The sequence below is a fragment of the Pseudomonas sp. Leaf48 genome, from assembly GCF_001421885.1.
In the GTDB taxonomy this organism is placed as follows: Bacteria; Pseudomonadota; Gammaproteobacteria; order Pseudomonadales; family Pseudomonadaceae; genus Aquipseudomonas.
The window spans coordinates 56,980-113,403 of sequence record NZ_LMLH01000010.1; the positions used below are offsets into that span (position 1 = coordinate 56,980).

Annotated in this window: 54 protein-coding genes (2 of these 54 cut by a window edge); 21 read left to right on the forward strand and 33 right to left on the reverse strand. The window is 60.1% G+C overall.

Annotated elements, in window-relative coordinates; genetic code table 11:
* Positions 1-66: the end of a ferredoxin-NADP reductase gene (gene fpr, locus ASE98_RS09215; protein WP_008054100.1), read on the forward strand. 714 nt of this gene lie to the left of the window's left edge; the window shows 66 of its 780 coding nt (coding positions 715-780); the start codon falls outside the window, past its left edge; its stop codon occupies positions 64-66.
* Between the two features lie 195 nt (positions 67-261).
* Here the strand turns inward: fpr and tsaA are convergent, their stop codons facing one another.
* From tsaA to rimO, 6 genes are all read right to left on the reverse strand, one after another.
* Positions 262-960: a tRNA (N6-threonylcarbamoyladenosine(37)-N6)-methyltransferase TrmO gene (gene tsaA, locus ASE98_RS09220; protein WP_060541066.1), complete on the reverse strand. Its 699-nt coding sequence runs from the start codon at positions 958-960 to the stop codon at positions 262-264.
* A gap of 182 nt (positions 961-1,142) precedes the next feature.
* Positions 1,143-1,913 (reverse strand): SDR family oxidoreductase, encoded by a 771-nt coding sequence (locus ASE98_RS09225; RefSeq protein WP_060541067.1) that lies wholly within the window; start codon positions 1,911-1,913, stop codon positions 1,143-1,145.
* Between the two features lie 284 nt (positions 1,914-2,197).
* Entirely contained in the window at positions 2,198-2,668 is a 471-nt protein-coding gene (locus tag ASE98_RS09230) for a DUF1456 family protein (protein WP_046816549.1), read from the reverse strand.
* Between the two features lie 75 nt (positions 2,669-2,743).
* Complete coding sequence (locus tag ASE98_RS09235) at positions 2,744-3,454, reverse strand: rRNA pseudouridine synthase (protein WP_060541068.1); 711 nt, start codon at positions 3,452-3,454, stop codon at positions 2,744-2,746.
* Positions 3,455-3,642: 188 nt separating this feature from the next.
* On the reverse strand, positions 3,643-4,116 hold the full coding sequence (locus ASE98_RS09240; protein ID WP_060541069.1) for a GNAT family N-acetyltransferase: 474 nt from the start codon (positions 4,114-4,116) through the stop codon (positions 3,643-3,645).
* A gap of 111 nt (positions 4,117-4,227) precedes the next feature.
* Entirely contained in the window at positions 4,228-5,565 is a 1,338-nt protein-coding gene (rimO, locus tag ASE98_RS09245; RefSeq protein WP_060541070.1) for a 30S ribosomal protein S12 methylthiotransferase RimO, read from the reverse strand.
* 289 nt (positions 5,566-5,854) lie between these two features.
* On the opposite strand from rimO, the gene ASE98_RS09255 reads away from it, so the two are divergent.
* Positions 5,855-7,756 (forward strand): potassium transporter Kup, encoded by a 1,902-nt coding sequence (locus tag ASE98_RS09255; RefSeq protein WP_060541072.1) that lies wholly within the window; start codon positions 5,855-5,857, stop codon positions 7,754-7,756.
* A 259-nt stretch (positions 7,757-8,015) separates the two neighbouring features.
* On the opposite strand, the gene ASE98_RS09260 is transcribed toward ASE98_RS09255, so the two are convergent.
* Positions 8,016-9,311 carry a virulence factor family protein gene (locus ASE98_RS09260; protein WP_060541073.1) on the reverse strand — a complete coding sequence of 432 codons (1,296 nt, stop codon included), beginning with the start codon at positions 9,309-9,311 and terminating at the stop codon, positions 8,016-8,018.
* On the reverse strand, positions 9,311-11,953 hold the full coding sequence (gene mprF / locus ASE98_RS09265; RefSeq protein ID WP_060541074.1) for a bifunctional lysylphosphatidylglycerol flippase/synthetase MprF: 2,643 nt from the start codon (positions 11,951-11,953) through the stop codon (positions 9,311-9,313). Before mprF ends, ASE98_RS09260 begins: the two co-directional genes overlap by 1 nt.
* Positions 11,954-12,819: 866 nt before the next feature.
* Between mprF and dinB the strand changes: the two genes are divergently transcribed.
* The gene (dinB, locus tag ASE98_RS09275) at positions 12,820-13,881 is read left to right on the forward strand and encodes a DNA polymerase IV (RefSeq protein ID WP_060541075.1); all 1,062 of its coding nucleotides are present in this window, start codon (positions 12,820-12,822) and stop codon (positions 13,879-13,881) included.
* A gap of 60 nt (positions 13,882-13,941) precedes the next feature.
* Here the strand turns inward: dinB and ASE98_RS09280 are convergent, their stop codons facing one another.
* The 4 genes from ASE98_RS09280 to ASE98_RS09295 form a co-directional block, all read right to left on the reverse strand.
* Positions 13,942-14,895: a hypothetical protein gene (locus ASE98_RS09280; RefSeq protein WP_060541076.1), complete on the reverse strand. Its 954-nt coding sequence runs from the start codon at positions 14,893-14,895 to the stop codon at positions 13,942-13,944.
* Positions 14,896-14,914: 19 nt separating this feature from the next.
* Entirely contained in the window at positions 14,915-16,630 is a 1,716-nt protein-coding gene (locus ASE98_RS09285) for a proline--tRNA ligase (RefSeq protein ID WP_060541077.1), read from the reverse strand.
* Positions 16,631-16,773: 143 nt separating this feature from the next.
* On the reverse strand, positions 16,774-18,333 hold the full coding sequence (locus ASE98_RS09290) for an AmpG family muropeptide MFS transporter (protein ID WP_060541078.1): 1,560 nt from the start codon (positions 18,331-18,333) through the stop codon (positions 16,774-16,776).
* Positions 18,334-18,377: 44 nt separating this feature from the next.
* Positions 18,378-18,758 (reverse strand): MGMT family protein, encoded by a 381-nt coding sequence (locus ASE98_RS09295; protein ID WP_236707789.1) that lies wholly within the window; start codon positions 18,756-18,758, stop codon positions 18,378-18,380.
* A gap of 135 nt (positions 18,759-18,893) precedes the next feature.
* Here ASE98_RS09295 and ASE98_RS09300 point away from each other — a divergent pair, with 135 nt between their 5' ends.
* Positions 18,894-19,901 (forward strand): DUF481 domain-containing protein, encoded by a 1,008-nt coding sequence (locus tag ASE98_RS09300; RefSeq protein WP_060541080.1) that lies wholly within the window; start codon positions 18,894-18,896, stop codon positions 19,899-19,901.
* Between the two features lie 115 nt (positions 19,902-20,016).
* On the opposite strand, the gene ASE98_RS09305 is transcribed toward ASE98_RS09300, so the two are convergent.
* Positions 20,017-20,226 (reverse strand): cold-shock protein, encoded by a 210-nt coding sequence (locus tag ASE98_RS09305; RefSeq protein ID WP_002554837.1) that lies wholly within the window; start codon positions 20,224-20,226, stop codon positions 20,017-20,019.
* A 354-nt stretch (positions 20,227-20,580) separates the two neighbouring features.
* On the opposite strand from ASE98_RS09305, the gene dcd reads away from it, so the two are divergent.
* Complete coding sequence (gene dcd / locus ASE98_RS09310; protein WP_060541081.1) at positions 20,581-21,147, forward strand: dCTP deaminase; 567 nt, start codon at positions 20,581-20,583, stop codon at positions 21,145-21,147.
* A gap of 107 nt (positions 21,148-21,254) precedes the next feature.
* A complete protein-coding gene (locus ASE98_RS09315) occupies positions 21,255-21,464 on the forward strand; it encodes a hypothetical protein (RefSeq protein ID WP_060541082.1) in 210 nt (69 codons plus the stop codon).
* Positions 21,465-21,598: 134 nt separating this feature from the next.
* Here ASE98_RS09315 and ASE98_RS09320 read toward each other — a convergent pair whose 3' ends face one another.
* The 6 genes from ASE98_RS09320 to ASE98_RS09345 form a co-directional block, all read right to left on the reverse strand.
* The gene (locus ASE98_RS09320) at positions 21,599-22,363 is read right to left on the reverse strand and encodes an ABC transporter ATP-binding protein (RefSeq protein ID WP_060541083.1); all 765 of its coding nucleotides are present in this window, start codon (positions 22,361-22,363) and stop codon (positions 21,599-21,601) included.
* 13 nt (positions 22,364-22,376) lie between these two features.
* On the reverse strand, positions 22,377-23,495 hold the full coding sequence (locus ASE98_RS09325; protein WP_060541084.1) for a succinylglutamate desuccinylase/aspartoacylase family protein: 1,119 nt from the start codon (positions 23,493-23,495) through the stop codon (positions 22,377-22,379).
* A gap of 27 nt (positions 23,496-23,522) precedes the next feature.
* Positions 23,523-24,233: an ABC transporter permease gene (locus tag ASE98_RS09330; protein ID WP_060541085.1), complete on the reverse strand. Its 711-nt coding sequence runs from the start codon at positions 24,231-24,233 to the stop codon at positions 23,523-23,525.
* Positions 24,230-24,958, reverse strand: a complete 729-nt coding sequence (locus ASE98_RS09335) for an ABC transporter permease (protein ID WP_060541086.1) — start codon at positions 24,956-24,958, stop codon at positions 24,230-24,232. Before ASE98_RS09335 ends, ASE98_RS09330 begins: the two co-directional genes overlap by 4 nt.
* A gap of 56 nt (positions 24,959-25,014) precedes the next feature.
* Entirely contained in the window at positions 25,015-25,797 is a 783-nt protein-coding gene (locus tag ASE98_RS09340; RefSeq protein WP_060541087.1) for a transporter substrate-binding domain-containing protein, read from the reverse strand.
* A gap of 360 nt (positions 25,798-26,157) precedes the next feature.
* Positions 26,158-28,608 (reverse strand): penicillin acylase family protein, encoded by a 2,451-nt coding sequence (locus ASE98_RS09345; protein WP_060541088.1) that lies wholly within the window; start codon positions 28,606-28,608, stop codon positions 26,158-26,160.
* Positions 28,609-28,796: 188 nt separating this feature from the next.
* Between ASE98_RS09345 and ASE98_RS09350 the strand changes: the two genes are divergently transcribed.
* Positions 28,797-29,357: a cysteine hydrolase family protein gene (locus ASE98_RS09350; protein WP_060541089.1), complete on the forward strand. Its 561-nt coding sequence runs from the start codon at positions 28,797-28,799 to the stop codon at positions 29,355-29,357.
* A 148-nt stretch (positions 29,358-29,505) separates the two neighbouring features.
* On the opposite strand, the gene ASE98_RS09355 is transcribed toward ASE98_RS09350, so the two are convergent.
* The 4 genes from ASE98_RS09355 to ASE98_RS09370 are packed head-to-tail and all read right to left on the reverse strand — an operon-like array spanning position 29,506 to position 31,231.
* A complete protein-coding gene (locus ASE98_RS09355; RefSeq protein WP_008083915.1) occupies positions 29,506-29,715 on the reverse strand; it encodes an SEC-C metal-binding domain-containing protein in 210 nt (69 codons plus the stop codon).
* A gap of 5 nt (positions 29,716-29,720) precedes the next feature.
* Entirely contained in the window at positions 29,721-30,206 is a 486-nt protein-coding gene (locus ASE98_RS09360) for an LEA type 2 family protein (protein WP_060541090.1), read from the reverse strand.
* A gap of 46 nt (positions 30,207-30,252) precedes the next feature.
* Positions 30,253-30,729 (reverse strand): YchJ family protein, encoded by a 477-nt coding sequence (locus ASE98_RS09365; protein WP_060541091.1) that lies wholly within the window; start codon positions 30,727-30,729, stop codon positions 30,253-30,255.
* Between the two features lie 4 nt (positions 30,730-30,733).
* Positions 30,734-31,231 carry a DUF6231 family protein gene (locus ASE98_RS09370; protein WP_060541092.1) on the reverse strand — a complete coding sequence of 166 codons (498 nt, stop codon included), beginning with the start codon at positions 31,229-31,231 and terminating at the stop codon, positions 30,734-30,736.
* A 189-nt stretch (positions 31,232-31,420) separates the two neighbouring features.
* Here ASE98_RS09370 and ASE98_RS09375 point away from each other — a divergent pair, with 189 nt between their 5' ends.
* From ASE98_RS09375 to ASE98_RS09390, 4 genes are all read left to right on the forward strand, one after another.
* Entirely contained in the window at positions 31,421-32,110 is a 690-nt protein-coding gene (locus tag ASE98_RS09375) for an OmpA family protein (protein ID WP_060541093.1), read from the forward strand.
* An 89-nt stretch (positions 32,111-32,199) separates the two neighbouring features.
* Entirely contained in the window at positions 32,200-32,916 is a 717-nt protein-coding gene (locus tag ASE98_RS09380; RefSeq protein ID WP_060541094.1) for an OmpA family protein, read from the forward strand.
* A 148-nt stretch (positions 32,917-33,064) separates the two neighbouring features.
* A complete protein-coding gene (locus tag ASE98_RS09385; protein ID WP_060541095.1) occupies positions 33,065-33,343 on the forward strand; it encodes a DUF1145 domain-containing protein in 279 nt (92 codons plus the stop codon).
* A complete protein-coding gene (locus tag ASE98_RS09390; RefSeq protein ID WP_060541096.1) occupies positions 33,336-34,094 on the forward strand; it encodes a hypothetical protein in 759 nt (252 codons plus the stop codon). The genes ASE98_RS09385 and ASE98_RS09390 overlap by 8 nt, the downstream gene beginning before the upstream one ends.
* 164 nt (positions 34,095-34,258) lie before the next feature.
* On the opposite strand, the gene ASE98_RS09395 is transcribed toward ASE98_RS09390, so the two are convergent.
* Positions 34,259-34,723 (reverse strand): CopD family protein, encoded by a 465-nt coding sequence (locus ASE98_RS09395; protein WP_060541097.1) that lies wholly within the window; start codon positions 34,721-34,723, stop codon positions 34,259-34,261.
* Positions 34,724-34,822: 99 nt separating this feature from the next.
* Between ASE98_RS09395 and dinG the strand changes: the two genes are divergently transcribed.
* The 5 genes from dinG to pdxH all read left to right on the forward strand — a co-directional run bounded on the left by dinG (position 34,823) and on the right by pdxH (position 42,751).
* Complete coding sequence (gene dinG, locus ASE98_RS09400; protein ID WP_060541098.1) at positions 34,823-36,967, forward strand: ATP-dependent DNA helicase DinG; 2,145 nt, start codon at positions 34,823-34,825, stop codon at positions 36,965-36,967.
* Between the two features lie 96 nt (positions 36,968-37,063).
* Positions 37,064-39,565 (forward strand): beta-galactosidase, encoded by a 2,502-nt coding sequence (locus tag ASE98_RS09405; protein WP_060541099.1) that lies wholly within the window; start codon positions 37,064-37,066, stop codon positions 39,563-39,565.
* 162 nt (positions 39,566-39,727) lie between these two features.
* Positions 39,728-40,873 (forward strand): serine hydrolase domain-containing protein, encoded by a 1,146-nt coding sequence (locus ASE98_RS09410; RefSeq protein WP_060541100.1) that lies wholly within the window; start codon positions 39,728-39,730, stop codon positions 40,871-40,873.
* 114 nt (positions 40,874-40,987) lie between these two features.
* On the forward strand, positions 40,988-42,079 hold the full coding sequence (locus ASE98_RS09415) for an OmpA family protein (protein ID WP_060541101.1): 1,092 nt from the start codon (positions 40,988-40,990) through the stop codon (positions 42,077-42,079).
* A 24-nt stretch (positions 42,080-42,103) separates the two neighbouring features.
* Positions 42,104-42,751 carry a pyridoxamine 5'-phosphate oxidase gene (pdxH, locus tag ASE98_RS09420; protein WP_060541102.1) on the forward strand — a complete coding sequence of 216 codons (648 nt, stop codon included), beginning with the start codon at positions 42,104-42,106 and terminating at the stop codon, positions 42,749-42,751.
* Between the two features lie 5 nt (positions 42,752-42,756).
* Here pdxH and ASE98_RS09425 read toward each other — a convergent pair whose 3' ends face one another.
* Positions 42,757-42,993, reverse strand: a complete 237-nt coding sequence (locus tag ASE98_RS09425) for a hypothetical protein (protein ID WP_060541103.1) — start codon at positions 42,991-42,993, stop codon at positions 42,757-42,759.
* A gap of 166 nt (positions 42,994-43,159) precedes the next feature.
* Between ASE98_RS09425 and ASE98_RS09430 the strand changes: the two genes are divergently transcribed.
* Together ASE98_RS09430 and ASE98_RS25705 are read left to right on the forward strand one after the other, a co-directional pair.
* Positions 43,160-43,624 (forward strand): glycine zipper 2TM domain-containing protein, encoded by a 465-nt coding sequence (locus ASE98_RS09430; protein WP_060541104.1) that lies wholly within the window; start codon positions 43,160-43,162, stop codon positions 43,622-43,624.
* A 163-nt stretch (positions 43,625-43,787) separates the two neighbouring features.
* Positions 43,788-44,789, forward strand: coding sequence for an RHS repeat-associated core domain-containing protein (locus ASE98_RS25705; RefSeq protein WP_082457512.1), 1,002 nt, complete (start codon positions 43,788-43,790; stop codon positions 44,787-44,789).
* A gap of 156 nt (positions 44,790-44,945) precedes the next feature.
* Here the strand turns inward: ASE98_RS25705 and nhaA are convergent, their stop codons facing one another.
* Positions 44,946-46,133, reverse strand: coding sequence for a Na+/H+ antiporter NhaA (nhaA, locus tag ASE98_RS09445; protein WP_060541107.1), 1,188 nt, complete (start codon positions 46,131-46,133; stop codon positions 44,946-44,948).
* A 245-nt stretch (positions 46,134-46,378) separates the two neighbouring features.
* On the opposite strand from nhaA, the gene ASE98_RS09450 reads away from it, so the two are divergent.
* Complete coding sequence (locus ASE98_RS09450) at positions 46,379-47,476, forward strand: PLP-dependent cysteine synthase family protein (RefSeq protein WP_177336962.1); 1,098 nt, start codon at positions 46,379-46,381, stop codon at positions 47,474-47,476.
* 143 nt (positions 47,477-47,619) lie between these two features.
* On the opposite strand, the gene ASE98_RS09455 is transcribed toward ASE98_RS09450, so the two are convergent.
* A complete protein-coding gene (locus ASE98_RS09455) occupies positions 47,620-49,233 on the reverse strand; it encodes an NAD(P)/FAD-dependent oxidoreductase (protein WP_060541109.1) in 1,614 nt (537 codons plus the stop codon).
* Positions 49,234-49,340: 107 nt separating this feature from the next.
* Positions 49,341-49,991, reverse strand: coding sequence for a COG3650 family protein (locus ASE98_RS09460; RefSeq protein ID WP_060541110.1), 651 nt, complete (start codon positions 49,989-49,991; stop codon positions 49,341-49,343).
* Between the two features lie 175 nt (positions 49,992-50,166).
* On the opposite strand from ASE98_RS09460, the gene ASE98_RS09465 reads away from it, so the two are divergent.
* The gene (locus tag ASE98_RS09465) at positions 50,167-50,529 is read left to right on the forward strand and encodes a SecDF P1 head subdomain-containing protein (protein ID WP_060541111.1); all 363 of its coding nucleotides are present in this window, start codon (positions 50,167-50,169) and stop codon (positions 50,527-50,529) included.
* A gap of 35 nt (positions 50,530-50,564) precedes the next feature.
* Here ASE98_RS09465 and ASE98_RS09470 read toward each other — a convergent pair whose 3' ends face one another.
* Positions 50,565-51,164, reverse strand: a complete 600-nt coding sequence (locus ASE98_RS09470; RefSeq protein WP_060541112.1) for a short chain dehydrogenase — start codon at positions 51,162-51,164, stop codon at positions 50,565-50,567.
* A 106-nt stretch (positions 51,165-51,270) separates the two neighbouring features.
* On the opposite strand from ASE98_RS09470, the gene ASE98_RS09475 reads away from it, so the two are divergent.
* Positions 51,271-52,179, forward strand: coding sequence for a LysR family transcriptional regulator (locus ASE98_RS09475; RefSeq protein ID WP_060541113.1), 909 nt, complete (start codon positions 51,271-51,273; stop codon positions 52,177-52,179).
* A gap of 920 nt (positions 52,180-53,099) precedes the next feature.
* Here the strand turns inward: ASE98_RS09475 and ASE98_RS09480 are convergent.
* The 4 genes in view from ASE98_RS09480 to livH are tightly spaced (each overlapping or abutting the next) and all read right to left on the reverse strand, a layout consistent with a single transcriptional unit that may run on beyond the window.
* Entirely contained in the window at positions 53,100-53,801 is a 702-nt protein-coding gene (locus ASE98_RS09480; protein ID WP_060541114.1) for an ABC transporter ATP-binding protein, read from the reverse strand.
* Positions 53,802-54,569: a high-affinity branched-chain amino acid ABC transporter ATP-binding protein LivG gene (gene livG, locus ASE98_RS09485; RefSeq protein ID WP_060541115.1), complete on the reverse strand. Its 768-nt coding sequence runs from the start codon at positions 54,567-54,569 to the stop codon at positions 53,802-53,804. It abuts the gene before it with no gap.
* Positions 54,566-55,822, reverse strand: coding sequence for a high-affinity branched-chain amino acid ABC transporter permease LivM (locus ASE98_RS09490; protein ID WP_060541116.1), 1,257 nt, complete (start codon positions 55,820-55,822; stop codon positions 54,566-54,568). The genes livG and ASE98_RS09490 overlap by 4 nt, the downstream gene beginning before the upstream one ends.
* Positions 55,819-56,424 carry the 3' portion of a high-affinity branched-chain amino acid ABC transporter permease LivH gene (gene livH, locus ASE98_RS09495; protein ID WP_060541117.1) on the reverse strand. It continues 318 nt past the right edge of the window, so 606 of the gene's 924 nt are visible here — the last part of the coding sequence; its start codon lies beyond the right edge, outside the window — the gene reads right to left on this strand; the stop codon is at positions 55,819-55,821. The genes ASE98_RS09490 and livH overlap by 4 nt, the downstream gene beginning before the upstream one ends.

Consider the following 56,424-nt stretch of genomic DNA (forward strand, 5'->3'; position numbering starts at 1 on the left):
AAAGTTTCGCCGCGGATGCGCGAGCCGGGTGACTACCTGATCGAGCGTGCGTTCGTCGAGAAGTGACCTTGGTCTCCTGTAGGTGCGAGCATGCTCGCGATGGAGGTCAACGATAACGCGGGAAGCTTGATACCCCGCGGCGTCCTCAGGTCTTTTCGCGAGCATTCGTACGTCGACCGGCTGCTCCTGCAGTAGATTTGAAGTGCAAAGAAAAGCCCGCATGGCCTGGGAAGGTCATGCGGGCTTTTTCGTTTCAGGTGTTCAGCCCTTTGCGGGAATGACTTCCAGCACCCGGATCAACTCCGGCGTCGGATAGTGCCAGCGCACGTCCAGATCCCAGAACTGCGCGCCATATTCCCGCTCGGGCGCAGGCGTCTGATACGCCGGCCGCGGATCTTGTGCCAGGCATTGCTCGATCAGCTCCACCAATGGCTCTGCAAGGCGCTGGGCATGCCCGTGGGCCTGTTGCAGTGCTGAGTCCGTCCACTGCACGGCAATCAACTGTGGCGCTGCGCTGGCGATGCTGTTGGACGCTGTATCAATGATATCGGCATAGGGAACGTAGGGTTTGATGTCGAGAACCGGCGTGCCGTCCAGCAGGTCGATACCGGAAATCCACAGGCGATTGGCTTCGACCTTGTCGAGTTTGACCACGGACTGGCCGATGCCATTGGGGCGGTGGGTCGCGCGAGTGGCGAACACCCCCATGGATTTGTTGCCGCCGAGGCGAGGCGGGCGGACTTTCAAGCGCGGTTTTTCCTCCAGGGCCTGGTGGAACAGGAACAGCAGCCAGACATGGCTGACCTGCTCCAGCCCTTGCACCGCGTCGCCCTGATCGAACGGCGCAACCAGTTCCAGCACGCCACGCGCGGCAGGTGCCAGTTGCGGTTGGCGCGGGATGGCGAATTTCTCCTTGAAGCAGGAGCGCACGAAGCCGATGGGGGAAACGCTGTAGGTCATGGTTTGGGTCGAGGCGGGATTAGGGGGGGCATGATAACCCGATCAACCCATGCATCGTTGTGCCACTGAGTCCGTCATCGCGGGCAAGCCACGCTCCCACAGATTTTGTGTCTGCCGCAATATCGGACACGACACAAAACCTGTGGGAGCGTGGCTTGCCCGCGATGGCAGCACCGCCGATCTCAGAGGCTGAAACCCCCATCGAGCGCAATGATATTTCCGGTCATGTAAGCCCCTGCCGTACTCGCCAGGCTGATCGCCAGCGCCGCCATCTCTTCCTCTCGCCCCCAGCGCTTCATCGGAATCAACGCCGTATCCTGTGCCAGTGCCTGCTCATCACTGCCGATGTGCTGGGTCATCTTGCTCGGAAAACGTCCGGGGGCGATCACGTTGACGTTGATGTGCTGGCTGACCAGTTCCCGCGCCAGAATCCGCGACAGTTGATGCAGGGCCGCTTTGCTCGGGCCGTAGGCATAAGCCTGTTCACCGAAGGAAGAAATCCCGGCCACCGAGCCGATATTGATGATTCGCGCGGGACTGGCTTCAGAACCAGCCTTGCGCAGTAGTGGCAGGAACTGCTGGATGCAGTTGAACACCGAGGTCACGTTGAGCTGCATGACCTTTTCCCAGCCCTTGACCGGGTAGCTTTCCAGTGGCGCGCCCCAGGTGGTGCCGGCGTTGTTCACCAGAATGTCGAGGTGGCTGATCTGCTTGCCCAGTTGCGTGGCCAGTTGCAGCACGCCTTCTTCGCTGGCGAGGTTGGCCGCAATGCCATGGCAATGACCCAGCGCACCCAACTCATCGGCTGTTTGCTGGCAGGCTTGGGCATCACGGGCGCAGACGTATACGGTGGCGCCTGCCTCGACAAAGGCCTTGGCGATCATTTTGCCGATACCGCGAGTGCCGCCGGTCACCAGGGCAGTGCGGCCTCGTAGGGAAAAGTAGGGGTGCATGGCGAATCCTTCGGAGCTGAGGGTGCCTACACCCTAGCCGTCAGCCGCCGGAGGCGGAGCCACTATTTATGCGCGCAATGGTGGGTCATACGACCTGAGCCACCACCACCCCCCTGTAGGAGCGAGCCTGCTCGCGAAAAAAACCGAGGATACCGCGGGTATTCAGGTTACCCGCGTTATCGTTCACGTCCATCGCGAGCCTGCTCGCTCCTACAAGGAGTTTTGGCGTTTCGGTGATTTTTGTCTGGCAGCCCTTGCAGGACGAGTGCGGGAGCCGTGACGATTTATTGCGGGCGCACGCGCAGGGTCAGGCCCTTGAGGAAATTACGCAGCAACTGGTCGCCACACGGGCGGTAGTTGGTGTGACCGAACTTGCGGAACAGTGCGCTCAGCTCAGGCTTGGACACCGGGAACTCGGCGGCCTTGAGGATCGCGTGCATGTCGTCTTCTTTGAGTTCGAAGGCCACGCGCAGTTTTTTCAGGATGATGTTGTTGGTCACCGGCACTTCGATCGGCTGCGGTGGACGGCTTTCGTCCTTGCCGCGCTTGAAGATCACCAGGCCATCGAGGAAGTGCGCCATGACTTCGTCAGGGCAGCGTACGAAGCCTTCTTCGTCTTCTTCTTTCTTGTCGAGGTAAGTCAGCAGGTCTGGCAGGGTTACGTCCATGCCGCCGAGCTTGATGATCTCGATGACTTTCTTGTCGCTGATGTCGAGCATGTAGCGCACGCTGCGCAGTACGTCGTTGTGAATCATGGTGTGCAGTCCTGATATTCAGCAGTGGGTGCCGCATAAGCTGCGGCACCAAAATGTGTGGCGGCGTGAGAAGGTTTAGAACTTCTCTTTGCCGGACAGGTAGCGCCATTGCCCCACGGGCACCTTGCCGATGGACACGCCGCCGATGCGAATGCGGCGGATACCCACGACCTTCAGGCCGACGGCCTGGCAGAACAGGGCGATCACCCCCGGTTGCGGGTTCTTCATGGCAAAGCGCAGGCGGTTTTCGTTCTGCCAGCTGGCCTTGACCGCCGGCAGTTCCTTGCCCTTCCAGGTCAGGCCATGCTGCAAGCGATTGAGACCATGCTCGACCATGTTGCCTTCGACTTCGACCACGTATTCCTGCTCGATCTTGTTGGAGTCGGCAGTGAGCTTGCGCAGGATCTTCCAGTCCTGGGTGAACACCAGCAGGCCGCTGGCGTTGGCCTGCAGGTCGGTGCTGGCAGTCAGGCGCTGGAAGTGACCCTTGAGCGGGCGTTTGCCGTAGCGGTGTTCTTCGCTCAGGGTCTCGGCGGTGATGGTCGCCATGGCGGTGTCCGCGTCCATGCCGGCGGGCACGTTGAACAGGATGGTGACCGGTTCCGGTGCGGTGGCCTTGGCCTCTGGATCGAGCTCGACTTTTTGCGCGCCGACCTTGAACTGCGGCTCGTCGATGACTTCGCCGTCGACGGTGACCCAGCCGCCCTCGATGAACAGCTCAGCCTCCCGACGGGAACAGCCGACGAGTTCGATGAGGCGTTTGGAGAGACGAATCGGGTCAGTCATGTCAGGGCCGTAACAAAAAAGGGGTGGGCATTGTACCTGCCTGGCGCCGGTTAAGCCCGGTTCCATTTGTACCATGCGGCTTTTTGTGGGAGCGGGCTTGCTCGCGAAGGCGGTGTGTCAGTAGATGATATGTGTCTGATATACCGTCTTCGCGAGCAAGCCCGCTCCCACATTCGTGTCGTGTTGTGTCAGCCGTGTTGTGAGCGCTGCTGATTCTGCCGCATGCGCATATGCAACAACGGATACGGCTGCCCCATGCCATCGACTTCCGAGCGACCGATTACCTCGAAGCCCTGTTTGAAATAAAACCCCAGGGCTTGCGGGTTCTGTTCGTTGACGTCCAGTTCATCGGCGTTCAGATGCTCCATGGCATAGCGCAGCAGTTGCTTGCCCAGGCCATGGCCGCGGTGTCTCGGGTCGATGAACAGCATCTCGATCTTGCCCGCTGCGACGCCAGCGAAGCCGGTGATGCGCTGGCCCGAGTCTTTGGTGCAGACCAGCATCACCGCATCGAGGTAGCGGGTCAGCACCAGATCCTTGAGCAGCAGGATGTAGCTTTCCGGCAGAAAGTCGTGGGTCGCGCGAACCGAGGCCTCCCAGACCCGGGTCAGTTCCTGGTAGTCGCTCTGTTTCGGTGTGTGGATGACCGAATGCTGACGCATGTCCGTCTGCCCCTTGTGGGTGAATGATGGGAATCCTTCCATCTGCAAACGATAGCCGTAAAAAAGCCCCGCATCTCGTCAAGAGAGCGGGGCTTTTCATATTTTTTGCGTTTAGATCTGTTCAGCCCACAGGTCGTATTCGTCGGCGTCGGTCACTTTGCACCAGACCTTGTCGCCCGGCTTGAGGTTGCTGCCGTTGTCGATGAATACGTTGCCGTCGATTTCCGGGGCATCGAAGAAGCAACGGCCAACCGCGCCTTGCTCGTCGACTTCATCGACCAGCACTTCGATTTCACGGCCGATGCGCATTTGCAGGCGCGCCGAGCTGATGGCTTGCTGGTGCGCCATGAAGCGATCCCAGCGGTCCTGCTTGACGTCGTCCGGCACCACTTCCAGGTTCAGGTCGTTGGCCGGTGCACCTTCAACAGGCGAGTACTGGAAGCAGCCGACGCGGTCGAGCTGGGCTTCGGTCAGCCAGTTCAGCAGGTACTGGAAGTCTTCTTCGGTTTCGCCCGGGAAGCCGACGATGAAGGTCGAACGGATGATCAGGTCCGGGCAGATTTCGCGCCAGTTCTTGATGCGGGCCAGGGTCTTGTCTTCGAACGCCGGGCGTTTCATCGACTTCAACACTTTCGGGCTGGCGTGCTGGAACGGAATGTCCAGGTACGGCAGGATTTTCCCGGCGGCCATCAGCGGGATCAACTCGTCAACGTGCGGGTATGGGTAAACGTAGTGCAGGCGTACCCAGACGCCGAGGGTGCTGAGGGCTTCGCAAAGTTCGGTCATGCGGGTTTTCACCGGCGCGCCGTTCCAGAAGCCGGTGCGGTACTTCACGTCGACGCCGTAGGCGCTGGTGTCCTGGGAGATGACCAGCAGTTCCTTGACGCCGGATTTGACCAGGCGCTGGGCCTCGTCGAGTACATCACCGACAGGGCGGCTGACCAGTTTGCCGCGCATCGAGGGGATGATGCAGAAGCTGCAGCTGTGGTTGCAGCCTTCGGAAATCTTCAGGTAGGCGTAGTGGCGCGGGGTCAGTTTGATCCCTTGTGGCGGCACCAGGTCGATCAGCGGGTTGTGATCCTGTCTCGGCGGCACGACTTCGTGCACGGCGTTGACCACTTGCTCGTACTGCTGCGGACCGGTCACGGCCAGCACGCTCGGGTGCACGTTGCGGATGTTGCCTTCTTCGACGCCCATGCAGCCGGTCACGATGACCTTGCCGTTTTCCTTGATGGCTTCGCCGATCACTTCCAGGGACTCGGCCTTGGCCGAATCGATGAAGCCGCAGGTGTTGACGACCACTACGTCAGCGTCCTGATAAGTGGACACGACGTCATAGCCTTCCATGCGCAGCTGGGTAAGGATGCGCTCGGAGTCGACCAGTGCTTTGGGGCAACCCAGGGATACGAAGCCAACCTTGGGATTGGCCGGCGCAGGAGTGGTGGACATGTCTAACCTCGGTATTTGTGACGCCTCCAGCCGTGATCGGCAAGGCGACAGACGGGCGCTTTATCGCGCCTCTGATCAAAAAGTGCGCAATTCTAGCGATGGCGGGCGCACTTGACCAGCTTTATGCAGGGAAATACGACGAGTGCTGCGCTATGCTTCGCGCCGTGGGGCATCAGCGAATTTTTACTGTCAACAAAACGTCTGTAACGTGAAGTAAAACAGAGCATGCTGCGTGACAAAGCATAGTGCTTCTTTCAAAGAAGCCGGGTTTGGGAATCAGGAGTTCCGGATGGGGCAGGCAAGTAGTCAGGCGGCAGGCGCCGAGCATTCGGCGGCGAAGCCGATCGGTATGCTGGTCGCAGCAGTCGGGGTGGTCTACGGCGACATCGGCACCAGTCCGTTGTACACCCTCAAAGAAGTGTTCTCCGGCGGCTATGGTGTGCCGGTCAACCATGATGGCGTGCTGGGCATTCTGGCGCTGATTTTCTGGTCGCTGATCTGGGTCGTTTCGATCAAGTACATGATGTTTGTCCTGCGCGCCGACAACCAGGGCGAAGGCGGAATTATGGCCTTGACTGCGCTGGCACGGCGGGCGGCGGCAGGGCATGCCAGGCTGCGCGGCTTTCTGGTGGTCTGCGGGTTGATCGGTGCCGCGTTGTTCTATGGCGACAGCATGATCACTCCGGCGATCTCCGTGTTGTCGGCGATTGAGGGCCTGGGCTTGGCGTTCGACGGCATCGATCATTGGGTGGTGCCGCTGTCGTTGATCGTGTTGGTGGCGCTGTTCCTGATTCAACGCCACGGCACCGCGCGCATCGGCATCCTGTTCGGGCCGATCATGGTCACCTGGTTTTTGGTGCTGGGTGCCCTGGGTGTCTACGGCATCCTGCAGCACCCGGAGGTACTGCAGGCGCTGAACCCGGCCTGGGGCGTGCGCTTTTTCATCGTGCACCCGGGCATGGGCGTGGCTATCCTCGGGGCGGTGGTGCTGGCGTTGACCGGTGCCGAAGCCTTGTACGCCGACATGGGCCACTTCGGGCGCAAGCCTATTGCCCGAGCATGGTTCATCCTGGTACTGCCGGCGCTGGTGCTCAACTACTTCGGTCAGGGTGCGTTGCTGCTGGGCGATCCGGAAGCCGCACGCAATCCGTTCTATCTGTTGGCGCCGAGCTGGGCGCTGATTCCGTTGGTTGGCTTGTCCACCCTGGCTACAGTGATTGCCTCCCAGGCGGTGATTTCCGGCGCGTTCTCCCTGACCCGCCAGGCGATCCAGCTTGGTTATATTCCGCGCATGCAGATCCAGCACACCTCCAGTGCCGAGCAGGGCCAGATCTACATCGGCGCGGTGAACTGGTCGCTGATGGTTGGCGTCGTGCTGCTGGTGTTGGGCTTCGAGTCCTCCGGTGCCTTGGCGTCGGCCTACGGCGTGGCGGTGACTGGCACCATGCTGATGACCAGCATTCTGGTGTCGGTGGTGATGCTGCTGTTGTGGAAGTGGCCACCGCTTCTCGCGGTGCCGATCTCACTGGGCTTCGTGCTGGTGGACGGTCTGTACTTCGCCGCCAACGTGCCGAAGATCGTTCAGGGCGGGGCATTCCCGGTCATCGCCGGTATTGCGCTGTTCGTGCTGATGACCACCTGGAAACGCGGCAAACAGCTGCTGGTGGAGCGCATGGACGAGGGCGGGCTGCCACTGCCGATTTTCATCAGCAGTATCGCCGTGCAACCGCCGCATCGTGTCCAGGGGACAGCGGTGTTCCTTACCGCCCGCCCGGACGCCGTGCCCCACGCGCTGTTGCACAACCTGTTGCATAACCAGGTGCTGCACGAGCAAGTGGTGCTGCTGACCGTAGTGTATGAAGACATCCCGCGGGTACCGCCGACACGGCGCTTTGAGGTTGAGTCCCACGGCGAAGGGTTCTTCCGGGTGATCCTGCACTTTGGCTTCATCGACGAGCCGGATGTGCCGCAAGCGCTGAAGTTGTGTCATCTCGATGACCTCGACTTCAGCCCGATGCGCACCACCTACTTCCTCAGTCGCGAGACGGTCATCGCTTCCAAGCTTGAAGGCATGGCTCGTTGGCGCGAGGCGTTGTTTGCGTTTATGTTGAAGAATGCCAACGGCAATTTGCGCTTCTTCAATCTGCCGCTGAACCGGGTGATTGAGCTGGGGACGCAGGTGGAGATGTAAGCCTCGTCAAAAAGCCCCCGTTGTCTTGCGGCAGCGGGGGCTTTTTTGTGTCTGGCCTATGACTGAAACCAATGAAGAACCCTGTGGGAGCGGGCTTGCCCGCGAAGACGGCGGCAGTTACAACACTTGTGTGACGGGCATCCCGCTATCGCGGGCAAGCCCGCTCCCACAGGATTGTGAGGCGTCCCGTCGATCTTCGTACGAATGAAAAAGCCCTCGCACCGTGAGGTAACGAGGGCTTTTGTGCAGCGGGCCCAGATCACTCCTGAGCAGTCGTATCCTTGGCCTGACGCTTCTCGATCACATCCACCAGCCGCTTGGCCAGCGCCGGGTAGTTCTCGTCGAAGTGGTGGCCGCCGGGCAGCTTGATGGCTTCTCCCACCGCCGTCTTGTCGGTGCAGCCGCTCTCGTCGGCTTCTTCTTCGCCGTAGATACACACAACCTTGGCCGCCGGCAGCCTGGCCATTTCCGGGCCGGTGGCGGCTTCTTTACCGGCGTTGCCGAGCCAGCCTTCGACTTCGATTTCGAAGCTGCCGGTGCGGGCAAAGGCCAGCAGGATGATGGCGTCGACGCGCTGTTGCTCCGACTCCGCCAAGCGGTTGTAGATCGCTGGCAGGACGTCGGCGCCGAACGAGTAGCCGGTCAGGATGAAGCGCTTGGTGCCCCATTTCTGCCGGTAGTGCTGCATCAGTTCGGCGAGGTCCAGGGCACTTTGCTCGGGGCTCTTGTGCTGCCAGTAGTAGCGCAGGGTGTCGATGCCGACCACCGGGTAGCCGATCTTGGCCATCTCGCCCGCCACATCGCGGTCCAGGTCACGCCAGCCGCCATCACCGGAGAGGAACAGGGTGACGGTATCCCGTGCCTCGCCGGCCGGCACTTCGACCACCGGAATCTGCAGGCCGCCTGCGTCTTTGTCGCCACCGACGAGGATCTTGCGCAGCTCGTTGTTCAGCACTTGCGGCAGGTTGATGTCGTAGTCGCTGATGCTGGTTTCGGCGTTGGGTTGGTCACGCACAAAGCCGGCGCTGGTGTCGTCCGGGTTGTCGTTCCATGCCACCAGCCAGTGGCCGTGGGCCGCAGATTTTGGCAGCAAATGGGTGCAGCCACCTTTTTCCAGGGCCAGGTCGACCGAAACGGCCTGGGCCTTTTCGTCTTTCTGCTCGGACAGCCAGCGCCATGCCAGCACCGCGCCGGGGCCGATGCCGCTGACCAGGGTCGCCGGGCCTTTGAGTTCGCGCAAGCCGGCTTGCAGGGCACGGCTTTGCAGCAGGCAGTCGTGGGGCAGGATCACCTGCACGATCTGCGCTGAACTGCTACGGCTCAGGGTGGACAGTTGCTTGTCGCTGAGCTTCTGGTCTTCATTGACCGCCACCAGCACTTGGGCGCGGGGTGTTGTCCCGGGGATGACGCGGGTCATTGGTGCGCCATCGGTCGGGGTCAGCCGTTCGAGGGTCGGTTCCGGTGCCGGGCGCTTGAGGTACCAAAAGCCACCACCGAGGATCAGGGCCAGCACAATAAGTGCGCCCAATACGTACCGCAAGGAGCGTTGAATCATCAGCGTTTCACCAGTCCGGTCAAGCCGCCCGCGATCAGGGCGGCAGTGTCAGCCAGGGCAACCAGCGGATCGAGTCCGGCGGGCACGGCCATATAACGGGGTTCCCAGTCAGGCTGGAACTTGTCTTTGAAGCGGCGCAAGCCTTGGAAGTTGTAGAGCTGTTCACCACGGCGGAACACCATCGAGCCCAGGCGCTGGGTCAGCGGTGCACCGCGACGGGGTTGCAACCCCGACAACGGCACCATGCCCAGGCTGAACCGCGCGTATCCATGATTTTTATAGTGTTGAATCAGGCCGACCATCATGAACTCCATGGTCAGCTTGGGTGCCTCGGGGTGGGCGCGCATCAGGTCGAGGCTGGCCAGGTCATGACTGTAAGTCTCGAGCAGGTTGGCGAACGCCACGGGGCGCCCTTCGAAACGGATCACCGCGATACGGAAATACTTGAGGTAGTCATCGCTGAAGCGGCCGAGGGAGAAGCCTTTCTCCCGGACATTCTTGCCGGTCAGCCAGGCATCGGAAATCACCTTAAGCTCATCCATCGGCGCCTGGCCCGGCTCGTGGATTTCCAGCGACAGGCCGTCGCGGGTGCCGCGGTTCCAGGTGTAACGCAGGTCTTTCATCTCCTTGCCCTTGGCTTCGAGATCAAAGCGCTTGAGATCGACCCGGGCTTCTTCGCCGAGCTTGATCGCGGTCAGGCCGATGTCCATGTAGTACGGCAGATTCTCGGCGCGCACTTGATAGAACACGGGGCGGGCGTGGTGGATGTCGCACAGGTCGCGGAACTGCCAGATCATTTCCGCCCGCTGCTGCCCCGGGCCGATCGGGTCATACAGCGCCACCAGGCTGCGGCCGCGACGGGCGTACATCAGGAAGGCCTCGTCGTCGGGATGAAACAGCAATGCCTTGTCACCCGTCAGGGCCAGGCCGCCATCCGGTTGCGCGGAGGCCATGAGAATCTTGCTCGCGCGCTCCAATTCTTCGGGTGTCGGCAAGTGGATCACCGGGCGCGCGGTGCGCAACAGCCAGGTCAGGGAGACCACCACCAACAGCACGGCGGCACCCAGCAGTGAGCGCAAGCCACGGGGGGCATCGGCGTCGAGGGTGAACTGCCACCACAGTTGATGGCTGTACGGAACGTCCTGATAGGCGAACAGCAGCAGCCAGATCGACGCACCCAGCACGCATAGGCTGGCCACCAGGTACAGCGGTGAGAATGGCAGTTCGGTCAGGCGGCTGGGGCGATAGAACGAGCGCCGGAACACCCCGAGCAGGCTCGCCGTCAGCACCATCAGGCTGGCTTCTTCCCAGTCAAAGCCCTTGAGCAGGGAGAGCAGGGCGCCGACCAGCAACAGGATGGTGGTCAATATCCATGCGGCCGACAATCGACGTCTCAGGCCCTGGGCCAACAGCAGGCACAGCACGCCGATCAGGCTGGCACCGAAGTGCGAAGCATCGACCAGTCGGTGGGGGATCAGAAAGCCGATATGTTCCAGGCGTGTGTCGATTTCCGGGGTTACACCGGAGAACAGCAGTACCACGCCGGACAGGAACACCAGTACCGCCAGGATTGGCGCAGCCAGGCCCGATGCGGCACGCAGGGTCTGGCGTGTCTGGAACAGGCGCTGGCCTTCGTTGATCAGCAGGAACAGGCAAGCAAGCAGCAGCGGCAGGACCACATAGATCAAGCGGTAGAGCAGCAGGGCCGCGGCCAGTGGCGCAGCACCGAGGGTGTTGGAGAAGGCGGCGAGCAAGATCGCTTCGAACACTCCGACACCGCCCGGCACATGGCTGAGCACGCCGGCGGCCAGGGCCAGCAAGTAGACCAGCAGGAAGGCGCCAAACGGTGGGGCTTCGGGCAGCAGTAGATAGAGCACGGTAGCGGCGGCGGCCACGTCCAGCGCGGTGATGATCAGTTGCAGGAAAGTCAGGCGAGGCCCCGGCAGGCGCAGCGTGCGGCGTCCGGCCTTGACCAGCAGGTTTTCCGGGTAAGGCTGGTCCGGCAGGCGACGACGGTAGATGCCGATGGCGAGAACCGCGAACAGTAACAACACCACCGCGGCAACGGCGCCGAGCAAAGTCTCGGAGAGACCCAGGGCGATGGAGGCGGCGGGCAGGTCGCTAAGGGTCGCCAGCGCGGCCAGCGGTGGCAGGGCACAGCCAAGGGACAGGCTGGCAAACAGCGTCATGCGGGCAACTTCAGCGGCTCCCAGGCCATGACGCGCATATAAACGGTAACGAACCGAACCGCCCGACAACATCGAAAGGCCGATGGCATTGCCGATCGCAAAGGCCGTGAAACCACCCAGTGCCAGCGTTCGCGGGGCCAGGTCGACACCGGCATAGCGACTGGCCGACCATTCGTAGCCCAACAGGATGATGAAGCCCGCCACGGTCGCCGCCAATGCTCCGAGCAAGGCAGGCTTGGGTACTTCGAGGATCGAGTCGTGCAGAGCGTTCAGATCGAGTTCGCTCAACAGATGGCGACAGGCGATCAGCGCAATGGTGAACAACAGCACCGTGACCGCCAGGCCAATGGGTTGACGGTATTTGCTGATGCGGTCAAGCAGGCGCAAACGCTCGGCCTTGATCGGTTGTATCGCTGTGACGGTGTCTTGTGGATCAGACGAGTTGGCGCGCATCAATCACCTCTTGGATTGTGCGCGACAGGATGGAGGTATCCAGCCAAGTTACCAATCCCTGTAGAAAAAAATAATTACAAATATTAACGCCTATACCGGATGGTGCAGCAGTCGACGTGGCGGTTTGAGTCTGCGACAGGGCATAGTCTGGACTCGACGCACGGTGAGTGCGAGCGGCTCACTACAGAGTGGCAGATCATTGTTGCGAAAGGACTTTTTCAACAGACACAAAAAAGGCCACTCTTTCGAGTAGCCTTTTTTGATGTTTGGTTGCGGGAGCCGGATTTGAACCGACGACCTTCGGGTTATGAGCCCGACGAGCTAGGCGAATGGCGGGGTGTCAACCGTTAATCCTGAACAAGGCCAAATAAACGTTAAACAGCGTCAAACGGTCGCAGGGTTTGCCTAAGTTTCGGAATTGAAACGATTTCTCTTATTTACCCATCCGGGTGAGGCGCGTGTGCGCATTCGAATCCATAAAACTGGCACGCACAAAAAAGGCCACTCTTTCGAGTAGCCTTTTTTGATGTTTGGTTGCGGGAGCCGGATTTGAACCGACGACCTTCGGGTTATGAGCCCGACGAGCTAGGAACGCCAGGGTGTCAACCTCAAATTCCAGTAAAACCTGTTTCTCTTCAATCGCTTAGCGATCTGATGAGGTGCTCGGTCGGGCTGTGACGCAGATGCAGCAAGGGCTGTAGCTCTATTGCAGTGCGCGATTCGATTGAAAAAATAAATTCATCAGCGGCAATTCCTACAGTCACAAAAGAACATTCAGAACACTGGTGCTATATACAGGTGTCAGTGAGATACTGCATATCTTGCACGCCCTGACGCCTTTTCTCCGCCATGAACACTGCTTTGATATGACTCAGCGAAAGATCATCCACGTCGACTGTGATTGCTTTTACGCTGCCATCGAGATGCGCGATGACCCGCGCCTGGCCGGAAAACCTCTGGCGGTGGGTGGCTCGGCGGATCGGCGCGGGGTGATTGCCACCTGTAATTATGAGGCGCGGGCTTATGGCGTGCGCTCGGCCATGTCCTCGGGGCATGCCCTGAAGCTGTGTCCCGACCTGACCATCGTCAAGCCACGTATGGATGCCTATCGAGAAGCATCTAAGGAAATTCATACGATCTTTCGCGATTACACCGAGCTCATCGAGCCGCTCTCACTCGACGAGGCGTACCTCGATGTGTCGGACAGCGCGCATTTCGGTGGCAGCGCAACGCGTATTGCCCAGGACATTCGCCGTCGGGTCTCCAATCAGTTGCATATCACCGTCTCCGCCGGGGTGGCGCCGAACAAGTTTCTGGCCAAGATTGCCAGCGACTGGAAAAAGCCCAATGGTTTATTCGTCATCACGCCGGATCAGGTCGAGGATTTTGTCAGTGGCCTGGTGGTAAGCAAGCTGCACGGGGTCGGTAAAGTCACCGCCGACAAGCTGGGCAGGCTCGGCATTGTCGATTGCGCGCAATTGCGCGAGTGGGATAAGTTGGCGCTGGTACGTGAATTCGGCAGTTTTGGTGAGCGACTCTGGAGCCTGGCCCGTGGGATCGATGATCGCCTGGTACACAATGACAGTCGGCGCCAGTCGGTCAGTGTCGAAAATACCTACGACGTGGATCTGCCGGACCTGAAGAGTTGCCTGGAAAAATTGCCCGAGTTACTGGAAACCCTGGCTGCACGCATGGCGTGGATCGACAGCAGCTATCGCCCGGGCAAGCCTTTCGTCAAAGTGAAATTCCATGACTTCACCCAGACCACGCTGGAGCAGGCCGGGGCAGGGCGGGATCTGGGGAGTTATCAGTTGATGCTGACCCAGGCGTTCAATCGCGGCGGCAAGCCGGTGCGGTTGTTGGGGGTCGGGGTGCGGCTGGAGGATTTGCGCGGTGGGTTTGAGCAGATGGAGTTGTTTGAGCGGTAAGTTTATGAAGTCAAAAGATCGCAGCCTTCGAAGGCTGCGATCTTTTTTCGGGGAGGGCGCTTAATTCGGCCGCGGATCCGCCACCAGTCGCTCGCCATCCTTGGTCAGTGACTTGAGGAATTCGGACTGCAATTCAGGATCATTGCGCGTCAATTCGATCAGGCTCTGTTCCAGTTCGCTGGCTTCTTCTTCAAGGCCCAGCTCCGACAGGCGTTTGACCCGGTGTACCCACTGGTTTACTTCGTCGCCTTCCAGGTCGTCATAAATCAGCCCGTGGGCTTCGTACAACTTGCTGCGCAAGGTGCTGCTGACCGCCAGTGATGAGTCGGTGTGCACGTCGTCCTGGACGTCTTCGACCTTGATCAGCAGTCGGCTCAGGTGATTGATGTCATGTTCGGCGAACGGGGTGTCCAACAGGTTCAGGCGCAGAACGCCGCTCTTGTCGGTGCTCAACTGGAACGTTTCCTTGCCGGCCTTGACCTCGACCGGACGCTCGCTCCAGGGCAGGCTGGAGTATTCGGTGCGTTTGTCGCGCTGAACCTCGTCGATACCTGCCAGGTTTTGCTGGGCGCGGCCATGAGATTGCACGTTCATGAACGGGTTGAGCCCGGCGAAACCGTAGCTGAGCCAGTCCCTGGTCACGCTGTCTGGCAGATTGCCGAGGGCAAACACATTGACCACGTTGGCACCGACGCCAGCCACCACGGCCACCGCGCCCAGCGGGATTTCGTAGACTTCCCGCCAGGGTTGGTAAGGCGTGTAGCGATCGTAGTGCCGAGTGACCTCGAATTCGGTGACTTCGAAGGTCTTCTGCTCTTGGATTTTCACTCGCCGTTGCGGCAGCTCAAGCACCTTGGGCTCGCCGACATCGATCTGCAGGCTGTGATCGAGCAATTTGCGCTCGATGCGTTCCTCGTGCTCGCTGCGTTGTGACATTTGATTGGCACAGCCGCTGACCAGCAGGGCGCCGCACAGGGCGGCACCACCGAGGCCTAAGGTGTTTCGCTTGAACATGACGTCTCTATATCTGCTATCAGCGGCGGATGCGGGCCTGAAGGAAAGGCAGTACGTCGGCGACCGGCAGCGCTTGCGCCTCGGCCTCGGTGCGGCTCTTGTATTCCAGGTTGCCTTCGGCAAGGCCGCGGTCACTGACCACGATCCGGTGCGGAATGCCGATCAGTTCCATGTCAGCGAACTTGATACCCGGGCTGGTTTTCTTGTCGCGGTCGTCCAGCAGCACTTCGAAGCCTGCCGCAGTCAGTTCTGCATACAGCTTGTCGGTGGCTTCGCGAACGAGGTCGGTTTCGTAGCGCAACGGCACCAGGGCAATCTGGAATGGCGCCAGGGTGTCGCTCCAGATGATCCCTTTATCGTCGTTGTTCTGCTCGATGGCCGCAGCCACCACGCGGGATACGCCAATGCCGTAGCAACCCATTTCCAGGGTTACCGGCTTGCCGTTCTCGCCCAGCACTTCGCACTTCATCGCCTTGCTGTACTTGTTGCCCAGCTGGAAGATGTGCCCGACTTCGATGCCGCGCTTGATTTCCAGGGTGCCCTTGCCGTCCGGGCTTGGGTCGCCGGCCACGACGTTACGCAGGTCGGCCACCGTCGGAACCGGCAGGTCACGCTCCCAGTTCACGCCGAAGTAGTGCTTGTCGTCGATGTTGGCGCCGATGCCGAAGTCGCTCATCATTTCGACGGAGCGGTCGATGATGATCGGCAGTGGCAGGTTCAGCGGGCCCAGGGAGCCGGCGCCGGCGCCGATGGCGTCACGCAGTTCGGCGTCGGTCGCCATGACCAGCGGGCTGGCGACGCCAGGCTGGTTGGCGGCCTTGATTTCGTTCAGTTCGTGGTCGCCACGGATGATCAAGGCAATCAGCTTGCCCTCTTCTTCGGCGCGTACGATCAGGGTCTTGATGGTCTTTTCGATCGGCAGGTCAAAGCCTTCGACCAGTTGCGCAATGGTCTTGGCGTTCGGGGTGTCGACCAGGCGCAGCTCTTCGGTCGCAGCGGCGCGTGAGGATTCGCGCGGCACGGCTTCGGCTTTCTCGATGTTGGCGGCGTATTCGGAACCGTTGCTGAAGACGATATCGTCTTCACCGGATTCGGCCAGCACGTGGAATTCGTGGGAGCCGGCACCACCGATGGAACCGTTGTCGGCTTCAACAGGGCGGAACTTCAGGCCCAGGCGGGTGAACACGTTGCAGTACGCCTGGTGCATGCGGTCGTAGGTGACCTGCAGCGAAGGCTGGTCGGCGTGGAACGAATACGCATCCTTCATGATGAATTCGCGACCGCGCATCAAACCGAAGCGTGGGCGGATTTCATCACGGAACTTGGTCTGGATCTGGTACAGGTTGATCGGCAGCTGCTTGTAGCTGCTCAACTCATTGCGCATCAGGTCGGTAATGACTTCTTCGTGGGTCGGACCTGCGCAGAAATCGCGGCCCTGACGATCCTTGAAGCGCAGCAATTCAGGGCCGTACTCTTCCCAGCGCCCGGATTCCTGCCACAGCTCAGCCGGTTGAGTGCTCGGCATCAACACTTCCAGAGAGCCGGCGGCGTTCATTTCTTCACGAACGATGGCTTCGACCTTGCGCATCACTCGCAAGCCCATCGGCAGCCAGGTGTACAGGCCCGAAGCAAGTTTGCGGATCATGCCGGCGCGCAGCATCAGCTGATGGCTGATCACGACCGCGTCGGAAGGCGTTTCTTTCTGTGTGGCGAGCAAAAATTGACTGGTGCGCATGGTTGGCCGTTATCGATTGCTGATGACGAGAAATGACGGAGCATTGTACGGGCGAGATCCGCTGGCGTACAGGCGTGCGGTCGGTGGTGTGGCAGGAGGGCGGGATTCACCCGCCCTGTTGCGAAATTTCCTGCGTGGAGGTCCTACGATTCTTCTGCTATCGGGGTCTGTAGCGGCTCCGGCGTCGGTGTCGGCCCGGCCCGGCGGCGCTCCTGGTACCAGTGCAGGGCGATCAGCAGCAGGGTCGGAACACCGAGCAGGGCGGTGATCAGGAAGAAGTCGTGGTAGCCGAACTTTTCCACCATGACTCCGGAGTAGCCGCCGATCAGGCGTGGTAACAGCAACATGATTGAGCTGAGCAGGGCGTACTGGGTGGCGGAGAACTTCAGGTTGGTCAGGCTCGACAGGTAGGCGACGAACGCCGAGGTGGCCAGGCCCGAGCTGAAGTTATCCAGGGAAATGGTGAGGATCAGCATGTTCAGGTTGGCGCCCATGTCGGCGAGCATCAGGAACAGGATATTGGTGCCCGCCGACGCGATGCCGCCGATGAACAGGATCGGCAGGATGCCGAATCGCACGATCAGCAGGCCGCCCATGCCGGCGCCCACCAGGGTCATGATCAAGCCGAAGATTTTGCTGACGCTGGCGATCTGATCCTTGGAGAAGCCCTGGTCGATGTAGAACACGTTGGCCATCACGCCCATGACCGTGTCGGACATCCTGTAGGTCGCGATCAGCCCGAGCAGCAGCAGCGCTTGCCAGCGATAACGCAGGATGAAGTCGTTGACCGGCGTCAGCACCGGTGCCAGGCCACGGCGACCCATGGCCGACAGGCACAGGGCGGTGAAGAGGGTGTAGAGGATCGCACGCAGGAAGGCGCGGTCTTGCAGCAGCAGGTCGAGCAGGCTCACGCCTCCGAACAGCACGCTGGCGAAGTCAGTGTTATAGAGCTGGGTGAACATCGCCGGCACCGAAACCAGCAGTACGATCAGGACGAACACCGACGCCAGTTGGTGCGCGAAGCTGTAGCGCCCGGCCTGCAGTTGGGTGCGCAATGGCACCGGCGGTTCGCGCATGAACAGGCAGGTCAGCAGCGCCGGGACCATCAGGACACCAAACAGTATGTAGGTGCCGGCCCAGGCGGAGTGTTGATAGTTGAAGCCGGTAGAGCCGAAACCTTCGGCGAAATACAGTGCGCCGGCGGTGGCCAGCAGTGCGGCGATGCGGTAGCCGGACATGTAACTGGCGGCCAGTGCGGCCTGGCGGTTGTCTTCGGCGATTTCCAGGCGATAGGCATCGACGGCGATGTCCTGGGTGGCCGAAGCAAAGGCGACGACGACGGCGATGGCGATCAGCCAGGACAGATGTTTTTGCGGGTCACAAAAGCCCATGCCGATCAGGCCGAGAATCACCAGCGCCTGGGACAATACCAGCCAGGATCGTCGGCGCCCGAGTTTGCCGAGCAGGGGCAGGCGCCATTGGTCGAGCAGTGGCGACCACACCCATTTGAAGGCGTAGGCCAAACCGATCAGGCTCGCATAACCGATGGTCTCACGAGCCACACCGGCTTCGCGAAGCCAGACCGAAAGCGTCGAAAACACCAGCATATAGGGCAAGCCGGCGGCGAAACCAAGCAGCAACAGCACGAGTGTCGAGGGGCTGGCATAAGCGGCGAGCGCGGCGCGCCAGGTTTTACGGGGCATGGGCTGGAGTCTGCCTCAAGAAATACGGAAACAAAGCGCGCACTCTAACCGCTGTGCTCTACCGGGCGCCAGCCATGGCGCTGAATATCAACACGATTATTCAGGATGCTGATGCCTTCCGTGCGTAATCGTGCGCGCTGTTCATCCCCCGAAGGGCTGCCGGCCGGCAGGCTCAGGCGCCCACCAGCGCCCAATACGCGGTGCCAGGGTAATTTGCTGTCGTTGGGTAATTGGCTGAGTGTGCGCCCGACCCAGCGGGCGGCACGGCCCAACCCTGCCAGCTCTGCCAATTGACCGTAGCTCACGACTTTACCTTCGGGTACTTGCGCCAGCGTCAGGTACAGTGCCGTGCGTCGGATTTGCGCCGCGCTCTCGGGTTCGGTGGGTGAGTCAGTCACGTGCGTCAGTCCTGAAGAAATTTGCATTACCGTCTGTAGGGTAATTCGAGCATAGGCAGTTGAGAAATGAACTCAATGGAAATCGTCGGGTCAGTCCTTGCTAGTGCCTTATTCCTGCGGATAATGCCGATTTTTTTCGCGAACTTGAGCCTCTATTTGCTTATGTTGTCCAGATCCCTGCTGTGCCTCGCTGTCTTCAGTGCCTCCACTCCCTTGCTCGCCGATACCGTCTGGTTGAAGAACGGTGACAAGCTGAGCGGCAAGATCGTCCTGTTCGATGGTGGCAAGCTGGTGCTCCAGACCGAGTACGCCGGTTCAGTGCCGATCGACTGGAGCAAGGTGAAAACCCTGGAAAGCGATCAGGAGTTGCTGGTCAAACAGGATGCTTACACCGGTGAAAAAGCCAAATCGCTGAAAGCGGCAGATGACGGCAAGGTGACCCTGGCCAACGGTGACGCACCAAAAACCGTGGAGTTGGCGAGTGTTCAGCAGATTCTCAAGCCGAAACCTGTGGTCGAGGATCTGGTATGGAAGGGCAACGTCGACATGGCGCTGGATTATCAGCGCGCGGAAAATGACACCGATGATTACGACATCGATTTCAAGACCACTGCGCGCCATGGGCGCTGGCGACACATCGCCGAAGGTGAGTACAACCGAGAGTTCCAGGATGACGTGGTGACCACGGACAATTGGCGGGCCGAGTACGCCCTTGACCGCTTCCTGACTGACAAGTGGTTCTGGCAAGGTCGCCTGGTCTACAAGCGTGACAAGGTTGAAGATCTGTCTCGCCAGCGCACGGTCGGTACCGGTCCTGGTTATCAGTTCTGGGATGATGAACTGGGCGCATTCTCCCTCGGTTCGCTGGTCAACCGCACGGACTATGAATTTGCCGATGGCAGCGAGGAAAACTTTTATTCCCTGGCCATGAAGTGGGATTACAACCGCTACCTGATTGGCAAGAGGGTGGAGTTCTTCACAAGTGGCGAGGTGGGCAAGCCGCTGTCGGGCGTGGCCGACTATGCGCTGGATGCTGAGATTGGACTGCGCTACAAGGTGACTGACTGGGCTTCGCTCAATCTAAAGGCGGAGCGCGACATCATCCACGGTACCGACGAGTCCGATCTGGACAAGACTCGCTACAGTGCCGGGTTTGGTGTGACCTGGTAAGGCTTTGAAAAAAAGATCGCGGCTTGGGCCGCGATTTTTTTCGCCTGGCAAAAACACACAGGCACAAAAAAGCCCCGCTGTTGAGGGCGGGGCTTTTTACTAAAGCAAGTACAAGTTAGATAACTTGAACTTCTTCAGCTTGCATGCCTTTCTGACCGCGGGTAGCGATGAAAGAAACCTGTTGGCCTTCTTTCAGGCTTTTGAAGCCGTCGGATTGGATAGCTTTGAAGTGAACGAACAGGTCGTCACCGGATTGTGGAGTGATGAAGCCGAAGCCTTTTTCATCGTTGAACCACTTAACGGTACCGGTTTGGCGATTAGACATGGTGTAACTCCTTGAACAAAGATAACTGCGACTCAGGAAGAACCCTGGCCGAGACTGAGTGCAAAGAGCAGGAAAAATTCTTGTAGATGGTTGGATCGAAATTCAACATATCGTGTAGAGATTCTCAGTGACACAAGCAGCACAGTGGCGCCACCTTAACCCTTTTTCCGGGACGTGCCAATGCTTCTTGTGCAGGTTTCTCTGTTTTAGGGATCGACGGTGTGTCGATTCGTCGCCAACGCAGGTAATTCCCGGATGTCCGGCGAGAATTGCAGCGTGGACTTTGAACCCGGCGGCGCGCCCCGGTAAGATGCCGGACAGATTTTTTCCACCTCGCTATTCAGGACACCCGCCATGAGCATCAAATCGGACAAGTGGATTCGCCGCATGGCGCAGGAACACGGCATGATCGACCCTTTCGTCGAGCGCCAGGTGCGTGGCAGCGACGATAGCCGTGTGATCTCCTACGGCGTGTCAAGCTACGGCTACGATGTGCGTTGCACCAATCATTTCAAGGTGTTCACCAACATCAACTCGGCCATCGTCGACCCGAAAAACTTCGATGCCGGCAGCTTTGTCGACGTCCACAGCGACGTGTGCATCATTCCGCCCAACTCCTTCGCCCTGGCCAGCACCGTCGAATATTTTCGCATTCCGCGTAATGTATTGACCATTTGCCTGGGCAAGAGCACCTATGCGCGCTGCGGCATCATCGTCAACGTCACGCCGCTCGAGCCTGAGTGGGAAGGCCATGTGACCCTGGAGTTCTCCAACACCACCAATCTGCCGGCGAAAATCTACGCGAACGAAGGCGTGGCGCAGATGCTGTTCCTTGAATCCGATGAAGAGTGCGAAGTGTCCTATAAGGACCGCGGCGGCAAGTATCAGGGCCAGCGTGGCGTCACCCTGCCTCGCACCTGAGTCAGCCGTCTGACAAGCAGGGGGAATTCTTCAGCGAGCGTACACTCTATGGAGTGTACTGCTCCGATCCGCGCCAGGCGGGTCGGACCACCGCTCAGGAGTGCCCCATGAAGATCAATCCGCTCATCAGTGCCGAACTGGCAAGGCTTGAACCCAATCAAGTGGGTGTTCTGGCCTGGTCGCTGCTGGCACATCCGCCCGTCAGCATGGCGGGGGGCATCCCGGGTCAGCCTGATCCCGATACCCCAAATGAACAGCCCACCGAACCCGGGGAGCCTACTCTGCCGGATGAGCCGCCACCTGCACCTGTGGTCTGACCGAACACGGTCCTGTAGGCGCTGTCGAGTGCAACGAGGCTGCGATCTTTTGATCTTGATCTTTTTATAATCACCGAAGATCGCAGCCTCGTTGCACTCGACAGCTCCACGGGGAGCTGCCTGCGCAGACGTTTTTACTTCAGGTTGCCGCTGAGGAACTGCTTCAGGCGCTCGCTTTTCGGATTGCCCAGCACGTCGGCCGGCGCGCCTTCTTCCTCCACCAGACCCTGATGCAGAAACAGCACCTGGCTCGACACTTTACGAGCGAAACTCATTTCGTGGGTGACCATGATCATGGTCCGGCCTTCTTCTGCCAGGCCCTGGATCACCCGGAGCACCTCGCCTACCAACTCCGGATCCAGGGCTGAAGTGGGTTCGTCGAACAACATCACTTCCGGTTCCATGGCCAGCGCCCGGGCGATGGCGACACGTTGCTGCTGCCCTCCGGACAGAAACGCCGGGTACTGGTCCGCCACCCGCGCCGCCAGGCCGACCTTGTCCAGATAGCGGCGGGCACGGTCCTCGGCTTCCTGCTTACTGCATCCGAGCACCCGACGTGGTGCCATGGTGATGTTTTCCAGCACCGTCATGTGGCTCCACAGGTTGAAATGCTGGAACACCATGGCCAGTCGGGTACGGATCTTCTGCAGTTCATCGGGGTCGGCCACGTGCATGCCGTGACGATCCTTGATCATGCGAATGTTCTGCCCGTCCAGACTCATGGCGCCGTCATTGGGCTGTTCGAGAAAGTTGATGCAGCGCAGAAAGGTACTTTTGCCCGAGCCGCTGGCGCCGATCAGGCTGATGACGTCGCCCGTCCTGGCCTTGAGCGAAACACCTTTGAGCACTTCATGATCGCCATAGCTTTTATGCAGGCCTTCGATGGTCAATTTGTACATGGGGCATGCATCCTCAAGGCGAAAGTAGGTAGCCGCTGCGATAGGCTTCGGTGCCCGCGACGTGGGCGATCACCATGCCGGCAGTGGCCATGCGGCGCAGCGAGCGGGCGTACATCAGCCCGGCTGTGGCGCAACGAACGGGGGTGACGAGATCGTTGATCGGGTCGATGACTTCGGCGATCAGTTGCCCGGCTTGCAGGTATTGGCCGGGCAGCGCGGTGAACACCAGCAGTCCGCCGACGGGTGTGGCCACAGGTTCCACAGCGGCCAGCGGTGTCGCGGGGTAAGGCAGGTCGGGCATGGGCGCGGGTTCGCCGGCAATCGCACCGAAATGGATCAGGTAGTCGATCAGTGCCTGGCAGTCGACGCTGGCCAGCGGGTGATTGACATCGCCCTGACCGCGCAACTCGACGGTAACCGAAAAGCTGCCTGGCGGGATCTCGAAATGCTCACCGAAACGTTCCTTCAATTGCCACCAGAGCAGGGTGAAGCATTCGTCGAACGACTGTCCGCCGGAGTCGGTCGCCAGCAGGCTGGCTTCGGCACCGATGTAGCGGGCCAGGGGCTCGACCTGCGGCCAGGCCTCAGGTGTGGTGTACAGGTGCGCAACTGCTTCGAAATCACAATGCAGGTCGAGCACCATATCGGCATCGCACGCCAGGCGTTGCAGGGTCAGGCGCTGGGATTGCAGTTGGGTCTCGGCGGTCTGCCGGGCCAGTGCGTCGCGCAGGGTGCTGCGGATCAGTTGCAGGTTGTGCTGCGGATCGTCACCGAGTTTGCCTTCGATGGTGTTGCCGACTTCTTCACTCAGGTCAATGAACCAGCGATTGAAATTCTGCCCGCTTTCCAGCTCATAGCGGCCCAGCGGTACATCCATCAGCACCTGTTCCAGGCCCACCGGATTGGCGATCGGCACCAGCACGATTTCGCTGCGCAGGCGCCCGGCGGCTTCCAGCTCCGCCAGGCGCTGCTTGAGGTGCCAGGCCACCAGCATGCCGGGCATTTCGTCGGCGTGCAGGGAGGCCTGGATGTAGATCTTGCGGGTGGCCGGTTGCGGGCCGAAGTGAAAGCTGTGGATCTGTCGTGCGGTCCCCGGCAGCGGGGCCAGCAGGTCATGTATCTGGTGGCGCATCTCTTGTTCCCTGAAGCAGGATAAGTCCTAGTGGGTCGGCCCGAGAAAGGCCAGCCAGCGACGTTCGGCGAGGCGGAACAGGCCGACCAGCGCGAAGGTGACAGTCAGGTAGATCAGTGCGGCGATGCCGAACGACTGGAAAGTCAGGAAGGTTGCCGAGTTGGCATCGCGGGCGACTTTCAGGATGTCCGGGATGGTCGCGGTGAACGCCACGGTGGTCGAGTGCAGCATCAGGATCACTTCGTTGCTGTAATAGGGCAACGAGCGACGCAGGGCCGAAGGCATGATCACGTAGGCATACAGCTTCCAGCCGGTCAGGCCATAAGCCTTGGCCGCTTCGACTTCGCCATGGTTCATGCTGCGAATGGCCCCGGCGAAGATCTCCGTGGTGTAGGCGCAAGTGTTCAGGGAGAAGGCCAGGATCGTGCAGTTCATCGCATCGCGAAAGAACGCATCGAGTACCGGCTGAGCCCGGATGGCCGCCAGGCTGTAGATCCCGGTGTAGCAGATCAGCAGCTGGATATACAGCGGCGTGCCACGGAACAGGTAGGTGTAGAACTGCACCGGCCAGCGAATGTAGAAGTGCGGCGAGACCCGGGCGATGGACAGCGGGATCGACACCAGGAAGCCGATGAATATAGACGCGCTGAGCAGCCACATGGTCATGGCCAGGCCGGTGATGTGGTAGCCGTCGCTATAGAGGAAAGGTTTCCAGTATTCCTGCAGGAGTTCGATCATCGTACGGCCTCCCGGGTGCCCGCGGAGTAACGACGCTCGAGCCAGCGCAGGATGAAGTTCGAGGCACTGGTGATCAGCAGGTAGATGAGTGCGGCAACCACGAGGAAGTAAAACAGCTGATAGCTGCTTTTGCCGGCGTCCTGCGCGGCCTTGACCAGGTCGGCGAGGCCGATGATCGACACCAGTGCGGTGGCCTTGAGCATCACCATCCAATTATTACCGATGCCGGGCAGGGCATAGCGCATCATTTGCGGAAACACCACGATCCAGAAGCGCTGGCCGCGCTTGAGGCCATAGGCGGTGGCGGCTTCGACCTGACCCCGCGGGACCGCGAGGATCGCGCCGCGAAAGGTTTCGGTGAAGTAGGCGCCGTAGATAAAGCCCAGGGTAATCACCCCGGCGCTGAACGGGTTGATCTCGATGTATTCCCATTCCATGAAGTCGGTGAACGATGTCAGCCAGGTTTGCAGGCTGTAGAAAATCAGCAGCATCAGGACCAGGTCCGGAACGCCGCGAATCAGCGTGGTGTAGACCTGGGCGGGGACACGCATAAGCTTGAGCTTTGACAACTTGGCACTGGCGCCCAGCAGCCCGAGCAACACGGCTACCAGTAGCGACAACGCCGACAACTTGATGGTCATCCAGGTGCCTTCCATCAGCAGCGGGCCGAAGCCCTGCAGGCTGAAGGCTGAGAGCCCCAGATTTTGTAAGAGGTTTTCGAACATAAATCAGCAACCTGATCAGATAAAAAAAGCGCCCATCGCGAGATGGGCGCCGGGCATTATTTGCCGCTGTACAGATTCAGATCGCCAAAGTGCTTCTTCTGAATGGTGGCGTAGGTGCCATCATCGTGTAACGCTTTGATACCTTTATCCAAAAGTGCCTTGAGCTCGTTGTTACCTTTAGCGATACCGATCGCTGTTTTGGCCGGCAGCAATTCGCTGTCGACCGGCTTGCTGACTTCATAGCCTTCGCCTTTTGGCGACTTCAAGAAGCCCAGTTCAGCTTGCAGCATGTCCTGAATCGCCGCGTCGAGGCGACCGGACATCAAGTCGGCATACACCTGATCCTGATTCTGATAGGCCTGGGTTTTCACGCCAGCCTTGTCCAGCACGGCTTTGGCGTAGGCTTCCTGGATGGTGCCTTGCTCGTAGCCTACGGTTTTGCCTTTGAGGGACGCGACGTCTTCGCTCAGGCCGGAACCTTTCTTGAACACGTAGGCAGTCGGCCCGGAGAACAGCTCGCTGGAGAAGTCGATGACTTTTTCGCGGGCTGGGGTAACGGTCATCGACGAGATCACACCGTCGAATTTATTGGCCTTGAGGCCCGGGATCATACCGTCGAAGTCACTTTCGACCCATTTGCACTTGACCTTCAGCTCGGCGCAGATCGCGTTCCCCAGATCGATGTCGAAGCCCACCAGGCTGCCGTCAGCCGCTTTCGACTCGAACGGTGCATAGGAAGGGTCAACGCCGAAACGCAATTCCTTGTATTCCTTGGCCATGGCGGAGCCAGCAGCCATGCACAACGCCAGTGCAGAAAGGGTCAGCAATGCTTTTTTCATTATTCAATCCCTAAGAACCAATATGAGCGCTTATGGCGCAGTTTTATTGTTACTGGAAAGCGTAAGACCCATTGAAAGTAGCAATTTCCGAACCACAGTGGCGAACAAGCGTTTTAAAAGGTGCTTGATCAAAGGTCGGAGCGCGATTTATGCACGAAAACGAGCGCAGGGAAATGCCTGCACACATTTGGTTCGGTGCAAAGGCAAAAATGGCGTGTGGGTGACTCTGCCGAGCAAGTCCTGTAGGAGCGAGCCTGCTCACGATGGACGTTAACGATAACGCGTGTTTACCCGATTAAACGCGGCGCGCTTGAGTCCATCGCCAGCATGCTGGCTCCTGCAAAGGGGGGCGGCTTGGGATTATTTTCCAGGCGTCAACGTCAGTCGCGCCGTGCCATACGCCTTGTCGTAATTTTGCGACTGCATCGGCAGGCTCATGTACTGCCCCTTCAACCACGGATCAATGCTGTTGAGGTAGTTAGGGCTCGCCGGATTGCCGGACTGGCCTGTGCCGTTCTGAGCCATCAGCGGCTCGGTCTGGCTGAAGTCGACGATAAATCGCATGGCTGGTGCCAGGGTGGTGTTGAAGTCCTGGCCCCAGGCGAATGCGGCAGTATTGAGGGTGCTCTGGTCGCCGCCGGCCGGCAGCGGCCCGCGCACGTTCTGGCCGCCGGCGTTTATCCATTCGTAGCGATGCAGCTTGCCCCACTGCCAGGCCTTGTGATCGGCGCCCAGCAGGCTGTCGCCGGCGCTGATCGCAGCAGCCAGGCTGCGCGCGAGGATGGCCGGCTTGTCTTCCTTCTGTGCGGTGCGTACGTCATCCCAGAACGGACTGTCCTCGCGCGCCAGCAAATGATCGGCCTGGGCGGCATAGGACAACTTGCCGTTGGCGACAAAGGCTTGCCACGCCGGGCTGCTTTGCGGGCCCAGTTCATCGAGGAAAATCTGCTTGCTGCTTTCCTCAAGGAGCAGCTCGTAGATCGCCGCGTCGGTGGAAGTCGCACTGACCTTGCCGTCGAATGCCATCAAGCGGCTGTAGGCCTCGCGGGCCTTGGCGCTATCGGCTGCCGGTAAAGCATTGATGGCCTGTTTCAGCGGCTGGGACATGCCTGGCGCTTCGAACATTTTCTTCAGTTTGGCGGCGAACGTTGTGGTCTGGTCGTACTGCATGGCGATCATGCTGCGACTGTCGTGTTTGCCTGCGCCGGCCAGTTCGGCCATGCGCTCGCCACGTTCCGGAGCCGCCCACGAGTTGGACAACTGCATGCCGTAGCCATGGGGAATGACCCGCTGGTTGGCGGTGCCGAGCCAGCCCTGGGCCGGGTCCTGATCGTAAGGATGGAGCATCGGGTCGGCGTAACCGTCCCAATCGTAGCGCCCCTCGGAGCCGGGCGATGGCAGCAGGCCTTCACCTTCGCGGCGGTTGGGATAGCGACCGGTGACTTGCCAGCCGATATTGCTGGCGTCGGCGAACACCAGGTTCAGTGCGATGGCGCGAATCTCGCGGCTGGCATCCGAGGCTTTCTCGACGCTCTGGGCGCGGGTCAGGTCGAACAACGCATCCAGGGTTTTGTCGTCGGTGAAGCCCGGCGTCTGCAAGGCCAGACCGAAACCATTGGCCAGAGCTGTGCCTTGGGCGCTGTTGAGCAGCGGGCCGTGACGGGTTTCGTACACGGCTTCGCGAATCGGTCGCTGGCCTTTGACGAAGTAAGTTTCGTTGCGCACGATCGCCGGCTGCCATTTGCCGTTGGTTTCGTAGGTCAGTGCGTTGCCCTGGCGCTTGATTTTCTCCAGGAACAGATCCTGGTTATCGCCCATGACCGAAGTCATGCTCCACGCCACTTTGCCGTTGAAACCACCCAGAACCATCGGCAAGCCGGCGATGGTCACGCCAGAAGCTTGATACTTCGGCGCGCGGATCTGCACGTAGCTGAACAACGACGGCGCGCCCAGCGGGCCATGGCTGTCGCTGGCCAGCAGGCTTTTGCCACTGCGGCTGCGTTGCGGGGCGATGGCCCAGTTGTTCGACGAGGTGGCGCCCAGCAGGTTCAGGTCAGACAGTTGCCCCGTGGCTTTATTGATCTGCGCCAGCCCAGGGATTTGCCCGTTGAGCTTGATGCCCTGGAGTTTTTCGCTTTCGGCCAGCGGCAATTTTTCGTCGGGGGCGGAGGGGCTCAACCAGGCCAGTTTGTCGGTGGTGACGGTTTGCGCCAGCACCAGCGAGGCAATTTCTTCCGGCAGGTTGGCCGACTGGCTGAAGTTCAGCAGGCAGAAAATCAGCGCCGAATCTTCCGGCCGCCAGTATTCAGGCTTGTAGCCGGTGGCAACGAGGTCCGCTGGCAGTTTGTCGCGGTAACGGAAAAGGTAGGCGTTGACCCCGCGGGCATAGACTTCGAAGAAGCGTTTGAGACGCGGCGAAGAGGCCTTGTACAGCTCGCCGGCGCTTTTCTTCAGGTTGACCGCACGCATGTAGCGGTCGGCATCCAGCAGATCCGCACCGGACATTTCGGCCAAACGGCCCTGGGCCAGCAGGCGCAGGGTGACCATCTGCGTGATGCGATCGCTGGCGTGCACGTAACCGAGGGCGAACAGGGCGTCGTGGAAGCTGCTGCTTTCGATCAACGGCATGCCCATGGCATTGCGCCGCACCGAAACGTTCTGCGCCAAACCTTTGAGCGGCTGTACGCCGGAGGCCGGCGGGAGGGTGTCCTGGGCATTGAAAGTCTGACAACCGGTCAGGCTCAAAACGCCAGCGACTGCTGCGGCAACGCCGAACCGGGGTAGAAAATGAGTAAGGGCTGGCGAGGCCATGGCAAAGCTCCTGCGGGGTGGTAGCGCAATAAAGGCGCTACGTTAGTGAGCAGGCGATGGCCGCGCAAGCGGGGCAAGAAGTTATTTCAGGATTTGTCAGATGAAGCGCAAAAATATCGCGCTTGTCAGTCACGGGGAGTAATGCTGAAGTGGAGCAAATCCAATGATTGTGCATGAGTACAGTAGGCATGGAGCTCCAGGCAAACGCAGCGCTGATCATCATCGATCAACAAAAAGGCATCCTGCATCCCCGGCTCGGTCGGCGAAATAATGCCCAGGCCGAAGAACGCATGCTGGAGCTGCTGGGGCAATGGCGGCGCAGCGCTCGGCCGGTGATTCATGTGCAGCACTTGTCCCGGTCAGAAGATTCGGTGTTCTGGCCGCAGCAATCGGGAGTTGAATTTCAGCAACGTTTTGCGCCACAACACGGGGAATGGCTGATCCAGAAGCAGGTTCCGGACGCGTTTTGCGCCACCGGGCTTGAGGCGAAGTTGCGCGATGCACAGATCGGGCAGTTGATCATCGTCGGCGTGGCCACCCACAACTCGGTGGAATCCACAGCGCGTACGGCGGGCAACCTGGGGTTTGATGCCTGGGTGGTGGAGGATGCGTGCTTTACCTTCGACAAGGCCGACTACTTTGGTAAGGCGCATTCAGCCGAGGAGGTTCATGCAATGTCGCTGGGGAATTTGCATGGCGAATATGCAACGGTCGTCAGCACCGGGCTCATTCTGAAAGCTGGCCGGTAACCAGCGCGAGCCAGTTCGCCGCAAAGGGATTGCCAGCTCCCACAGGATCGGCGGTGAACACAGGTCCTGTGTCAGGCGCAGTTCACTGTGGGAGCGGGCTTGCCCGCGAAGGCGATTCAACAGGCGAAGCAGACCTTCGCCCGAAGCATCAAGCGCCGTGGCACTTCTTGAATTTCTTGCCGTTGCCGCATGGGCACGGATCGTTGCGGCCAACGTCTTTCAGGGCGTTGCGCACCGGCTCCTGGTGAGCGTGGCCGCAATTCGGGCCATGGACATGGCCGTGGTCGTGGTCATGATGATGGTCGTGATCATGATCGTGGTTGCAGTCAGGGCCATGGACATGAGGTTGCTGGGTCATCGGGGTTACTCCGGAATTAAATCGGCGGGGATTATCACGCCATTACGCGCCAGGTGCACGTAGTGGGCGATGAATAAACCGGTTTCCATTTCACCGTCCAGACGATAGGGAATGGACTTCTTGGGATTTTTCAGGTGTTTGACCAGGTCACGGACCTTTGGCCACAGGTTCGTGCGGATCGGCACCTTGAAATAGGCGCTGTGTTTGGGGCCGACGGTAAACCAGTGTTCGTACTCGCCTTCGGCCAGCAAAATCTCCGCCAGATGAATGCGGTATTCCAGGCCGCGTACGGTCAGGTCGCTGTCATTGGGATTGTCGACGCGAAAGTGCAGGATGAATTTCTGATCCAGCAGTCTGGCGCGCACGACTTCGACCTTCACCAAATGAACCTCGGGCTCCAGAGCATCGTCGCTGAACCATGACGCACAGCCACTGAGCCCCAGGAACAGGAGCAGGGCGAACAGATGAAACGCGGTGGGCCGGATGGTCATGGTGGTGGTTCTCCCTTGCCCCCCAGTCTAGCCGCTGAATGTCACATCAAACGCTGAAGTAACCCGCGCAACACTTTTTGAATTTCTGTCCGCTGGCACACGGGCAGGCATCGTTGCGACCCGCTTTGAGCGCTACGGTAGGGTCGATGAAATACCAGTGCCCGGCGTTCTGCACGAACGATGAACGCTCGCGATGGCTGTGCTCGCCGGTGCTGTCATGCCAGCGCGCGGTGAAGGTCACGAACGCATGTTCGGGCTGACCGCCGAGGACTTCGGAGCTTTCCACCTCAAGCCCCAGCCAGGTGCTTTGGGCGCTCCAGTCGCTGATCGATTGACGGTCCAGGCCAGCTTGTTGCGCGGGCAGGGTGGTCGCCACCAGGTAGTCGACCAGGCCCAGCACATAGGCGCTGTAACGCGAACGCATCAAGGCTTCTGCGCACGGAGCCGGGTGGCCGGCGTGATAATGACCGCAGCAGGCGTCGAGCAGGGTACCGCTGCCGCAAGGGCAAATGGGTGTACTCATTGCGTTACCACCAATATTTCCCGAAGTTTTCCGGATTGGCCCAGAAGCGAGAATTAAGCCAGTCGGGCACTTGTTTGTATTCAAGCAGATCGTAAGTGAACAAGGTCAATTGCTGTTCTTCGCGCTCAAAACGCTCGCTGGCTTGCAGGGCCAGGGAGAAAAAGTCGGTCTCCTGCCAACCACAGGCTGCCAGATCCGCCAGCACCGCGATACGGCTGGCATTGAGATTTCGAATGCCGCCCAACAGGTTCAGGCCTTCGCGCTTGGGCAGATGCTCCAGGCAATCGACCACCAGCGCCAGGTCGAAGCGCCGGGCTGCCAGCTCGGCAGGCAGTGCTCCGGGCGGGGCGCAGGCGACGCAGCTGTCCGGGTGCGCGAGTTTGAAAGCCTCCAGCGCCGGGAACTCGCTGGCGCCAATCAGCAAGAGGCGCGCAGGTGCGTAGCGGTCCAGTAAGGCGGCCAGTGCCTGTTGCGGCGTGCGTGAAGAAATACCTGCAGTCATCAAAGTTCCTCAATCAGATCTGCCAAGACTAGCCTGCCTGAACGTCCGGGCCTAGAGCGTCTGTTCGGCATAACCAGGAACCTGTCGTAAATACACTGTTAAACAGCCTGACCCTTTTCTGGCGGAGTTTAATACTCGGGTCTTTACTACGTGAATCGGTTCTAAGCCGATCCCTCAGGAGAAAACTAGATGAGCATAGTTCGGACAGCATTACCCTTGGTTCTGCTCACCAGTGTGTTGACTGGTTGTGCAGGTTTGCAGAAAACCGACTGGCCGACCTGTGCGGCGGTCGGAGGTGTCGTGGGTGCGGGCCTCGGTGCGACCGAAAGCTCGGCATGGGCCGGTTATGGCGCGCTGCTGGTGGGCGGCACGGCCGCAGCCTATTGCTGGGTTCACGGTGATGGCGACGAAGACGGCGATGGTGTGCCGGACAGCCGCGACAAGTGCCCTGGTACGCCTAAAGGCGTAACGGTAGATGCTAACGGTTGCCCACCACCTGCTCCGGTGGTTGAAGAGGCGGTCGTGGTCAAGGAAGAAACCATCGTCATTCGCGATGTTCACTTCCAGTTCGACAAAGCTACGCTCACCGAATCCGACAAGCAGGTTCTCGACAAGATTGCCACGCGCTTGAAAGCGGAAGCGCCTACTGCTCAATTGACCGTAACCGGCCATACCGACAGCGTGGGCAGCGATACCTACAACCAGAAACTGTCGGATAAACGCGCCCACTCTGTGGTTGAGTATCTCATTGAGAGCGGCGTGCCACGCAGTAACTTCGTGTCCGTTGTAGGTGCCGGTGAAAGCCAGCCGGTTGCCGACAACTCCACCGCTGACGGCCGTGCACAGAACCGTCGCACCGAAATCAAAATTAACCGCTAACCCCCTCGCATCCGCGGCTTGTGCAGTCGCGGATGCGGGTCTTTACTCCTGTGTAACCGGTATTGGCCGGATACACAGGAGCTTTCAATATGATCGTTCTCACAAGGACCGTCCTTCCGGTTCTGCTAATAGGCAGCCTGCTGACCGGCTGCGCTACTCACAGTGATGGCACTGCCCCCCTCAATCAAAGAACCTGGCCTATCTGCAGCCTTATCGGCGGCCTGGTCGGTGGCGGCCTGGGCGCGATTGAAAGTGCCGCTTGGGCCGGTGGCGGTGCGGCGCTCGGCATTTTGACCGGCGGGTTGATCTGCTATGCCCAGGATGGTGACGAAGACGGTGACGGCGTGTTCGACCGCCGTGACCGCTGTCCCGATACACCAGCCGATACACCGGTCGAACATCACGGTTGCCCGGTGCCACAGTACCCTGTTGCGCAACCTGCCGAACCGGTGCCGGTCGAGGTCATCACCCTCAGCGATGCTGGCGATGTACTGTTTGCCTTCGACCAGTCCGACCTCACGCCTACGGCCAAGAGTCAGTTGGACGACCTGATGGGCAAGCTGCAAGACGCCAGCGTGGTGAGCATCAAGGTAGTTGGTCATACCGATAGCGTAGGTTCGGACGAGTACAACCAGGGCTTGTCGGAGCGGCGCGCCAGCAGCGTGGCCGATTATCTCCTGAGTCAGGGGGTGGCGCCGAACAAACTCACCAGTGAAGGCAAGGGCGAGAGTCAGCCGGTGGCTGACAACGAAACAGATGAAGGCCGCGCGAAAAATCGTCGCGTAGAGCTGCACATCAACCGCTGAGCCTTGAAATAGAGCCGTCGCACGTTAATTTAACGCGTGGCGACGGCCGTTCGGCGGCCTCCATGAAGATATTTCCGTTGCCCTCTGGCTTATCCCGCGTGGAAGCCGTTACTGTGCGCGCAAAGAATAATATTTGTTGGGAGCGCGTATGAAGGTGTTATGGGGGCTGGGCAAGTTATTGACCCTGCTGTTCTGGCTGGTGGTGCTGGTCAATCTGCTCGTGCCGTTCAGCTATCCGCTGCACCCGTTGGTCAATCTGGCCGGCGGCTTCCTGGCATTCATCCATTTACTGGAAGTGCTGCTGTGCAACCGCAGCGTCAAATGGCGCGCCCATCCCTGGCTTGACCGTCTGAAGATCGTCATTTTCGGCGTATTCCACCTGCAAACCATTCCGGCTCCTGCCACATCGAAGGCTTCCCATGCGTAAACTCTGTCTGCTTGCCGCACTCGTAAGTCCATTGGCCAGCGCACAGGTGGTGAGCGTCGAAACCAATTCGCTGATGCGCCTGCCCAACACCGCCAGCACCCTGCAACTGGAGCGCCTGGAAGTGGCGGACTACGGGACGTTGCTGATTCCTGCGAACGTAACCGAAGTCACAGTGGGTGAACTGCACCTGGGCCACGAAGCGCGGATCGCCATCGTGCCCGGCGAACAGGCGCTGGCGCTGAAGGTGCATCGGGCCGACCTTGCCGAAGGCAGCCAGATCACCGCGCGGGGTGCGCCGGGTACGTACGAGAAGGCTGCCCGTGCCGGGCGAAGTATTGATGTGCAGATAAAGTCACTGAATGCACCGCAATTGTTGGTCGATGCTCGCGGTGGCGCGGGCGCGCCGGGGTTTGTCGGCCTCGACGGTGCCAACGGGCAGGCCCCGGGCTGCACCTGGGGCCAGGCCGGTCGCGGTGCCGATGGCAGCGATGGCAGTAACGGCCAGCCGGGGGCACCAGGCGCGCTGGTTAAACTGGCAGTGCCGCACGACTATCCGGCAGAACGCATCAAGGTCCAGGTGGCCGGCGGTGCCGGTGGTGCAGCCGGCCCTGGCGGCAAGCCGGGGGCGGGTGGCAAGGCCAAGGGCTGTCTCATTTATAACGCCGATGGCGGCAAGAGCGGGCGCCCTGGTGCCGATGGTCAACCCGGGCCTGAAGGCGCGCCGGGTTCGGTGACGGTGCAGCGGTTGTAACCTGTTCCTTCGCGGGGCTTTTGTGGGAGCGAGCCTGCTCGCGATGGAGGCCAGCGATGGCCTGCACTGTCTGGATAACAGCGGTGAGTTTGAGAACATCGCGAGCAGGCTCGCTCCCACAGTAATTCGCTGTCGGTGGGAGAGAGCCGGGTCAGGAGCAGCTTTTAAAGCGTCGGGCGTGCCGCGGCAATTGCAACCAGCACCAGACCCACCAATAAATTGATCCCCACCAATCGACGAATCCGCCCCAGCACCGCCGCACCTGCCGGCCAATCCTGTGCGGTTACCGCCGTACGCAGTTCCGGCAACATCAGCGCCTGAATACGGATAAACAGCGCCGTCATTACCACATACAAACCCATCATTACCTGCACATAACGTGGCGCGGCTTCAAAACCGTGGAACTGCATGTGCAGCATGCCCACGCCGCTGACAGGCAGCAGTATCACGGCTGCCCAGACCCAACGGAAAAACCCCGGGAACACTTCTACCCATAACTTGAGCCGGGCAGGGCCCTCCAGCGCCTTGACTGCCGCGGGGCGCAGGACCATCCAGGCGAAAAACATGCCTCCGACCCAGACCAGTGCGGCGAGGACATGCAGGGTGTAAACGATGCCAAAAGGTGTCATTGGGGTACTCCGTTCTGCGCAGGATTCATTAGCGGGGTATGATAGCGGCCGAACCGAACCACTGAAAATTTATCCAGCGTTTTTTGCGCCCGACAATTCATGATCAGCACTGAACTCAAAACCACGATCCAGGGCGCCTACTCGCGTTTTCTCGAAGCCAAGAGCCTCAAACCGCGCTACGGCCAACGCCTGATGATCGCCGAAGTCGCCAAGGTTCTCGGTGACATCGACACCGACGATGAAGGCCGGCGCAGTGGCGAGCCCGCGATTGTCGCGGTAGAAGCCGGCACGGGTACCGGCAAGACCGTGGCCTACAGCCTGGCGGCGATTCCCACGGCCAAGGCCGCCGGCAAGCGCCTGGTGATCGCCACGGCTACCGTGGCCCTGCAGGAGCAGATCGTCTACAAGGACTTGCCCGACCTGATGCGCAACAGCGGGCTGAACTTCAGCTTCGCCCTGGCCAAGGGACGCGGGCGCTACATGTGCCTGTCCAAGCTCGACATGTTGCTCCAGGAAGGTCACGCGCAAACCGCCACCGCTCAGTTGTTCGAGGAAGAGGGCTTCAAGATCGAGGTCGATGAGGCCAGTCAGAAGCTGTTCACCAGCATGATCGAGAAGCTCGCCGGCAATAAATGGGACGGCGACCGCGACAGTTGGTCCACGGCGCTTGAAGATGCAGACTGGGCACGCCTGACCACCGATCACAGCCAGTGCACCAACCGTCATTGCCCGAACTTCGGCCAGTGTGCCTTCTACAAGGCCCGCGAAGGCATGGGCAAGGTCGACGTGATAGTCACCAACCACGACATGGTCCTGGCTGACCTGGCCCTGGGCGGCGGCGCAGTGCTGCCGGACCCGCGCGACACCATCTATGTGTTCGACGAAGGCCATCACCTGCCGGACAAGGCCATCGGCCATTTCGCCCATTACACCCGCCTGCGCTCCACCGCCGACTGGCTGGAAACCACCGCCAAGAATCTCACCAAGCTGCTGGCCCAACACCCGTTGCCGGGCGATCTGGGCAAGTTGATCGAACAGGTGCCGGAGCTGGCACGGGAGATCAAGACCCAGCAGCAGTTCATGTTCACCGCCTGTGAACAGGTTGCCGATTTCAAGCCCGGCGAAGATGTTGAAGGTCGCGAACGGCCTCGTCATCGCTTTGTCGGCGGGGTGATTCCCGAACACATGCGCGAGATGGGCGTCGAGCTGAAGAAGGGTTTCGCGCGCCTGACCGATCTGTTCACCCGCCTTACCGAGTTGCTCAAGGAAGGCATGGACGGCGAGGTCAACATCGGCATCGCCAGCAACCAGGCCGAAGAGTGGTATCCATTGTTCGGCAGCCTGCTGTCGCGCTCATCCGGCAATTGGGAGTTGTGGGTCGCGTTCACCGCGGAAGACCCGGAAGACAACCCGCCGATGGCGCGCTGGCTGACCCTGGCCGAAAGCGGTTCGCTGTTTGATATCGAGGTCAACGCCAGTCCCATCCTCGCGGCGGAAATGCTGCGGCGCAATCTGTGGAACGTGGCCTATGGCGCGCTGGTGACGTCGGCGACCCTGACCGCGCTGGGCACCTTCGATCGCTTTCGCATGCGTGCCGGCCTGCCGAAAAAAGCCGTGACCGCCGTGGTCCCGAGCCCCTTCCATCACGCCGATGCCGGCGTGCTGCGAGTGCCGAACCTAAACGCCGACCCCCGTGATGCGGCGGCTCACACTGCGGCAATCATCCGCGATCTGCCGGAGCTGGTCGAAGGCTCGCGGGGCACGCTGGTGCTGTTCTCTTCGCGCAAGCAGATGCAGGACGTATTCGACGGCCTGGACCGCGACTGGCGCAAGCAAGTGTTCATTCAGGGCAACCTGTCGAAACAGGAAACCCTGAACAAACACAAGGCGCGGGTCGATGGCGGGGATTCCAGCGTTCTGTTCGGCCTGGCGAGTTTCGCCGAAGGGGTCGACTTGCCGGGTGCCTATTGCGAACACGTCGTCATCGCCAAGATTCCGTTCTCGGTGCCCGATGATCCGGTCGAAGCGGCCCTTGCCGAATGGATCGAAGCCCGTGGCGGCAATCCGTTCATGGAAATCTCCGTGCCGGACGCCTCGCTGAAACTGGTGCAGGCCTGCGGGCGCTTGCTGCGCACCGAAGAGGACCGTGGCACCATCACTTTGCTTGACCGGCGCCTGGTCACCCAACGCTATGGCAAAGCGATCCTCAACGCATTGCCTCCCTTCCGGCGCGAAATTTCCTGAGTAACCGGTGGGCGGTTTTGCCCACCGCGTTGTCTATCTCTCAGCCATCTTTATTTCGCAGGCCCATTGAAGGTCGTTAGGGAGAATTTCGTTCTCATGATTCGCCGTTCGTTACCTGCCGTTTTTGCCCTGTTGTTCGCAACGCCCCTGTTGGCCGCACCCGCAGGCCCGCAGACGCTGTTCAACTTTGTGCGCCCCGCCGATGTGGTCCAGGTGGCGACTCAGGACGCCAGCCTGCCGCAATCCAACGCTGAACAGACCCCGGAAGGCGAAGTGCTGCGCCGGGTAACGTTCAATCCGGTGGCGCGCCCGACCCTGCGCCTGACGCCGCAAACCGGTGCCTGGGACTGGTCCGGGTCGAGCGTCATGAGCCTGCGGATCCAGAGCGCCATGAACTGGGCCGTGACCCTGTACGTGACCATCCAGAGCAATGATGGCAAGACCCTGACCAGCCGCGTCGATCTGCCGGCCGGGCCCGCGCAGACCTTGTTGGTGCCGCTGCAACCAGCGTCGCCGCTGAATCAGGGCATGAAAGCCGGGCCGCCGATGCCAATGACCGTCGAAGGCCAGCGCATCCTGCTGGCCAGCAGTGCCGGGGAACTGGACGCTCGGCAGGTGGTGTCGGTCAGCCTGTCGATGGATCAGCCGCAAGCCGCACAAAGCATACTGCTGGAGCGTTTCGGCGTGCAGGACGGCGAGTCGATCAGCCGGGCTGTATACGGTGGGTTGGTCGATGCCTATGGCCAGTCGACCCGCGCCCGGTGGCCGGAAAAAATCAGCAACGACGAGCAGCTCAAAGGCGCCGCTGCCAAGGAGCAGCAGCAACTGAAAACCTGGCTGGCCGAGCGCGAGAAGTCGCCCCTGGACAAATTCGGCGGCTTGACCACTGGCCCGGTATTCAGGGCCAGTGGGTTCTTCCGCAGTGAAAAGCGTGATGGGCGCTGGTATCTGGTGACTCCGCAAGGGCACCCGTTCTACTCGCTGGGGGTCAACACCGTCACCCCGGACGTCAACCAGACTTACGTCGCCGGTCGCGAGTGGATGTTCGAATCCTTGCCCAAGGCTGACGAAGCCTTGGCCCGCCACTACGGTGAAGGTGACAACCGCGGCGGCAACGGTGCCGACCAGGGCCGTGGATACAACGCCGGGCGCTGGTACGATTTCTACGGCGCCAACTTGCAGCGCTTGTATGGCAACCCCTGCGCATTGGGCAGCGATACCAAGGCCGGTGTCGCCGAGGCAGCCAAGGCAGACGCGGTCGAAGCGACGGCAGACAAGGCTGGTGCGCAACCCGTGGTTCCATCGAGCGCCGAGGCCGGTGTCGCGGAAGTCGCCAAGGCCGACGCCGCCCAGGCAACGGTGGCAAAAGCAGTCGAGCAGTCACCAGCCGAACCTTGCAAAGCCGAGTTTGACCAGCAACGCTGGGCCAGCCATACCCTGGATCGCCTGCAAGCCTGGGGCTTCAATACTGTCGGTAACTGGAGCGCTCCAATGCTGGCCGGGGCGGACCGCGTCCCTTACACCTTGCCGCTGTCGATCGTCGGCGACTACGCCAGCATCAGTACCGGTACCGATTGGTGGGGCGGCATGCCTGACCCGTTCGACCCGCGCTTTGCCATGGCTACCGAGCGCGCCGTGGCCATCGCCACCCGCGATCATCGAGACGACCCGTGGCTGATCGGTTACTACGCCGACAACGAACTGGCCTGGGCCGGTCCCGGCGATGACCCCAAAGCCCGTTATGCCCTGGCCTACGGCACCTTGAAGATGACCACCGACGTGCCGGCCAAGCGCGCATTCCTCAAGCAGTTGCGCGACAAATACCGCAACCAGGCAGGCCTGTCGAAAGCCTGGGGTATCGACCTGCCAGCCTGGGAGCTGATGGAAGACCCGGGGTTCAGTGCGCCGTTGCCGAGCGCCGAGCATCCGGAAATCGAAGCCGACTTCAAGTACTTCCAGAAGGTCTTCGCCGACACCTACTTCAAGACCATCTCCGATTCACTCAAGTGGCATGCGCCGAACCAGATGCTGCTCGGCGGCCGGTTTGCCATCAGCACCCCGGAAGCGGTGGAGTCTTGCGCGCAGTATTGCGACGTATTGAGCTTCAACATGTACACCCTGCAGCCCCATGATGGTTACGACTTCACCAGACTGCGCAGCCTCGACAAACCGGTATTGATCACCGAGTTCAACTTCGGCTCGGCGGACCGCGGCCCGTTCTGGGGCGGCGTGACACAATTGGCCAAGGAAGAGGACCGTGGCCCGGCCTACGCGAACTTCCTCAAGCAGGCGCTGAGCGAACCGTCGATTGTCGGCGTGCATTGGTTCCAGTACCTCGATCAACCCGTGACCGGACGCCTGCTCGATGGCGAGAACGGTCATTTCGGGCTCGTGGGCATTACCGACTTGCCGTTCCAGGGCTTTGTCGAGAGCGTACGCAGGAGCAATCTGGTGACCGCCGACCAGATGGGCAAAGAAGCCGAGAAGGCCGCAGCCGAGGTCGACAAAGCCAGTCACGATGCCGAGGGCGGGCGCAAAGCCGAAGCCGGCAAAGGGCCGGGGAAGGGCGCTGGCGGGCATTCCGGCAAAGGTCACTGAAAAAGATCGCAGCCCGCGACAGCGTCTGTAGGCGCTGGCGCAGGCGGCGATCTTTTGATCTTGCCCTTGAATCAACCGCCCGGCCAAACCCTGTTCCCAAAACCCTCAAGGGCTGGAACAATGCCCACCACTTTTGTAGAACGTTTATCCAGGGAGTTGCGGGTGCAGATTCAGGGTCATTACGAGCTTAAGTTCGAGGCAGTGCGCGAAGCGTTTGCAGCGTTGTTCGACGATCCTCAGGAGCGTGGCGCAGCGTTGTGCATCCAGGTCGGCGGGGAAACGGTACTGGACCTCTGGTCTGGCACTGCCGACAAGGATGGCGCCGAGGCCTGGCACAGCGACACCATCGCCAACCTGTTCTCCTGCACCAAGACCTTCACTGCCGTCACGGCGCTGCAACTGGTGGCCGAAGGCAAGCTGCAACTGGACGTTCCGGTGGCGCGCTACTGGCCCGAATTCGCCGCGGCCGGCAAGGAATCGGTGACCCTGCGCCAACTGCTTTGCCATCAGGCCGGGCTACCGGCGTTACGCGAGTTGCTGGCCCCCGAAGCCCTTTACGACTGGCCAACGATGGTCGACGCCCTGGCCGCCGAAGCGCCATGGTGGACACCGGGTGAAGGTCACGGTTACGCAGCAATCACCTACGGCTGGCTGGTCGGCGAGTTGCTGCGCCGTGTCGACGGTCGCGGGCCGGGTGAGTCGATCGTGGCGCGAGTCGCCAAGCCGTTGGGCCTGGATTTCCATGTCGGTCTGGACGATGCAGAGTTCCATCGCGTGGCGCACATCGCGCGCGGCAAGGGCAATGTCGGCGATGCCGCGGCCCAGCGCTTGCTGCAGGTGACCATGCGCGAACCGACGGCCATGACCACTCGGGCGTTCACCAACCCGCCGTCGATCATGACCAGCACCAACAAGCCGGAGTGGCGGCGCATGCAGCAGCCGGCGGCCAATGGCCATGGCAATGCGCGCAGTCTCGCCGGGTTCTATGCCGGCCTGCTCGATGGCAGCCTGCTGGAAAGCGAAATGCTCGATGAGCTGACCCGCGAGCACAGCATCGGCGAAGACAAGACTTTATTGACCTGCACCCGTTTCGGTCTGGGTTGCATGCTTGATCAACCGAATGTACCCAACGCCACCTTCGGCCTGGGTTCACGCGCGTTCGGTCATCCTGGGGCTGGTGGCTCCATCGGTTTTGCCGATCCGGAGCACGATGTAGCCTTTGGTTTTGTGACAAATACCCTGGGACCGTACGTCTTGATGGACCCGCGTGCGCAAAAGTTGGTGCGGGTTCTGGCCACCTGTCTGTAAAACCTGCTCGAGGGTTCCAGGGCTGGAACCGGAAAGCTTTTTGAGTTTCAAAGCGTCTGTTTATCCGGGCCGAACCGGTCTGATTTTTCATTACTCGATTTTTGTGGATATCCAATGTCATCTAAACCAACGCTCGCTTTGGCCCTGTGCTTCGCTATTACCGGTTGTGCACAGACTCCACAAAAAGATTCCGATGGCGGCAACTGGTGGCCGTTCGGTTCCACCGACAAAGTCGCCGCCAAAGAGCCGGCCCCGGCGCCTCAGAACCCTTTCGTAACCGCTCCGGTGGCGAAGACTGAAAGCGCCAGCCACTGGTACTGGCCGTTCGGTTCCGACGACAGCGCCGACAAGGCTGCGGTCAAGTCGCAGGTGAAAGACCAGGCCAAACCGGTTGCCGTAGCCAAGGCCGAAGCCGATGCCGGCGGCAAGTGGTGGTGGCCGTTCGGTGGTACCGACCAGAGCACCAGCAAAGCCGTGCCGATGCCTGATCCGAAAGTCACCCAGGCCTGGCTCGATGACTACGAACCACGCCTGCGTGAAGCCATCAAGGGCAGTAACCTGCAACTCGAACGCCGCGAAAACGTGTTGGTGGTGACGGCACCGGTCGAAGGTACATTCAACCCTGACCGTCCGGCGATGCTGCTGCCCGTCACACTCGGCCCGTTCACCCGCGTAGCCAAAATCCTGGAAGTTGATTCCAAGACTGCCGTGCTGGTGCTCGGGCACAGCGATACCTCGGGTGCCGCGCCGGCCAACGTGAAGCTCAGCCAGGAACGCGCGCAATCGATCGCAGCGATCTTCCGCCTCAGCGGTCTGCAGCGTGATCGCCTGATGTTGCGTGGCATGGGTGGCAATGCGCCGCGTGCTGCCAACGACAGCGCCGAAGGTCGAGCGTTAAATCGCCGCGTGGAGTTGCTGGTGACCCCACAGAACACCATGGTGGCCCTGCTGAGCAAATACAACATGCCTGCTCCGGCGCCGGTGACCCTGGTTGCCGCGCAGGACATCAAGCCTGTCGCCAAGCCCGTGACTCCGGCTCCGGCTGCCAAAAAGGCCGCGGTTCCAACCGCGAAAAAAGCCCCGGCGAAGAAAGCTCCGGCCAAGAAAGCGCCAGCCAAAACCGCGACCCCGGCGAAAAAGACCGCACCAGCCAAGGCCTCCACGGCTGACAAGAAAGTCGCCGCCGCCGATACTGTAAAGAAGTGATTGGTTAACCATAAGGAATGCGCCATGACCCAGGGCCTGGCTGATATGCGTCGTGATTACACCCGTGATGGCCTGGCCGAGGCGCAAGCCCCGGTTGAGCCATTTGCATTGTTCCACCGGTGGTTCGCCGATGCGGTGAAAACCGAACAGGCACCGGTGGAGGCCAATGCCATGACGTTGGCGACGGTGGATCAGGACGGTCGGCCGCATTGCCGCATTCTGCTGCTCAAGGGCCTGGATGAGCAGGGTTTCACCTTCTTCACCAACTACGACAGCGCCAAGGGCCAGCACCTGGCTGCGAACCCGTTCGCGGCCATGACTTTTTTCTGGCCGGCCCTGGAGCGTCAGGTGCGAATAGAAGGTCGGGTGGTGAAGGTCACCCCTGAAGAATCCGACGCCTATTTTCAGGTTCGCCCGCTGGGCAGCCGTCTGGGGGCCTGGGCATCGCCGCAAAGCCGGGTGATTGCCGATCGGGGTGAGCTGGAAGCACTGCTCAAGAACACCGAGCAACGATTCAGCGACACTCAGCCCCACTGCCCTGAGCACTGGGGCGGTTACCGTTTGCTCCCGGAGCGTATCGAGTTCTGGCAGGGGCGCTCGAGTCGCCTGCATGACCGTCTCAATTACCGCCAACAGGGCGCCGACTGGATTCTTGAACGCCTGGCACCCTGAACAGTCTACTGATCAGGGTAGCCTGCCGCTGCGGTCTCCAGCCACTTTGACAGGTCCCGACGCTTGATTTTCTGCGCTCGGGCGTTGGCCAGTTGTTCGAGCATGTAGGCTCTTTTGCGCTCGTCCTTGCCTGCCAGCGACAACGCCAGGTCGCGGTCCATCCAGCGTTTGATCCGTACGTACAACCACCAGTGGAAGTACAGACCGGCGGCGGTAGTGACGACAATGATAAAGTAATCCATGGAAATCCTGTGTCGGTAGCGCAGCGTCCGGATATGCAGCTACCTTGTGTCGGGTTCATGAAGCGCCTGTATGGCGCCTGAATCAAAGCACGATTATCCGGGGCGCGCCGTGACAGGCGTCAAGCTGCGGGGTTTAATGAACACCTGTTATTTTGGAGTTGATGTTATGCGTAAGTCTGTTCTGCTGGTTGCTTCCTTTTCCACCATGGCGATGTTGCTCACTGGTTGCCAATCGAGCCTGACCGGTGACTCCTACTCCCGTGACGAAGCCCGTCGTGTGCAGACCATCCGCATGGGCACCATCGAAGCCTTGCGTCCGGTGAAGATCGAGGGCACCAAGACCCCGATCGGTGGCGCGGCAGGCGCGGTCGTCGGCGGCGTGGGCGGCAGCAGCGTCGGTGGGGGTACCGGAAGCATCGTGGCTGCGGTCATCGGTGCCGTGGCGGGTGGCCTGATCGGTTCTGCCGCCGAAGAAGGCCTGACCCGCACCCAGGGCGTGGAGATCACCGTTCGCGAAGACGACGGCAGCATGCGCGCCTACGTGCAACAGGTTCAGGAAAACGAAGTGTTCCGTGTTGGCGAACGTGTGCGTATTTCGACCGTCGATGGAACCAGCCGCGTTTCCCACTAAAACGCAAAACGGCTAAAAGAAAACCCCGATCAGTGTTTGCTGGTTGGGGTTTTTTTTGTGAGGGGATTTGGATTCAATTGGACTATCAGTTCTGATAGTTGTCATTTTGTATAAGTTGGAGGAGAGTAAAGGTCGGTTTAACAGATTAACTGCGAGCGGGCTCATGCAAACTCCGAATAAATTTTTGCTCTGCAAGTATCAGTACAATGCTTTGGATCAACTGACTGCCTCCACGCTGTTTGCGAAGCCAAGCCATCAGCGTTTTTATCGAAAAGATCACTTGGTTACGGAGATTGCGGGAGACGTTGAACTTACAATCGTTCAGCATCAGGACCAGCCATTGGCGCAACATGTGCGTGACAAGGGCCAGGTCCAATCCACTTTGCTTGCAACTGATCTATCGCACTCGGTATTGCTGTCACTCGGCGTGGGAGGGCAACCGAATTCCTTCGCCTACACACTTTATGGGTATCTCCCGGTTGCAGGTGGCTTGCTCAGTCTGCTTGGTTTCAACGGGCAGCGACCAGACCAACTGACCGGATATTATTTGTTGGGCAATGGATATCGGGCTTTCAACCCGGTTTTGATGCGATTCAATAGCCCGGACAATTTGAGCCCGTTTGGAGAAGGTGGGGTGAATGCCTATGCTTATTGCAAGGGGGATCCTGTCAATCAGGAGGATAGTACAGGGCATATGCCATTTTTTCACACAAAGCTAAGGGCACCTAAACTCAAGATTCCCCCGAACAAATCTAAGCCAGTAGCTGATAAGCCGACACATTCTTCGAAGCAACCAAAAGTCGGCTCGGCTTCGAGCGGCGATAATAAGCCAGGCTCTAGCTCTGGAGCGTCTAATGCAAACGTTTTGCCAATTTCATCCTCACAACCTTCCGGAGCGTCTCCTGCAAACGTCTTGCAGGCTTTACCCTCAGCACCTTCTCACTTGAGCGCATTCATTTCTGTGGTAAACAACAGAGAAAGGGTTCTCAGGCAAGTGCCGGTCGACTTTGTAAAATACAGTAGGATTAGAAGGGTGCAGGATGTTGGTTTTAGGCAACCAATTATTTCGCAAGAAATGATTCGGAAAAAATTGGATCTTGAGGAACTACCGGATGGGGAATTTTACATGCTTCCCAAGGAAAGATGGGAGGAAAGATTGAAATGAGTTTCTATCTTCTCAAAATGGTCGCCTGATACGCACACTTGTCATCGATCATGTTGTGGTTTGTAAAAATGCCGCCTTGGATGGCGGCATTACGTTATCCACGCATTCTTGTTAAACGTTTGAGCGGATATCCACCGCTCGAGGTTGTTGTTTTTATCAGGACTGTCGCTCCACCCGCTTACGACTGGCCGCCGCCGTCACCGCATAGCCAATCAACGCCGCCAATATCGATCCGGTCAAAATCCCCATCCGATCCATCCCGGCGTAATCGCTGACGCCCGGTTCGAAGGCCAGTGAACCGACAAACAGGCTCATGGTGAAGCCGATGCCGCAAAGGATCGCCACACCCAACACCTGGCCCCAGTTGGCACCCTGGGGCAGGGCGGCGATGCCGATTTTCACTGCCAGCCAGGTCAGGCCGAACACGCCAACGGTCTTGCCCAGCAGCAGGCCAACCGCAATGCCCATGGGCACGTCGTGGGTAAAGCTGTCGACGGTGACGCCGCTCAGGGAGAGGCCGGCGTTAGCGAAGGCGAACAGTGGCAGGATGCCGTAGGCAACCCAGGGGTGCAGGCCATGCTCAAGGGTGAGTAATGGCGACGTCTCGGCATTTCTGGTGCGCAGCGGAATGCAGAAGGCCAGGGTCACGCCGGCCAGTGTGGCGTGTACACCGCTCTTGAGTACGCAGACCCACAGGATCAAGCCGATGATCATATAGGGTCCGAGTTTCACCACGCCCAGGCGATTCATGGCGATCAGCGCCGCGATACAGGCCGCCGCCAGTGCCAGGGACAGGGTCGACAACGAGCCGGAGTAGAAGATCGCAATGATGACGATCGCGCCGAGGTCGTCGATGATCGCCAGGGTCATCAGGAACAGTTTCAGCGAAGCCGGAACGCGTTTGCCCAATAGCGCCAGTACGCCCAGGGCGAAGGCGATGTCAGTCGCGGTCGGGATTGCCCAACCGCTCAGAGCCGGTGGGTTGTCGCGATTGAGGTACCAGTAGATCAACGCGGGCACCACCATGCCGCCAATGGCCGCCGCGCCGGGCAGGACAATCTGCGACGGTTGGGACAGTTGGCCGTCGAGTACTTCGCGCTTCACTTCCAGGCCGATCAGCAGGAAGAACAGCGCCATCAGTCCGTCGTTGATCCATAGCAGCAACGGCTTGGCGATTTTCAGTGCACCGATCTGGGCCACCACCGGGGTGTCGAGCAGGCCGCTGTAAAGCCACGACAGTGACGAGTTGTTGATGATCAGGGCCAGAACGGCGGCAGCGATCAGCAATAGACCGCTGGCAGCTTCCAACTGAAAGAAGCGCGTGAAAGTGCTACGCAGAGGCAAGGTCGCTCTCCATCTGTGAATTCAAAAAGGTGGCACACCCTAACCCGTACGGTTAGTTGTTAAAACAAAAGTTATATTCTTTTTTGTTATATGTCGTTACAACGCGATTGCTTGGCACGAATCTGAGCCTAGCAGTTGCCGGACGTATTGAACCTCAGCTGTACCTGTGCCGGATGCAGGATTATTCCTAAACTTGCTGGCTGAGCCGTGTGACCCGTTCAACTCTTGCCTGAATCAGAGAAACCATCATGAGCGACAACCGACAGTGGTCGCGCGAAGCGATCCGGATTATCGAAGCCGATTTCCAGCGCAGCGCCGACACCCACCTGATCCCCTTGCCGCTGCCGGGTTTTGCGGGCATCGAGTTGTACTTCAAGGATGAGTCCAGTCATCCCACCGGCAGCCTCAAGCATCGGCTGGCGCGTTCGTTGTTTCTCTATGCCTTGTGTAACGGCTGGCTCAAGCCCGGTGCGCCGGTGATTGAAGCGTCCAGTGGTTCGACGGCGATTTCCGAGGCGTACTTCGCCCGCATGCTCGGTTTGCCGTTCATTGCAGTGATGCCAGCGACCACGTCCAAAGAGAAGATCGCGCAAATTGCGTTTTATGGTGGCCAATGTCATCTGGTCGACGATCCGACCCGGATCTACGCCGAATCCGAGCGCCTCGCTCGCGAACACGACGGCCATTTCATCGACCAGTTCACCTACGCCGAGCGCGCCACCGACTGGCGGGCGAACAACAATATCGCCGAGTCGATCTTTCAGCAGATGCGTTTCGAGCAGCATCCCGAGCCGAGCTGGCTGATTTCCAGCCCCGGCACCGGTGGCACCACGGCCACCCTGGGGCGTTACGTGCGTTATCGCCAGCATGGCACCCGGGTGTTGTGTGCCGACGCCGAGCGCTCGGTTTTTTTTGATTACTACAGGACGGGTGATGCCACTCTGCGTCTGGACCACGGTTCGCGCATTGAAGGGATTGGCCGGCCGCGAGTGGAAGCTTCGTTCCTGCCCAAGGTGATCGACGCGATGGTCAAGGTGCCGGACGCCTTGTCACTGGCGGCCATGCACTATCTGGCGCAGCGTCTGGGGCGGCACGTGGGTGGGTCGAGCGGAACCAACCTGATTGGCGCCTTGATGGCCGCGCAGCATATGGCCCAGGCAGGGGAGAAGGGCTCGATGGTGGCGATTTTGTGCGACAGCGGCGAGCGCTATGCCACGACCTATTACGATCAGGATTGGCTCAAGGCCCAGGGGTATGAGTTGAGTGGCTTGATCGATGCGGTGGCGGCGACGGTGGAGCGTGGTGAGCCGCTGCCGGCTTCGGTTCTGCGCGCCAATATCTGATTTCAGACACTGAAGTCCCCTGTAGGAGCGAGCATGCTCGCGAAGGTCGTCAACGATATCGCGGGTATGCTGGATAAACGCGGTGACCTATGGTTTTTCGCGAGCATGCTCGCTCCTACAGGGGGATTGTGTCGTTTCAGGTATCAGGCTTCCAGGCCCAGGATATCGCGAGCCACGGCTTCAGCAATCCTGATCCCGTCTACCCCCGCCGACAGAATCCCACCGGCATAACCCGCGCCTTCACCGGCCGGGAACAAGCCTTTCACGTTCAGGCTCTGCATCGTGTCGTTACGGGTAATGCGCAACGGTGACGAGGTGCGGGTTTCGATTCCGGTCAACACCGCGTCGTGCAGCGAGTAACCACGAATCTGCTTCTCGAACGCCGGCAAGGCTTCGCGAATCGCTTCGATGGCGAAGTCCGGCAAGGCCAGGGCCAGATCACCCAGGGCAACGCCCGGCTTGTAAGACGGCTCCACGCTGCCCAGTTCGGTGGAGGGCTTGCCGGCGATGAAGTCGCCAACCAGTTGCGCCGGCGCTTCGTAGTTGCTGCCGCCCAGTACGAAGGCGTGGGACTCCAGGCGTTCCTGCAATTCGATACCGGCCAATGGACCGCCCGGATAGTCGACTTCCGGAGTGATGCCGACGACGATGCCGGAGTTGGCGTTGCGTTCGTTACGCGAATACTGGCTCATGCCGTTGGTGACCACACGGTTCGGCTCGGAGGTCGCGGCCACCACTGTGCCGCCCGGGCACATGCAGAAGCTGTAGACCGAACGGCCATTTTTGGCGTGGTGCACCAGTTTGTAATCGGCGGCGCCGAGCTTCGGGTGGCCGGCGTATTTGCCCAGCCGCGCGCGGTCGATCAGCGACTGCGGGTGCTCGATGCGGAAACCTACCGAGAACGGCTTGGCTTCCATGTACACACCACGGCCGTGGAGCATGCGGAAAGTATCGCGGGCGCTGTGGCCGAGGGCCAGGATCACGTGCTTCGAGTGGATCTGCTCGCCGCCATTGAGTTCGACGCCGACCAGTTGGCCGTCCTCGATCAATACATCGGTGACGCGCTGCTGGAAGCGCACTTCGCCGCCCAGCGCGCGAATCTGCTCACGCATGTTTTCCACAACGCCGGTCAGGCGGAACGTACCGATGTGCGGTTTGCTGACGTAGAGGATTTCTTCCGGCGCGCCGGCCTTGACGAACTCGTGCAGGACTTTGCGGCCGAGGAATTTCGGGTCCTTGATCTGGCTGTAGAGCTTGCCGTCGGAGAAGGTCCCGGCGCCACCTTCACCGAACTGCACGTTGGACTCGGGGTTGAGCACGCTTTTACGCCACAGGCCCCAGGTGTCCTTGGTGCGCTGGCGCACTTCGGTGCCGCGCTCGAGGATGATCGGCTTGAAGCCCATTTGCGCGAGCAGCAGCCCGGCGAAAATCCCGCACGGGCCGAAGCCGACGACGATCGGGCGTGCACTCAGGTCGGTCGGCGCCTGGCCGACCATTTTATAACTGACATCCGGCGCCACGTTGACGTTACGGTCATCGGCGAACGTGTGCAGCACCGCCGCCTCATCGCGAACATTGAGGTCGATGGTGTAGATGAAGCACAGCTCGGAGGACTTTTTACGCGCATCGTAGCTGCGCTTGAACAAGGTGAAATCGAGCAGGTCATCGCTGGCGATTCCCAGGCGCTGCACGATGGCAGGGCGCAGGTCTTCTTCGGGATGGTCGATCGGCAACTTGAGTTCGGTGATTCGTAACATGGCGGGATCCGGTTCGCGGGGCGCACAACTGCGCCAGGGCGTTTGTAGCCCGCGATTATAAGCCTCAATGGCGCAGTCCAGTGAGGCAAAAACCGCATCTCGTCGAATCAGTCGTCGCGCGCGCCGCCGAAATGCCCGCAGCCACGCTGCACCTGGCCGTCAATGCGCAGTTCGGCAGTCATGTGCTGGATGCTGCCGTTACTGTCGACGCAACGTTGCGGCGCGACCCACAGTTCAATGCGCTGGTTGTTGGCTTCGCTGCTGAGATTGAAGCGGCCGTCGCCCAGTTGCTCTTCGACATAGGGCAGCGCCAGGGGTTTCTGGCCGGCGCGCTCGATGATCATGCCCTTGCCGCTGACTTTCACGCTCCATTCGGGTTTGTGGCCAGCAGCGCGCAGGATCAGCAGCTTGAAGTCGGGATCGTTGCACGCGGTTCCCGAGCGCTCGACCCGATACAGCTTTTCCAGGTCCAGACGGCCTTCCACTAAGCGCCCACGCACGTCGGCGAACAGATTGCCCTTGGCATCGGCGAGGGTCGCCGCTTCCTGCTGGACACTGGTGCCACCGCTGTCGTTGACCGTGTAACGCGCCGGCTGGTTGCATGGCTGGAACATCAGTTGGCCGTCTACCGCAGTCAGCTGGCCCTGCATGCGGGTCTGACCGGTATGGGAGGCGCTCTGCCGGTCTGTATCGAACAATTGGCAAGCGGCGAACAGCGGAAGCAGGGCAACGAGGACTAAGGAACGGGCAACACGCATCTTGGGGTCTCCTGACAGGTGCCGCCACGTTACTCAGCCTTACCGCTCATCACAACCCATGGCCGGCAATTGTCATGGACCGAGCTGCGGCACAAGTAACATTCGCTTTTACTTCAACTACAAGGTTGCAGGGCTATGCGTCTAACCTTGTTGGTCATCTGTTTGGGGAGGTGTTATGAGGGGATCAGCCAAAGCTCTGTGGGTGGCGCTGGGGTTGATGGGGGCGCTGCACTGCCTGGCAGCTGAGATCGCCATGTCATCCGCGTCGGACTTTACTGAGATAAGCGTGGATCTCAAGGGGGCCCATGATCCCGATTTCATCATTCTTCGCGTCACGCTCAGCCCTGATGCGCAACACCGCATGGCGCAGGTAACGCGGGAGAACCTGCATCAGCCCCTGAAACTTTTTATCGACTCAATGCTGGTGTCGACCACAACTATTCAATCGGCCATCGAAGGCCCCGCTCTGATGGTCGTTTTGCCGCCCGAAACAGCCCGTAACCTGTTGCCCAGGCTGCTGGAACCATCACCACGGTAAGGCGGCGCCGGGCCAGCGCCGCACATTGAACCTCTTCAGCCTACATGGAGTGTCTGGCCGGTCTGCAGGCCTTCCACACTCTTGGCGTAGGCCAACGCCACATCCGCCGCAGGAACCGGTTTGAAACCACGGAAGTAGGGTGCGTATTTGCCCATGGCCTCGACGAGGACATTCGGACTGATCGAGTTCACCCGCAGGCCGCGTGGCAGTTCGATGGCGGCGGCGCGGACGAAGCTGTTCAGTGCGCCGTTGACCAGTGCTGCCGAGGCTCCGCTGAAAATTGGGTCGTGGCTGAGTACGCCAGTGGTGAACGTGAAGGATGCATTGTCGTTGGCGAATTCGCGACCGATCAGCAGCAGGTTGACCTGCCCCATCAACTTGTCCTTCAGCCCCAGGGCAAAACTCTCATCAGACATTTCGCTCAACGGCGCGAAGGTCACGTTACCGGCGGCGCATACCAGCGCATCGAACTTGCCGGTTTTTTCGAATAGTCTGCGAATCGACGTGCTGTCGCTGATGTCCACCTGAAAATCACCGCTGGTACGGCCGATACGAATGATTTCGTGGCGTTGGGACAATTCCTTGTCCACGGCTGAGCCGATGGTGCCGCCTGCGCCGATCAAAAGAATTTTCATGGGTGCTGATACTCGTGTGGGTTGAACGAGTCTTCAGTCTAAGGTGGTTTTTTCTCGAGATAAGCGCACTAATAGGCAACCTTTGGTTTTCAAATGGAAACAATCCGTGAGCGAGATGGATGACCTGGCGGCCTTTGCCGTGTTGATCGAAGCGGGAAGTTTTACCTTGGCGGCCCAGCAACTGGGTTGCAGCAAAGGCCAGTTATCCAAGCGCATCAGTCAGCTGGAAACACAGTTTGGCGTGGTCCTGCTGCAACGCACCACGCGGCGCTTGAGCCTGACGGCCGCGGGTGCGGCGCTGTTGCCCCAGGCTCAGGCACTGGTCGTACAAGTAGAGCGGGCACGTCAGGCTCTGGCGCGTTTGAAGGACGACATGGCCGGCCCGGTGCGTATGACGGTTCCGGTATCTTTGGGCGAAACCTTCTTCGATGGCCTGCTGCTGGAGTTCTCAGCCAGGTACCCCGAAGTGCAGATCGAGCTGGAGCTCAACAACAGCTATCGCGAACTGTCCCGCGACGGCTTCGATCTGGCAATACGTTCCGACGTGGCCATCGACCAGCGCCTGGTGGCGCGTCCGTTGCTGGCCTGGCACGAAATGACCTGCGCCAGCCCGGCCTATCTGGAGCAGTATGGCGAACCACAGACACCCCAGGCGCTGGCCGAGCATCGCTGCCTGCTTAACAGCCATTACAGTGGTCGTGAAGAGTGGTTGTATCACCAGCAACACGAATTGTTGCGAGTGCCGGTGTCGGGGCCGTTTGCCAGCAACCATTACAACCTGCTGAAAAAAGCCGCGTTGGCCGGAGCCGGTATCGCGCGCCTGCCATCCTATTGCCTGTCGGCGGAATTGGCTGACGGGCGTCTGCGCTGGCTCCTGCGCGATTATCAGACCCGTAGCATGCCGATGTACCTGGTGCACCCGTATCAGGGCGGTTTGCCCAAGCGCACGCAGGTGCTGGCGGATTATTTGATCGGCTGGTTCAAACGCAGTGGCGAGGCGCTGGACAGGCTTTGAGCCATCACCTCGACCTTGTGGGAGCGGGCTTGCTCGCGAAGGCGGCGAATCAGTCGACTCATTTGTTGAACGATAAACCGTATTCGCGAGCAAGCCCGCTCCCACAGGGGTAATGCTGTTCACTTTAGGTTAGAGGGCTCCAGGTGGATATTTGGATTAGGTGTATATCCATTCCTGCGGTAACGGCCACCTAGGGTTTCGCCCTTACGGCGAGTCACTTGGAAGAGCCCCAAGTAACCAAGGGCTCTTGCCCCTGACGTTCGGTGCCTCGCCTAGGCTCGGCATGCCCTCGCTCCGGTCCTGCTCCGTGGGCCCGCCGCGATNCCACTCGGCCTCTCGAGGGGGCAAGAAAATCAAAAGCCAAAGCCAAAGCGAGGCGGCCTGACAGCCGACCTGATTAAGGGACCTGTCTACGATCCAATTGTGGGAGCGAGCCGGCTCCGGGCGGCGTTCCGATGATGTACGTCCAGATAGCGCGATCCTCCAGACAGGGCGCGATATCGTTGACGTCCATCGTCGGAACGCCGCCCGGAGCAAACATCGCTCCGCTCCTACAGGGGAACGTGCTCACTAGAATTCAGGTCGGCTGTCAGGCCGCCTCGCTTTGGCTTTAGATTTGGGCGCCCCGTTAAACCACGATGGCCGGAGAGAGGGCATGCCGAGCCACAGCGTGGCACCGAGTGGTGGGGCAAGAGCCTTTTGGTTCCTTTTTGGCGTTTGAAAAAGGGACTCGCCGTAAGGGCGAAACCATAAGTGGCCGTTACCGCAGCAATGGATATCCCCCCCAATCCAGTTTTTAACAACCCCATGCTTAACTGAACAGCATTGCGCTCCCACAGGGGGGCTTTCTTCATTGGCGAGGTGACGGGCATACAAAAAAAACGGCCTGCAAAGGCCGTTTTTTTGTTTAGCGCAAAGGCTTAACCGCCAAGGTACGCTTCGCGCACTTTCGGGTCGGTCAGCAGCGCTTCACCGGTGCCTTGCATCACTACCCGGCCGTTCTCCAGAACGTATGCGCGGTCTGCGATCTTCAGCGCCTGGTTGGCGTTCTGCTCGACCAGGAACACCGTTACACCGTCCTTGCGCAGCTGTTCGATGATGTCGAAGATCTGCTGGATGATGATCGGTGCCAGGCCCAGCGACGGTTCGTCGAGCAGCAACAGCTTGGGCTTGCTCATCAGCGCACGGCCGATGGCGAGCATTTGCTGTTCGCCACCGGACATGGTGCCGCCGCGTTGGTTGAAGCGCTCTTTGAGGCGCGGGAAAAGTCCCAGGACCTTGTCCATCTGTTCCTGGTAGTCGCCCTTGGCGGTGAAGAAACCGCCCATGGACAGGTTTTCTTCCACGGTCAGGCGGGAGAACACCCGACGACCTTCCGGAACCACTGCGATGCTCTTGCGCATGATCTGCGCCGAGGTCTGCCCCACGAGCTCTTCACCCATGTAGCGGATGCTGCCACTGTGGGCTTGCGGCGAGCCGCAGAGTGTCATCAGCAGGGTGGATTTGCCTGCGCCGTTGGCGCCGATCAGGGTGACGATTTCACCCTGACGGATTTCCACGTTGACGCTGTGCAGGGCCTGGATCTTGCCATAGAAGGTGGAAACGTTTTCGAACTGCAGCATTTACGCTTCCCCCAGGTAGGCTTTGATCACTTCAGGATTGTCGCGGATCTGTTCCGGCGTACCGTCGGCCAGAGGCGTGCCCTGGTTGATCACGACGATGTGGTCGGAAATGCTCATGACCAGTTTCATGTCGTGTTCGATCAGCAGCACGGTGACGTTGTGCTCTTCACGCAGCACGCTGATCAGCGCCTTCAGATCTTCGGTTTCCTTCGGGTTCAGGCCGGCGGCCGGTTCGTCGAGCATGAGGATCCGCGGGCGGGTCATCATGCAGCGGGCGATTTCCAGGCGACGTTGCTGACCGTAGGCCAGGGTGCCGGCCGGACGGTTGGCGAACTCCTTGAGGTTGACCTTTTCCAGCCAGTACTCGGCGAACTCCATGGCCTCGCGTTCGCTCTTGCGAAAGCCCGGCGTCTTGAACAGGCCAGCCAGGAAGTTGGTGTTCAGGTGACGGTGCTGGGCGATCAAGAGGTTCTCGACCGCGGTCATGTCCTTGAACAGCCGCACGTTCTGGAAGGTACGCACCACGCCTTTGAGGGCGATCTTGTGGCCCGGCAGGCCTTCGATCGGCTCACCGTCCAGCAGGATGCTGCCGCCGCTCGGCTTGTAGAAGCCGGTCAGGCAGTTGAACACGGTGGTCTTGCCGGCGCCGTTCGGGCCGATCAGGGCAACCACTTGTTTCTCTTTCACGCTCAAGGCAACGCCGTTGACCGCCAGCAAACCGCCGAAGCGCATGCTCAGGTTTTCTACTTTAAGGATCTCGCGGCTCATTTGCGCAGCTCCATGTGAGGACGTTGCATGGGCAGCAGACCCTGAGGGCGCCAGATCATCATCAGTACCATCAAGGCACCGAACATCAACATGCGGTACTCACTGAACTCACGCATCATTTCCGGCAACAGGATCATCACCACGGCAGCGAGGATCACACCCAGCTGCGAGCCCATGCCACCCAGCACCACGATGGCGAGGATGATCGCCGACTCGATGAAGGTGAAGGACTCCGGTGTCACCAGGCCCTGACGGGCAGCGAAGAAGCTGCCGGCAAAACCGGCGAATGCCGCGCCGAGGGTAAATGCCGAAAGCTTGATGAGGGTCGGGTTCAGGCCCAGCGCGCGGCAAGCGATTTCATCTTCACGCAAAGCTTCCCAGGCACGGCCCAGAGGCATGCGCAGCAAACGGTTGATGACGAACAGCGCAGCCAGTGCCAGGAACAGGGCAACCAGGTAAAGGAAGATCACCTTGTTGATCGAGTTGTATTCCAGGCCGAAGTACTCGTGGAAGGTTTGCATGCCTTCCGCGGCTTTGCGTTCGAAGGTCAGGCCGAAGAACGTCGGTTTCTCGATGTTGCTGATACCGTTCGGACCGCCGGTGATATCGGTCAGGTTACGCAGGAACAGACGGATGATTTCACCGAAGCCCAGGGTCACGATCGCCAGGTAGTCACCGCGCAGACGCAGCACCGGGAAGCCCAGCAGGAAGCCGAAGGTGGCCGCCATCAGGCCGGCGATAGGCAGGCAGATCCAGAAGCTCAGACCGAAGTAGTGCGACAGCAGCGCATAGCTGTAGGCGCCGACGGCGTAGAAACCGACGTAACCGAGGTCGAGCAGGCCAGCCAGGCCGACCACGATGTTCAGGCCCAGGCCCAGCATCACGTAGATCAGCACCAGCGTGGCGATATCCACCGCACCGCGAGAGCCGAAGAACGGCCAGACCAGAGCGCCGGCGATCAGCGCAATGATGATCCAGCGTTGAGTGGTCGGCAGGGTCAGGAAGTTGCTGGCCTTGGCCGGAATCAGCGGCATGCCTGGCGAGGAACGCCAGACCGAACTGATCTGCCGGTCGAACAGCACGCGCAGGAACATCAGCACCGAACATACGGCGATGGTGATCAGGGTGGCGTTACTGGTGCCATGAACCTCGAGGTTGATGCCGACGATGGTCAGCTTCAGACCGAGTACCGGATAGGCCACGGCCCACACCAGCAGGGCGCTGAACAGCGCCTGTTTAAGATTCCTAGTCATACTTTTTCAACCTCCGGGCGGCCCAGCAGGCCGGTTGGCCGGAACAACAACACCAAAACCAGGAGACCGAAGGCCACGACGTCCTTGTACTGGTCGCCGAAGATATCGGCACCGAAGGCTTCTGCCACGCCAAGGACCAGCCCGCCGAGCATGGCGCCCGGGATGCTGCCGATACCGCCCAGTACCGCTGCGGTGAAGGCCTTGAGACCGACCAGGAAGCCGGCGTTCGGGTTGATCACGCCGTATTGCATGCTCAACAGCACGGCTGCGATGGCCGCCAGTGCCGCACCGATGACGAAGGTCAGGGCGATGATGTTGTTGGTGTTGATACCCAGCAGGTTGGCCATCTTGATGTCTTCGGCACAGGCGCGGCAGGCGCGGCCAAGGCGAGAGCGGGAGATGAACAGCGTCAGGCCGAGCATGGCGACCAGGGTCACCACGAACACCACGATTTGCATGTAGGAAATCAGCACTTCATGTGCGCCACCTGGCCCGAAGGTAAAATTACCCGGAATCAGGTTGGGGATGGATTTATCCTTGGAGTCTTGCGCCAGCAGAACGGTGTTCTGCAGGAAGATCGACATACCGATGGCGGAGATCAG

Bases quoted from the DNA above. Each gene is read 5' to 3' on its own strand.
- ASE98_RS09330 (WP_060541085.1), bottom strand. From the start codon at position 24,233: ATGATCGAACTCCTGCAGGAATACTGGAAACCTTTCCTCTATAGCGAC.
- ASE98_RS09380 (WP_060541094.1), top strand. From the start codon at position 32,200: ATGATCGTTCTCACAAGGACCGTCCTTCCGGTTCTGCTAATAGGCAGC.
- ASE98_RS09285 (WP_060541077.1), bottom strand. From the start codon at position 16,630: ATGCGCACCAGTCAATTTTTGCTCGCCACACAGAAAGAAACGCCTTCC.
- ASE98_RS09395 (WP_060541097.1), bottom strand. From the start codon at position 34,723: ATGACACCTTTTGGCATCGTTTACACCCTGCATGTCCTCGCCGCACTG.
- ASE98_RS09360 (WP_060541090.1), bottom strand. From the start codon at position 30,206: ATGACCATCCGGCCCACCGCGTTTCATCTGTTCGCCCTGCTCCTGTTC.
- ASE98_RS09370 (WP_060541092.1), bottom strand. From the start codon at position 31,231: ATGACTGCAGGTATTTCTTCACGCACGCCGCAACAGGCACTGGCCGCC.
- livG (WP_060541115.1), bottom strand. From the start codon at position 54,569: ATGAGCCGCGAGATCCTTAAAGTAGAAAACCTGAGCATGCGCTTCGGC.
- ASE98_RS09415 (WP_060541101.1), top strand. From the start codon at position 40,988: ATGTCATCTAAACCAACGCTCGCTTTGGCCCTGTGCTTCGCTATTACC.
- ASE98_RS09295 (WP_236707789.1), bottom strand. From the start codon at position 18,758: ATGCAAATTTCTTCAGGACTGACGCACGTGACTGACTCACCCACCGAA.
- dinB (WP_060541075.1), top strand. From the start codon at position 12,820: ATGACTCAGCGAAAGATCATCCACGTCGACTGTGATTGCTTTTACGCT.
- ASE98_RS09430 (WP_060541104.1), top strand. From the start codon at position 43,160: ATGCGTAAGTCTGTTCTGCTGGTTGCTTCCTTTTCCACCATGGCGATG.
- ASE98_RS09225 (WP_060541067.1), bottom strand. From the start codon at position 1,913: ATGCACCCCTACTTTTCCCTACGAGGCCGCACTGCCCTGGTGACCGGC.
- ASE98_RS09390 (WP_060541096.1), top strand. From the start codon at position 33,336: ATGCGTAAACTCTGTCTGCTTGCCGCACTCGTAAGTCCATTGGCCAGC.
- ASE98_RS09300 (WP_060541080.1), top strand. From the start codon at position 18,894: ATGTTGTCCAGATCCCTGCTGTGCCTCGCTGTCTTCAGTGCCTCCACT.
- ASE98_RS09355 (WP_008083915.1), bottom strand. From the start codon at position 29,715: ATGACCCAGCAACCTCATGTCCATGGCCCTGACTGCAACCACGATCAT.
- ASE98_RS09480 (WP_060541114.1), bottom strand. From the start codon at position 53,801: ATGCTGCAGTTCGAAAACGTTTCCACCTTCTATGGCAAGATCCAGGCC.
- ASE98_RS09345 (WP_060541088.1), bottom strand. From the start codon at position 28,608: ATGGCCTCGCCAGCCCTTACTCATTTTCTACCCCGGTTCGGCGTTGCC.
- ASE98_RS09325 (WP_060541084.1), bottom strand. From the start codon at position 23,495: ATGCGCCACCAGATACATGACCTGCTGGCCCCGCTGCCGGGGACCGCA.
- ASE98_RS09290 (WP_060541078.1), bottom strand. From the start codon at position 18,333: ATGCCCCGTAAAACCTGGCGCGCCGCGCTCGCCGCTTATGCCAGCCCC.
- ASE98_RS09335 (WP_060541086.1), bottom strand. From the start codon at position 24,958: ATGTTCGAAAACCTCTTACAAAATCTGGGGCTCTCAGCCTTCAGCCTG.
- ASE98_RS09320 (WP_060541083.1), bottom strand. From the start codon at position 22,363: ATGTACAAATTGACCATCGAAGGCCTGCATAAAAGCTATGGCGATCAT.
- ASE98_RS09425 (WP_060541103.1), bottom strand. From the start codon at position 42,993: ATGGATTACTTTATCATTGTCGTCACTACCGCCGCCGGTCTGTACTTC.
- ASE98_RS25705 (WP_082457512.1), top strand. From the start codon at position 43,788: ATGCAAACTCCGAATAAATTTTTGCTCTGCAAGTATCAGTACAATGCT.
- ASE98_RS09340 (WP_060541087.1), bottom strand. From the start codon at position 25,797: ATGAAAAAAGCATTGCTGACCCTTTCTGCACTGGCGTTGTGCATGGCT.
- tsaA (WP_060541066.1), bottom strand. From the start codon at position 960: ATGACCTACAGCGTTTCCCCCATCGGCTTCGTGCGCTCCTGCTTCAAG.
- ASE98_RS09470 (WP_060541112.1), bottom strand. From the start codon at position 51,164: ATGAAAATTCTTTTGATCGGCGCAGGCGGCACCATCGGCTCAGCCGTG.
- rimO (WP_060541070.1), bottom strand. From the start codon at position 5,565: ATGTCCACCACTCCTGCGCCGGCCAATCCCAAGGTTGGCTTCGTATCC.
- ASE98_RS09255 (WP_060541072.1), top strand. From the start codon at position 5,855: ATGGGGCAGGCAAGTAGTCAGGCGGCAGGCGCCGAGCATTCGGCGGCG.
- ASE98_RS09465 (WP_060541111.1), top strand. From the start codon at position 50,167: ATGAGGGGATCAGCCAAAGCTCTGTGGGTGGCGCTGGGGTTGATGGGG.
- pdxH (WP_060541102.1), top strand. From the start codon at position 42,104: ATGACCCAGGGCCTGGCTGATATGCGTCGTGATTACACCCGTGATGGC.
- ASE98_RS09230 (WP_046816549.1), bottom strand. From the start codon at position 2,668: ATGATTCACAACGACGTACTGCGCAGCGTGCGCTACATGCTCGACATC.
- dinG (WP_060541098.1), top strand. From the start codon at position 34,823: ATGATCAGCACTGAACTCAAAACCACGATCCAGGGCGCCTACTCGCGT.
- ASE98_RS09490 (WP_060541116.1), bottom strand. From the start codon at position 55,822: ATGACTAGGAATCTTAAACAGGCGCTGTTCAGCGCCCTGCTGGTGTGG.
- ASE98_RS09260 (WP_060541073.1), bottom strand. From the start codon at position 9,311: ATGATTCAACGCTCCTTGCGGTACGTATTGGGCGCACTTATTGTGCTG.
- ASE98_RS09315 (WP_060541082.1), top strand. From the start codon at position 21,255: ATGAAGATCAATCCGCTCATCAGTGCCGAACTGGCAAGGCTTGAACCC.
- dcd (WP_060541081.1), top strand. From the start codon at position 20,581: ATGAGCATCAAATCGGACAAGTGGATTCGCCGCATGGCGCAGGAACAC.
- ASE98_RS09240 (WP_060541069.1), bottom strand. From the start codon at position 4,116: ATGCGTCAGCATTCGGTCATCCACACACCGAAACAGAGCGACTACCAG.
- ASE98_RS09460 (WP_060541110.1), bottom strand. From the start codon at position 49,991: ATGCGTGTTGCCCGTTCCTTAGTCCTCGTTGCCCTGCTTCCGCTGTTC.
- ASE98_RS09455 (WP_060541109.1), bottom strand. From the start codon at position 49,233: ATGTTACGAATCACCGAACTCAAGTTGCCGATCGACCATCCCGAAGAA.
- ASE98_RS09405 (WP_060541099.1), top strand. From the start codon at position 37,064: ATGATTCGCCGTTCGTTACCTGCCGTTTTTGCCCTGTTGTTCGCAACG.
- mprF (WP_060541074.1), bottom strand. From the start codon at position 11,953: ATGCGCGCCAACTCGTCTGATCCACAAGACACCGTCACAGCGATACAA.
- ASE98_RS09365 (WP_060541091.1), bottom strand. From the start codon at position 30,729: ATGAGTACACCCATTTGCCCTTGCGGCAGCGGTACCCTGCTCGACGCC.
- ASE98_RS09350 (WP_060541089.1), top strand. From the start codon at position 28,797: ATGGAGCTCCAGGCAAACGCAGCGCTGATCATCATCGATCAACAAAAA.
- ASE98_RS09235 (WP_060541068.1), bottom strand. From the start codon at position 3,454: ATGACTGACCCGATTCGTCTCTCCAAACGCCTCATCGAACTCGTCGGC.
- ASE98_RS09305 (WP_002554837.1), bottom strand. From the start codon at position 20,226: ATGTCTAATCGCCAAACCGGTACCGTTAAGTGGTTCAACGATGAAAAA.
- ASE98_RS09375 (WP_060541093.1), top strand. From the start codon at position 31,421: ATGAGCATAGTTCGGACAGCATTACCCTTGGTTCTGCTCACCAGTGTG.
- ASE98_RS09385 (WP_060541095.1), top strand. From the start codon at position 33,065: ATGAAGGTGTTATGGGGGCTGGGCAAGTTATTGACCCTGCTGTTCTGG.
- ASE98_RS09280 (WP_060541076.1), bottom strand. From the start codon at position 14,895: ATGTTCAAGCGAAACACCTTAGGCCTCGGTGGTGCCGCCCTGTGCGGC.